The 55,625-nt window shown below is 69.5% G+C and carries 60 protein-coding genes and 1 tRNA gene (1 of these 61 running past the window's edge); 7 read left to right on the forward strand and 54 right to left on the reverse strand.

All coding sequences use genetic code 11. The features are described from left to right. The 27 genes from rpoB to FVE25_RS51075 form a co-directional block, all read right to left on the reverse strand. Positions 1-1,991 (reverse strand): DNA-directed RNA polymerase subunit beta (gene rpoB / locus FVE25_RS50945; protein WP_157254644.1); only part of this gene is annotated, 1,991 nt, incomplete at its 3' end. A gap of 435 nt (positions 1,992-2,426) precedes the next feature. After that, positions 2,427-2,924 (reverse strand): hypothetical protein, encoded by a 498-nt coding sequence (locus FVE25_RS50950; protein ID WP_246268746.1) that lies wholly within the window; start codon positions 2,922-2,924, stop codon positions 2,427-2,429. After that, positions 2,921-3,412: a hypothetical protein gene (locus FVE25_RS50955; protein ID WP_181019978.1), complete on the reverse strand. Its 492-nt coding sequence runs from the start codon at positions 3,410-3,412 to the stop codon at positions 2,921-2,923. Before FVE25_RS50955 ends, FVE25_RS50950 begins: the two co-directional genes overlap by 4 nt. After that, positions 3,388-4,581, reverse strand: coding sequence for an MlaD family protein (locus FVE25_RS50960; RefSeq protein WP_157254645.1), 1,194 nt, complete (start codon positions 4,579-4,581; stop codon positions 3,388-3,390). Before FVE25_RS50960 ends, FVE25_RS50955 begins: the two co-directional genes overlap by 25 nt. Continuing rightward, complete coding sequence (locus FVE25_RS50965) at positions 4,578-5,558, reverse strand: MCE family protein (protein WP_157254646.1); 981 nt, start codon at positions 5,556-5,558, stop codon at positions 4,578-4,580. The genes FVE25_RS50960 and FVE25_RS50965 overlap by 4 nt, the downstream gene beginning before the upstream one ends. Then, a complete protein-coding gene (locus tag FVE25_RS50970) occupies positions 5,555-6,544 on the reverse strand; it encodes an MCE family protein (RefSeq protein WP_157254647.1) in 990 nt (329 codons plus the stop codon). Before FVE25_RS50970 ends, FVE25_RS50965 begins: the two co-directional genes overlap by 4 nt. Continuing rightward, positions 6,535-7,527 (reverse strand): MCE family protein, encoded by a 993-nt coding sequence (locus tag FVE25_RS50975; protein WP_157254648.1) that lies wholly within the window; start codon positions 7,525-7,527, stop codon positions 6,535-6,537. Before FVE25_RS50975 ends, FVE25_RS50970 begins: the two co-directional genes overlap by 10 nt. A 22-nt stretch (positions 7,528-7,549) precedes the next feature. Next, positions 7,550-8,608, reverse strand: coding sequence for an MCE family protein (locus tag FVE25_RS50980; protein ID WP_157254649.1), 1,059 nt, complete (start codon positions 8,606-8,608; stop codon positions 7,550-7,552). Next, positions 8,605-9,393, reverse strand: coding sequence for an MlaE family ABC transporter permease (locus FVE25_RS50985; RefSeq protein ID WP_157254778.1), 789 nt, complete (start codon positions 9,391-9,393; stop codon positions 8,605-8,607). Before FVE25_RS50985 ends, FVE25_RS50980 begins: the two co-directional genes overlap by 4 nt. Continuing rightward, positions 9,393-10,121 (reverse strand): MlaE family ABC transporter permease, encoded by a 729-nt coding sequence (locus FVE25_RS50990; protein ID WP_246268754.1) that lies wholly within the window; start codon positions 10,119-10,121, stop codon positions 9,393-9,395. The genes FVE25_RS50985 and FVE25_RS50990 overlap by 1 nt, the downstream gene beginning before the upstream one ends. Before the next feature lie 74 nt (positions 10,122-10,195). Then, positions 10,196-11,197 (reverse strand): ABC transporter ATP-binding protein, encoded by a 1,002-nt coding sequence (locus FVE25_RS50995; protein ID WP_157254651.1) that lies wholly within the window; start codon positions 11,195-11,197, stop codon positions 10,196-10,198. A gap of 191 nt (positions 11,198-11,388) precedes the next feature. Then, complete coding sequence (rplL, locus tag FVE25_RS51000) at positions 11,389-11,781, reverse strand: 50S ribosomal protein L7/L12 (protein ID WP_157254652.1); 393 nt, start codon at positions 11,779-11,781, stop codon at positions 11,389-11,391. 70 nt (positions 11,782-11,851) lie between these two features. Then, positions 11,852-12,376: a 50S ribosomal protein L10 gene (rplJ, locus tag FVE25_RS51005; RefSeq protein WP_157254653.1), complete on the reverse strand. Its 525-nt coding sequence runs from the start codon at positions 12,374-12,376 to the stop codon at positions 11,852-11,854. 236 nt (positions 12,377-12,612) lie between these two features. Further along, complete coding sequence (locus tag FVE25_RS51010; protein WP_246268755.1) at positions 12,613-13,458, reverse strand: SCO4651 family lipoprotein; 846 nt, start codon at positions 13,456-13,458, stop codon at positions 12,613-12,615. A gap of 102 nt (positions 13,459-13,560) precedes the next feature. Next, entirely contained in the window at positions 13,561-14,343 is a 783-nt protein-coding gene (locus FVE25_RS51015; protein ID WP_157254654.1) for a maleylpyruvate isomerase family mycothiol-dependent enzyme, read from the reverse strand. Positions 14,344-14,348: 5 nt separating this feature from the next. Beyond that, entirely contained in the window at positions 14,349-14,843 is a 495-nt protein-coding gene (locus FVE25_RS51020; protein WP_157254655.1) for a hypothetical protein, read from the reverse strand. Positions 14,844-14,850: 7 nt separating this feature from the next. Beyond that, the gene (locus FVE25_RS51025) at positions 14,851-15,183 is read right to left on the reverse strand and encodes a hypothetical protein (RefSeq protein ID WP_181019979.1); all 333 of its coding nucleotides are present in this window, start codon (positions 15,181-15,183) and stop codon (positions 14,851-14,853) included. After that, complete coding sequence (locus tag FVE25_RS51030; protein WP_157254657.1) at positions 15,180-15,680, reverse strand: hypothetical protein; 501 nt, start codon at positions 15,678-15,680, stop codon at positions 15,180-15,182. The genes FVE25_RS51025 and FVE25_RS51030 overlap by 4 nt, the downstream gene beginning before the upstream one ends. 69 nt (positions 15,681-15,749) lie before the next feature. Then, positions 15,750-15,914 (reverse strand): hypothetical protein, encoded by a 165-nt coding sequence (locus FVE25_RS51035; RefSeq protein WP_157254658.1) that lies wholly within the window; start codon positions 15,912-15,914, stop codon positions 15,750-15,752. Then, positions 15,908-16,450 carry a hypothetical protein gene (locus FVE25_RS51040; protein ID WP_157254659.1) on the reverse strand — a complete coding sequence of 181 codons (543 nt, stop codon included), beginning with the start codon at positions 16,448-16,450 and terminating at the stop codon, positions 15,908-15,910. Before FVE25_RS51040 ends, FVE25_RS51035 begins: the two co-directional genes overlap by 7 nt. Continuing rightward, positions 16,440-16,949: a hypothetical protein gene (locus tag FVE25_RS51045; RefSeq protein WP_157254660.1), complete on the reverse strand. Its 510-nt coding sequence runs from the start codon at positions 16,947-16,949 to the stop codon at positions 16,440-16,442. The genes FVE25_RS51040 and FVE25_RS51045 overlap by 11 nt, the downstream gene beginning before the upstream one ends. After that, on the reverse strand, positions 16,937-17,680 hold the full coding sequence (locus FVE25_RS51050) for a hypothetical protein (protein ID WP_157254661.1): 744 nt from the start codon (positions 17,678-17,680) through the stop codon (positions 16,937-16,939). Before FVE25_RS51050 ends, FVE25_RS51045 begins: the two co-directional genes overlap by 13 nt. 280 nt (positions 17,681-17,960) lie before the next feature. Next, positions 17,961-18,680, reverse strand: coding sequence for a 50S ribosomal protein L1 (gene rplA, locus FVE25_RS51055; RefSeq protein WP_157254662.1), 720 nt, complete (start codon positions 18,678-18,680; stop codon positions 17,961-17,963). 65 nt (positions 18,681-18,745) lie between these two features. Further along, positions 18,746-19,177: a 50S ribosomal protein L11 gene (rplK, locus tag FVE25_RS51060; RefSeq protein ID WP_157254663.1), complete on the reverse strand. Its 432-nt coding sequence runs from the start codon at positions 19,175-19,177 to the stop codon at positions 18,746-18,748. Positions 19,178-19,286: 109 nt separating this feature from the next. Then, the gene (nusG, locus tag FVE25_RS51065; protein ID WP_157254664.1) at positions 19,287-20,063 is read right to left on the reverse strand and encodes a transcription termination/antitermination protein NusG; all 777 of its coding nucleotides are present in this window, start codon (positions 20,061-20,063) and stop codon (positions 19,287-19,289) included. Positions 20,064-20,105: 42 nt separating this feature from the next. After that, entirely contained in the window at positions 20,106-20,351 is a 246-nt protein-coding gene (gene secE, locus FVE25_RS51070; RefSeq protein WP_157254665.1) for a preprotein translocase subunit SecE, read from the reverse strand. Positions 20,352-20,425: 74 nt separating this feature from the next. Continuing rightward, positions 20,426-20,498 (reverse strand) — tRNA-Trp (locus tag FVE25_RS51075). 150 nt (positions 20,499-20,648) lie between these two features. On the opposite strand from FVE25_RS51075, the gene FVE25_RS51080 reads away from it, so the two are divergent. Beyond that, positions 20,649-21,860 (forward strand): pyridoxal phosphate-dependent aminotransferase, encoded by a 1,212-nt coding sequence (locus FVE25_RS51080; protein WP_157254666.1) that lies wholly within the window; start codon positions 20,649-20,651, stop codon positions 21,858-21,860. On the opposite strand, the gene FVE25_RS51085 is transcribed toward FVE25_RS51080, so the two are convergent. Genes FVE25_RS51085 through FVE25_RS51100 form a run of 4 tightly spaced genes read right to left on the reverse strand, consistent with a single transcriptional unit; the run spans position 21,857 to position 24,326 of the window. After that, entirely contained in the window at positions 21,857-22,339 is a 483-nt protein-coding gene (locus FVE25_RS51085) for a hypothetical protein (RefSeq protein ID WP_157254667.1), read from the reverse strand. The two genes, FVE25_RS51080 and FVE25_RS51085, sit on opposite strands and share 4 nt — an antisense overlap. Before the next feature lie 23 nt (positions 22,340-22,362). Then, positions 22,363-22,911, reverse strand: a complete 549-nt coding sequence (locus tag FVE25_RS51090; protein WP_157254668.1) for a hypothetical protein — start codon at positions 22,909-22,911, stop codon at positions 22,363-22,365. Between the two features lie 30 nt (positions 22,912-22,941). After that, entirely contained in the window at positions 22,942-23,835 is an 894-nt protein-coding gene (locus tag FVE25_RS51095) for a PASTA domain-containing protein (protein ID WP_157254669.1), read from the reverse strand. Beyond that, on the reverse strand, positions 23,832-24,326 hold the full coding sequence (locus tag FVE25_RS51100) for a SigE family RNA polymerase sigma factor (protein ID WP_157254670.1): 495 nt from the start codon (positions 24,324-24,326) through the stop codon (positions 23,832-23,834). Before FVE25_RS51100 ends, FVE25_RS51095 begins: the two co-directional genes overlap by 4 nt. Positions 24,327-24,394: 68 nt before the next feature. Between FVE25_RS51100 and FVE25_RS51105 the strand changes: the two genes are divergently transcribed. Then, entirely contained in the window at positions 24,395-25,429 is a 1,035-nt protein-coding gene (locus tag FVE25_RS51105; RefSeq protein WP_157254671.1) for an adenosine deaminase, read from the forward strand. Here FVE25_RS51105 and FVE25_RS51110 read toward each other — a convergent pair. Both FVE25_RS51110 and FVE25_RS51115 read right to left on the reverse strand, forming a co-directional pair. Further along, positions 25,418-26,203, reverse strand: a complete 786-nt coding sequence (locus FVE25_RS51110; protein ID WP_157254672.1) for a hypothetical protein — start codon at positions 26,201-26,203, stop codon at positions 25,418-25,420. The genes FVE25_RS51105 and FVE25_RS51110 overlap by 12 nt on opposite strands. Beyond that, positions 26,190-26,729 (reverse strand): RNA polymerase sigma factor, encoded by a 540-nt coding sequence (locus FVE25_RS51115; protein ID WP_157254673.1) that lies wholly within the window; start codon positions 26,727-26,729, stop codon positions 26,190-26,192. The genes FVE25_RS51110 and FVE25_RS51115 overlap by 14 nt, the downstream gene beginning before the upstream one ends. Before the next feature lie 111 nt (positions 26,730-26,840). Here FVE25_RS51115 and FVE25_RS51120 point away from each other — a divergent pair, with 111 nt between their 5' ends. Next, a complete protein-coding gene (locus FVE25_RS51120) occupies positions 26,841-27,578 on the forward strand; it encodes a class I SAM-dependent methyltransferase (protein WP_157254674.1) in 738 nt (245 codons plus the stop codon). Between the two features lie 47 nt (positions 27,579-27,625). On the opposite strand, the gene FVE25_RS51125 is transcribed toward FVE25_RS51120, so the two are convergent. The 4 genes from FVE25_RS51125 to FVE25_RS51140 form a co-directional block, all read right to left on the reverse strand. Further along, positions 27,626-28,474 carry a carbohydrate ABC transporter permease gene (locus tag FVE25_RS51125; protein WP_246268756.1) on the reverse strand — a complete coding sequence of 283 codons (849 nt, stop codon included), beginning with the start codon at positions 28,472-28,474 and terminating at the stop codon, positions 27,626-27,628. Then, entirely contained in the window at positions 28,475-29,395 is a 921-nt protein-coding gene (locus tag FVE25_RS51130) for a carbohydrate ABC transporter permease (protein WP_157254675.1), read from the reverse strand. 60 nt (positions 29,396-29,455) lie between these two features. Further along, complete coding sequence (locus tag FVE25_RS51135; RefSeq protein WP_246268758.1) at positions 29,456-30,733, reverse strand: extracellular solute-binding protein; 1,278 nt, start codon at positions 30,731-30,733, stop codon at positions 29,456-29,458. Positions 30,734-30,939: 206 nt separating this feature from the next. Beyond that, entirely contained in the window at positions 30,940-32,802 is a 1,863-nt protein-coding gene (locus tag FVE25_RS51140) for an acyl-CoA dehydrogenase family protein (protein ID WP_157254676.1), read from the reverse strand. A gap of 137 nt (positions 32,803-32,939) precedes the next feature. On the opposite strand from FVE25_RS51140, the gene FVE25_RS51145 reads away from it, so the two are divergent. Next, complete coding sequence (locus FVE25_RS51145) at positions 32,940-33,362, forward strand: VOC family protein (RefSeq protein WP_157254677.1); 423 nt, start codon at positions 32,940-32,942, stop codon at positions 33,360-33,362. A 123-nt stretch (positions 33,363-33,485) separates the two neighbouring features. Here FVE25_RS51145 and FVE25_RS51150 read toward each other — a convergent pair whose 3' ends face one another. The 10 genes from FVE25_RS51150 to FVE25_RS56035 form a co-directional block, all read right to left on the reverse strand. Beyond that, positions 33,486-34,676, reverse strand: coding sequence for a tyrosinase family protein (locus FVE25_RS51150; protein ID WP_219826018.1), 1,191 nt, complete (start codon positions 34,674-34,676; stop codon positions 33,486-33,488). Between the two features lie 123 nt (positions 34,677-34,799). Further along, positions 34,800-35,945, reverse strand: a complete 1,146-nt coding sequence (locus FVE25_RS51155) for an acetyl-CoA C-acetyltransferase (RefSeq protein ID WP_157254783.1) — start codon at positions 35,943-35,945, stop codon at positions 34,800-34,802. A 61-nt stretch (positions 35,946-36,006) separates the two neighbouring features. Then, positions 36,007-36,663 carry a hypothetical protein gene (locus FVE25_RS51160; protein ID WP_157254678.1) on the reverse strand — a complete coding sequence of 219 codons (657 nt, stop codon included), beginning with the start codon at positions 36,661-36,663 and terminating at the stop codon, positions 36,007-36,009. 10 nt (positions 36,664-36,673) lie between these two features. Continuing rightward, positions 36,674-37,405 carry a class F sortase gene (locus FVE25_RS51165; RefSeq protein WP_157254679.1) on the reverse strand — a complete coding sequence of 244 codons (732 nt, stop codon included), beginning with the start codon at positions 37,403-37,405 and terminating at the stop codon, positions 36,674-36,676. Between the two features lie 6 nt (positions 37,406-37,411). Continuing rightward, on the reverse strand, positions 37,412-38,755 hold the full coding sequence (locus FVE25_RS51170; protein WP_157254680.1) for a hypothetical protein: 1,344 nt from the start codon (positions 38,753-38,755) through the stop codon (positions 37,412-37,414). A gap of 131 nt (positions 38,756-38,886) precedes the next feature. Further along, positions 38,887-39,687 (reverse strand): class F sortase, encoded by an 801-nt coding sequence (locus FVE25_RS51175; RefSeq protein ID WP_157254681.1) that lies wholly within the window; start codon positions 39,685-39,687, stop codon positions 38,887-38,889. After that, a complete protein-coding gene (locus FVE25_RS51180; RefSeq protein ID WP_157254682.1) occupies positions 39,687-41,012 on the reverse strand; it encodes a hypothetical protein in 1,326 nt (441 codons plus the stop codon). The genes FVE25_RS51175 and FVE25_RS51180 overlap by 1 nt, the downstream gene beginning before the upstream one ends. A gap of 109 nt (positions 41,013-41,121) precedes the next feature. Then, positions 41,122-41,256 (reverse strand): hypothetical protein, encoded by a 135-nt coding sequence (locus FVE25_RS56740; protein ID WP_281367993.1) that lies wholly within the window; start codon positions 41,254-41,256, stop codon positions 41,122-41,124. A 48-nt stretch (positions 41,257-41,304) separates the two neighbouring features. Beyond that, complete coding sequence (locus tag FVE25_RS56905; protein ID WP_343046196.1) at positions 41,305-43,173, reverse strand: LuxR C-terminal-related transcriptional regulator; 1,869 nt, start codon at positions 43,171-43,173, stop codon at positions 41,305-41,307. Next, positions 43,128-43,943: an AAA family ATPase gene (locus FVE25_RS56035; RefSeq protein ID WP_246268760.1), complete on the reverse strand. Its 816-nt coding sequence runs from the start codon at positions 43,941-43,943 to the stop codon at positions 43,128-43,130. The genes FVE25_RS56905 and FVE25_RS56035 overlap by 46 nt, the downstream gene beginning before the upstream one ends. 100 nt (positions 43,944-44,043) lie before the next feature. Between FVE25_RS56035 and FVE25_RS51195 the strand changes: the two genes are divergently transcribed. Both FVE25_RS51195 and FVE25_RS54180 read left to right on the forward strand, forming a co-directional pair. After that, positions 44,044-45,189: an acyl-CoA dehydrogenase family protein gene (locus tag FVE25_RS51195; RefSeq protein ID WP_157254685.1), complete on the forward strand. Its 1,146-nt coding sequence runs from the start codon at positions 44,044-44,046 to the stop codon at positions 45,187-45,189. Positions 45,190-45,215: 26 nt separating this feature from the next. Continuing rightward, the gene (locus FVE25_RS54180; RefSeq protein ID WP_181019981.1) at positions 45,216-45,380 is read left to right on the forward strand and encodes a hypothetical protein; all 165 of its coding nucleotides are present in this window, start codon (positions 45,216-45,218) and stop codon (positions 45,378-45,380) included. Here the strand turns inward: FVE25_RS54180 and FVE25_RS51200 are convergent. The 7 genes from FVE25_RS51200 to pdxH form a co-directional block, all read right to left on the reverse strand. Further along, on the reverse strand, positions 45,352-46,713 hold the full coding sequence (locus FVE25_RS51200) for a type 1 periplasmic-binding domain-containing protein (protein WP_157254686.1): 1,362 nt from the start codon (positions 46,711-46,713) through the stop codon (positions 45,352-45,354). The genes FVE25_RS54180 and FVE25_RS51200 overlap by 29 nt on opposite strands. Positions 46,714-46,765: 52 nt before the next feature. After that, the gene (locus FVE25_RS51205) at positions 46,766-48,538 is read right to left on the reverse strand and encodes a hypothetical protein (RefSeq protein ID WP_157254687.1); all 1,773 of its coding nucleotides are present in this window, start codon (positions 48,536-48,538) and stop codon (positions 46,766-46,768) included. A 57-nt stretch (positions 48,539-48,595) separates the two neighbouring features. After that, positions 48,596-49,381 (reverse strand): alpha/beta fold hydrolase, encoded by a 786-nt coding sequence (locus tag FVE25_RS51210; protein WP_157254688.1) that lies wholly within the window; start codon positions 49,379-49,381, stop codon positions 48,596-48,598. A gap of 17 nt (positions 49,382-49,398) precedes the next feature. Beyond that, complete coding sequence (locus tag FVE25_RS51215; protein ID WP_157254689.1) at positions 49,399-51,621, reverse strand: SpoIIE family protein phosphatase; 2,223 nt, start codon at positions 51,619-51,621, stop codon at positions 49,399-49,401. Between the two features lie 123 nt (positions 51,622-51,744). Further along, a complete protein-coding gene (locus FVE25_RS51220; protein ID WP_157254690.1) occupies positions 51,745-52,449 on the reverse strand; it encodes an iron-dependent transcriptional repressor DtxR in 705 nt (234 codons plus the stop codon). Between the two features lie 191 nt (positions 52,450-52,640). After that, positions 52,641-53,828 (reverse strand): MFS transporter, encoded by a 1,188-nt coding sequence (locus FVE25_RS51225; RefSeq protein WP_246268761.1) that lies wholly within the window; start codon positions 53,826-53,828, stop codon positions 52,641-52,643. 11 nt (positions 53,829-53,839) lie between these two features. Beyond that, positions 53,840-54,481 carry a pyridoxamine 5'-phosphate oxidase gene (gene pdxH, locus FVE25_RS51230; protein ID WP_157254691.1) on the reverse strand — a complete coding sequence of 214 codons (642 nt, stop codon included), beginning with the start codon at positions 54,479-54,481 and terminating at the stop codon, positions 53,840-53,842. Between the two features lie 174 nt (positions 54,482-54,655). Here pdxH and FVE25_RS51235 point away from each other — a divergent pair, with 174 nt between their 5' ends. After that, on the forward strand, positions 54,656-55,625 hold the 5' portion of the coding sequence (locus FVE25_RS51235; protein WP_157254692.1) for a citrate synthase 2. 137 nt of this gene lie beyond the right edge of the window; the window shows 970 of its 1,107 coding nt (coding positions 1-970); its start codon is at positions 54,656-54,658; its stop codon lies beyond the right edge, outside the window.

The raw sequence follows: 55,625 nt of genomic DNA on the forward strand, positions 1-55,625 counted from the left end.
AAGCTCGTGCCCTGGTTGGAGCGCTTGAACTTCGCCACCCGGTAGGTGGTGCGGGTGCCGTCGTCGTTCATCACCGTGACGTAGTCGGCGGAGACCTCCTCCACCACACCGGCCTTCTCGGCGCTGATGACGTCGCCGGCGTCGGTGGCGGCACGGTACTCCATGCCGGTGCCGACCAGCGGCGCCTCACTCCGCAGCAGCGGCACCGACTGCCTCTGCATGTTGGAGCCCATGAGCGCGCGGTTGGCGTCGTCGTGCTCGAGGAAGGGGATCATCGCGGTCGCCACCGACACCATCTGGCGCGGCGAGACGTCGATGTAGTCGACTTCCTCGGCACGGGCCAGCTCCGTCTCGCCGCCCTTGGTGCGGACCAGGACCCGGGCCTCGGCGAAGGAGCCGTCGGAGTTGAGCGCGGTGTTGGCCTGCGCCTTGACGAAGCGGTCTTCCTCGTCGGCGGTGAGGTAGTCGATCTGGTCGGTCACCTTGCCGTCGACGACCTTGCGGTAGGGCGTCTCGACGAAGCCGAAGGCGTTGATGCGGCCGTAGGAGGCCAGCGAGCCGATGAGGCCGATGTTGGGGCCTTCCGGCGTCTCGATCGGGCACATCCGGCCGTAGTGGGACGGGTGCACGTCACGGACCTCGAAGCCGGCCCGCTCACGGGACAGACCACCGGGGCCGAGCGCGGACAGCCGCCGCTTGTGCGTCAGGCCGGCCAGCGGGTTGGTCTGGTCCATGAACTGCGACAGCTGCGAGGTGCCGAAGAACTCCCGGATCGAGGCGACGACCGGGCGGATGTTGATCAGGGTCTGCGGCGTGATCGCCTCGACGTCCTGCGTGGTCATGCGCTCGCGGACGACGCGCTCCATGCGGGCCAGGCCCAGGCGGACCTGGTTCTGGATGAGCTCGCCGACGCTGCGCAGGCGGCGGTTGCCGAAGTGGTCGATGTCATCGGTCTCGACGATGCGCTCGCCCTGCGGCGTGGGCATGCTCTCCTCGCCCGCGTGCAGGCGGACGATGTACTCAATGGTGGCGACGATATCCTCTTCGGTCAGCGTGCCCTGCGTGATCTCCGAATCAACACCAAGCTTCTTGTTGATCTTGTAGCGACCCACCTTGGCCAGGTCGTACCGCTTGGGGTTGAAATACAGGTTCTCCAGCAGCGTCTGCGCCGACTCCTTGGTCGGCGGCTCACCCGGCCGCAGCTTGCGGTAGATGTCCAGCAGCGCGTCGTCCTGACCGGCGGTGTGGTCCTTCTCCAGCGTGGCCCGCATCGACTCGTACTGGCCGAAGCGCTCCAGGATCTGCTCGCTGGTCCACCCCAGCGCCTTCAGCAGCACCGTGACGGCCTGCTTGCGCTTGCGGTCGATGCGGACGCCGACGCTGTCACGCTTGTCGATCTCGAACTCCAGCCAGGCGCCCCGCGAGGGGATCACCCGGCAGTCGAACAGATCCTTGTCGGAGGTCTTGTCGACACTGCGGCCGAAATAGACACCCGGCGAACGGACCAGCTGCGAGACCACGACACGCTCGGTGCCGTTGATGATGAAGGTGCCCTTCGGCGTCATGAGCGGGAAGTCGCCCATGAACACCGTCTGGCTCTTGATCTCGCCGGTGGTGTTATTGATGAACTCCGCCGTCACGAACATCGGGGCGGAGAAGGTCATGTCCTTGTCTTTGCACTCATCGACTGAGTACTTGGGCGGCTCGAACCGGTGATCGCGGAACGACAAGGACATGGTCCCCGAGAAGTCCTCAATGGGACTGATCTCTTCGAAGATCTCTTCGAGGCCCGACTGGGTCGGGACGTCCTTGCGCCCGGCCTGGCGAGCCGCCTCAACCCGGGCCTTCCACTTCTCGTTGCCCAGCAGCCAGTCGAACGACTCGGTTTGCAGGGCGAGAAGGTCAGGAACTTCGAGGGGCTCCTGGATACGCGTGAAAGAGACGCGACGGGGACCGGCGGGTACGGCGGAGGCGTTGCGCGAGGCTGCCAACAGATGTCCTTCCGAGGGCTCGCGGCGGACTGACTACACGCACGCCAGACAACCTCGCAACGTGAGCAAGCATCGCGGGTCGTCAAAGGGCAGCGCAAAGGGGCAGTGTAGCCGAACGGCACACGCCTGTCCACTTCGCTCTCGCTGCATGCTCCACGTTGGTCGCAGCATCGCCCGTTCAGCCGCAAACGTCAAGCCCACAAGCCCGACTTTCCGCCGGTTCAAGGCTTGGACGCTGGGATTTCTCCCCTGCGTGACCGAGCGCCTACCGTCAGGCCCAAGACGATACCCGCGAACGGGGTCGGCTAACGCTCCGTCACGGCGAGGGTCGAACCCATGCCGACAAGCGGTGTTGCTGTGACTGGAGTACCCGAGGACAAGGACTCGCTAAACCTGAATTTTGATAACAATTGAGGGACGCGCCACGCCCGGGCCTCAGGCGGTCCCGAGGAGGGTCGAGAGGTCCTCCACGAGCCAGCGCCCGTCTTCCCTGATCATGACGAACCTGGCGCGGTTCTGGGTGATCTGTTGCTGAGGCGCCGCCTCGCCCGGCAGTTCCTTGACCGTACCCGTGTTGACGAACAGGAGAACCTCTACCCGGTCGGGATCGGCCCGCTCGACCGCCGCCCCTGCGACCGCCGTCGTCTGGACCGTCTTCTGGGCCTTCGCGGTCGAGACCAGGGTGGCGGCCAGGTCCTTGTAGTGCTTGGTCAGCTGCCCGGTGGTGTGCTCGCCCGCTCTGGCCAGGTCCTGCTCGATCGTGCGGTAGTTGTACGACAGCAGGTCCGGCGCCACCGCCTTGGCCGCGGCCATCGCCTCGACCCCGGCGGCCCGGCCGTCGCGCAGGTGCCGCAGGTCGGCCCACATGAGCCAGAGCGCCACCGACAGCCCCAGCACGAGCGCCGCCAGCACCCCGATCACCACGGCCCTCACAGCACCTGCACCGCCTTCGAGACCAGCCAGACGCCGCCGACCTTGGTGACGTCCATCGCCCAGCGGTAGAAGCGCTCCTGGGGCGCGTTCTTCGAGCCCTCCCAGCGGATCTCGACGTCGGCCACGACCAGCACCTTCGCCGTCCCGCCCGCCATCGACTCCAGCCCGCGGGCGCGCAGCACGCCGTGCTGGACGACCTTGTTGGTGATCGTCGTCTCCTTGAGCTTGGCGGCGTTGGCGGAGTACTCGGCCCGCGCCGCCCCGGTGGAGGTGGCCAGGATGCGGCCGAGGTCGGCGTCGACGGTCTTGTAGTTGAGCGAGAGCAGGTTGACCGCGTGGGTCCCGGCGGCGTCCAGGGCGGCGAGGCGGTCGTCGTCCTCGCCCTGCGCGGCGCGGAGCTGGCCGCCCACCCACAGCGCCACCGCGCCGAGTACCAGCGTGGCCACCCCGAGCACGATCATCGTCAGCCGGGCGGGGGTGCCTGCCATGTCCGCTCCTTCCCGATCGCCGGATCATAACCCGATAGCCACTCTTCCAGATCGGGAATCGTCGGAGGGGCGCCGGGTTCGGGCACGTTGCGGGCCCCGCGCACGCCGGTCGGCGAGCCCTTCGGCGCGGCGCACACGGCCCGCGGGTCCACGGTCTTCACCCGGGTGTCCTGCGGGTAGCGGCGGGGCACGTCGGCGTAGCCGAGCGTGCACGGCGGCGGCACGTTGAGGTTGAGGTTGAGCCCGAAGTGCAGCCCGTCCTTACCGACCACGGTGAAGGCCCCGGCCACCCCCGCCGGGTACCCGATGAGCAGCTGGCGCAGCGCCGCGGCCCGGGCCGAGACGCTCCGCCCGCCGACGATCAGGTGGGTCAGCAGCGGCCGCAGGTGCGGGTCCAGGCCGTCGGCGAGCCGACCGGCCGCGCGGGCGGCGGGCGTGGCGTTGTCGATCGTGCGTTCGATGTCGCCCGCGCCCTCGCGCAGCGACCCGGTGAGCGAGGCCAGGTCACGGGCGAACGCCCGCAGATGACCGCCCTCCGCCCGCTGCGTGCGCAGCACCGTCTCGCCCTGGTCGATCAGCGCGACGGTCTCGGGCAGCACCTCGCGGGCGGTGTCGGTGAGCTGCCCGCCCGCCTCCAGCAGCCGCCGCAGGTGCGCGCCGTTGCCGGCGAAGGCGTCCCGCAGCTCGGTGACGGCGGTCTCGACGTCCTGCGGGTCGAGGGAGGTCAGAAGGCGTTCGGCGTCGCCGAGCACCTGGTCGGTGGTGATCGGCAGCGCGGTGCGCTCCCTGGCGATCGTGTCGCCCTCCTTCAGGTACGGCTGGGCCGTACCCGCAGGTTGGAGGTCGAGATACTGCTCGCCCACGCCAGAACGGTTGGCGACGACGGCCAGCAGCCCCGCGGCGGGGACCGGCGGCGCGGGCAGCAGGCGCAGCACGGCGCGCACGCCGTCGCGGGTGAGGGACAGCGACTCGACCCGGCCGATGCGGACGCCGCGGTAGGTGACCTCGGCGTGCTCGAACAGCCCGCCGGTCTCGCGCAGTTCGACGGTGACCCGGTAGGCGGGCTCGACGAGGTCGGCGCCGAGGCGCGCGTATCTGACCAGGGTGTAGCCGGTGGCGACCAGGCTGATGGCCAGGAACGCGGCCACCTTCAGGCGCGCCGCCCTCATCGCGGGCTCCTTCCGAGCAGGTTGTCCAGGGTGGTGGCGGGCGTGAGGTCCACGGTGACGTCGACGTTGCCGTAGTCGCCGCGCAGCAGGCCGGTGGCCGAGCCGGGGAACGGGAAGGTGAGGGCGGTGGCGAGGTTGCCGGCCAGGTCGTGGCGGGCGCGGTCGAGGTTGTCCAGCAGGCGGCGCAGGTGCGCCAGGTTGGCCAGGGTGTCGGCCTGGGAGCGGGTGACGACGCGGGTGGCGGTGCGGCCGAGGCGGTCGAGGGCGGCGAGCATGCGGGTGAGCCCGGCGCGCTGGCGGCGCAGTTGTGTGACGGCGGGCCCGATCCGGGTGGCGACCGAGCGCAGGGTCGCGCGCTGGGCGGCGAGGGTGGCGGTGAGCCGGTCGAGGTTGCCGATGAGGCGGACGATGTCGCCCTTGGAGCCGTCGAGGGCGCCGGTGAAGGTGTCCAGGCGGCGCAGCAGCCGCTTGACGGTGCCGGTGCGGCCGTCGAGCATCCGGCCGAGCTCGGTGTTGATGGTGGCCAGTTGTTCCAGCCCGCCGCCGTTGACCAGGAGCGAGGCGGCCGCGAGCACCTGCTCGACCTCGGCGCCCCTGCTGGTACGGCGCAGCGGGATGGGCCCCGTGAGGTTCCCTCGGCCGGCGGGCAGGAACGCGACGAACTTCTCCCCCAGCAGGCTCGTCTGGGAGATGACGGCCCCGGTCTCGGCGGGCAGCGCGACCTCGCCCCTGACCGTGCAGGTGACCAGGGCCCGCCAGGCGGCGTCCAGCTCGATGGCGGTGACCTTGCCGACGGTGACGTCGTTGAGCTTGCACAGCGACTGGGGCACCAGGTCGAGGGCGTCGGCGAACTCGATGCGCACCTGGCGCGGACGGTCGCCGAGGTCGGCGCCCCCGGGCAGCGGGATCGACTGCACGCCTTCGAAGCCGCAGCCCGCGGCCAGCAGGAGGGCGGCGACGGCGACGGACGTCTTCACGGGGCGAGCCCTCCCAGCGTGCGGTCGGGCGGCCGGACGGAGGCGGGCAGCGGGAGGAGGTTCTGCACGATCGCGTCGAACCACCGCCCGTTGCCGACGGCGTCGGTGAACTGGCGGGTGAAGGGCGCCAGCAGGCTCAGGGAACGGTCGAGGTTCTCCTCGTTGCGCCGGAGCACGGCGACGAAGGCGCGCAGCTGCTTGAGCGCGGGTGCGAGCGTGTGCCGGTTGTCGGCGATCAGGCCGTCGATCTCGGCGGTCAGCTCCAGGGTGTTGACCAGCAGGCTGTGGATGACCGCGCGCCGGGCGGCGATCTCGCGCAGCAGCAGGTCGCCGTCCTTGACGAGCGCGCGCAGTTCCTGGTCCCGGCCGGCCACCAGGCCGGTGACCGTCTCCGCGTGCCGTACGAGCTGTCGGAGTTTGTCGTCGCGTGCGGAGATGGTGCGCGCGAGGCGGCCGAGGCCGCTCACGGAGGCGCGGATCTCCGGCGAGGAGGCGTCCACGGTCTGGGCGAGGGTGTCGAGGGCCTGCTGGAGCGCGCCCGCGTCGATGCGGCCGGCGCTCCGCGCGAGGTCGCCGACGGCGGGCACGATCTCGTACGGCACGCTGGTGCGTTCGAGCGGGATCGGGCGGTCCAGGCGTCCGGGGCCGTGGGATTCGAGGACGACGTGGTGGGAGCCGAGCAGGGTCGCCAGCCGGATGTGCGCGCGGGTACGGGAGCCGAGCGGCACCTCCCTGTCCAGGCGCATGGCCACGATGACGTGGGCGCCGTCCAGGGTGACCGAGCCGACTTCGCCGATCTTGACGCCGGCCGCCAGCACGTCCTCGCCCGGCCGCAGCCCGGCCGACTCGGCGAACACGGCCGTGCGCACGGGTCCGGTGCTCAGTTCTGGTACGGCCAGCACCCCGGCGACCAGGGCGGCCGCGGCGGCGAGCCCGGCGAGGCCCAGCGGGACGGGGTCGCGCCGCCGGAAGGGGATCATCGGCATCGGCCGCTCGCGTTGGTGATCTTCGGCGTGGTGGCGGCGCCGGAGGTGACCTGAAGGGAGCACAGGTAGAAGTTGAACCACGAGCCGTAGGAGACGGCTCTGGTGAGCTGGTTGAGCCGGAGCGGCACGTCCTTGATCGTCTGGTCGATGACGTCGCGCTCGGCGTTGAGCGCGCTCAGGAGGCTGTCGGCGTGGCGCAGGCTCGCCTTGATGTCGGGCCTGGCCCGCTTGACGAGGTCCGCGGTGACTCCGGTCAGCCGGTCGAGGCCGCTCAGCGCGTCGCCGATCGCCTGGCGGTCCTCGGCCAGGCCGCTGACCAGGGCCTGCAGGTCGGTGATGAGCTCGGCGTAGGCGTCCTCGCGACCGGCGATCTCGGCCAGGACCGCGGTGAGGTTGTCGATCACGCGGCCGATGACGGCGTCGCGGTCGGCGAGCGCGCCGGTCAGGGAGGCGACGTGGCCGAGGAGGCTGTCGACGGTCCCGCCCTCGCCCTGAAGGACCTGGATGATCTGCCAGCTCAGCTTGTTGACGTCCTGCGGCTGGATGGCTTTCAGCAGCGGGCGGAAGCCGTTGAACAGCGCGGTGACGTCCAGCGCCGGGCGGGTGTCGGTGATCAGCTCGCCGGGAGGCAGCACGCCGGGGCCGCCGCGGCCGGTGGACAGCGCCAGGTAGCGGTCGCCCACGAGGTTGCGCCAGCGGATGGCGGCGATGACCCCGCGGGGCAGGTGCGTACGGTCCAGGACGGTGAAGGAGACCTCGGCCCGCGTCCCGGCCAGCACGATCTCCTCCACGCGCCCGACCCGCACGCCGGCCGCGCGCACGTCGTCGCCCGGCCGCAGCCCGGTCGCGTCGGTGAACGCCGCCCGGTAGAGGCGCGCCGCGGCGAACTGCACGCCGGAGATCGTGATCGCCAGCATGGCCACGCACACCGTGGTCGCCAGCGTGAACACACCCAGCTTGAGCGCCGCCTTCAGCGTCGTCATCGGCCCACCGGCCCCGTCGTCGTCATCGCAGCATCAGCCCCGCGAGTTCCTCAGTGCCGTCGGCGAAGCGCACGCCGGGGAACGGCACCGGCGGGTTCGGCAGCCCGTAGCAGCGCGGGCCCCGCGTGTCGCGATAAGCGGGCGCGTCGGCTCCCTTCTTGTACGGCGGCGCCGGCCTGACCAGCTCCAGCACGGCCTTGACGCGACCGGTGCCGAAGGCGTCGTCGAGCAGCGGCTGGAGGCGGTCCAGCCCCTGGAAGACACACGGGATGACGGGCGCGTGGCGGGCGGTCAGGCCGAGGGCCGGCCGGATGACGTGCTGCAGCCCGACCAGGCCGGTCTCGTTGGACTCCAGCAGGGCGGCGGTCTTGCCCGCGGCTCCGGTGACCGAGCGGGTGAGGGCGTCGATCTCGGCTGCCTTTCCGGTGAGGCTCGTGCTCAGCGCGGCGGCGTTGGCCGCGGTGCGCAGCAGGTCGGGGGCGGCCTCGCCGTACACCTGGGTGACGTCGGCCAGGAGGGCGAGGTCGCGACGGGCGGCGGGCAGGTGGGGGGTGAGCCGGGCGAGGTAGTCCTCGGCGTCGGCCAGGGTGTCTCCCACGCGGGCGCCCCGGCCTTCCAAGGCGGTGGCCAGGGAGGTGAGGGTGGCGGCCAGGCGGTCGGGGTGGACGCGGCGCAGCAGGGGCAGGAGGCGGTCGAGCACCTGGGAGACCTCGACGGCGGCGGCGGGGGCGCTGAGGCGTTCGCCGTCGCGCAGGGCCGCGGTCGGGGTGGCGGGCGGGACCAGGTCCACGTACTTCTCCCCGAAGATCGTCTTGGGCAGCAGCCTGGCGGTGGAGGCGCGGTCGACGGGGTGGTGGAGGTCCAGGGTGAGCTCGGCGCCTGCGGCGGTGGCTTTGAGGGCGGTCACCTCGCCGACGAGGACGCCGCGCACCTTGACGTCGGCGCGCGGGCCGAGCTGGAGCCCGGCGCGCGGGACCGACAGCGTGACGGTGGTGGCGGCGGTGAAGACCTTGAAGTAGGCGCCGACGGTGACCGCGACGAAGGCTACGAGAAGGGCCAGCAGGGCCAGGCCGTACCTCATCCGGCCAGCCGCACGGTCGTGGTGGTGCCCCAGATGGCCAGGCCGAGCAGGACGTTGGCCACGTTCACGGCGACCAGCACCGCGCGCACGGCCCGGCCGACCGCGACGCCGACGCCCGCGGGGCCGCCGGTGGCGTGGAAGCCGTAGTAGCAGTGGACGAGGATGACCACCACGGCGAAGATCAGCACCTTGCCCAGCGACCACAGCACGTCGTAGGGGACGAGGAAGAGGTCGAAGTAGTGGTCGTAGGTGCCGCTGGACTGGCCGTAGAGGACGGTGGTGATCGTCCGGGTGGCCACGTAGGAGGCGAGCAGGCCGAGGATGTACAGCGGGAGCACGGCGGCGAATCCGGCGATCAGCCGGGTGCCGACCAGGAAGGGCACCGAGGGCACCGCCATGACCTCCAGCGCGTCGATCTCGTCGCTGATGCGCATGGCGCCGAGCTGGGCGGTGAATCCGGCGCCGACCGTGGCCGACAGGCCGATCGCGGCCACGATGGGGGCGATCTCCCGCGTGTTCACGTAGCTGGAGAGGAATCCGGCGAAGGCGGAGGTGCCGATCTGGTCGAGGGCGGTGTAGCCCTGCAGGCCGACCTCGGTGCCGGCGAAGAAGGTCATGAACGCGACGACCGCCATCGTGCCGCCGATGACGGCCAGGCCGCCGGTGCCGAGGCTCACCTCCGACAGCAGGCGCAGCACCTCGGCGCGGTAGCGGGCGGCGCGGGGCAGGCGCAGCAGCGCCTTGGCGTAGAACTCGCCCTGCTTGCCGAGCTGGTCGAAGGCCATCACCACACCGCCATGGTGATGAGGAAATTCTCGGCGAACAGCACCATGGCCGCGAAGACGACCGTCTGGTTGACGGCCTCGCCCACGCCCTTGGGGCCGCCCGCGGCGGTCAGGCCCTTGAAGCAGGCGATCATCCCGGCGGTGGCGCCGAAGACGAGCGCCTTGAGCTCGGAGACCCACAGGTCGGACAGCTCGGCCAGGCTGTTGAACGACTGCAGGTAGGAGCCGGGCGAGCCGCCTTGGGCGATCACGTTGAAGAGGTAGCTGGCGATCAGGCCGACGGTGGTGACCAGGCCGTTGAGGAAGGGAGCGACGAATGCGCAGGCGGCGACCCTGGGCACGACGAGGCGGTGGAGGGGGTCGATGCCGAGCACCTCCAGCGCGTCGATCTCCTCGCGGATCTTGCGGGCGCCCAGGTCGGCGCAGATGGCGCTGCCCGCCGCGCCGGCGATCATGAGGGCGGTCACGACCGGGCTGGCCTCGCGCACGATGCCGAGCACGGCGGTGGCGCCGGTGAACGACTGCGCGCCGAACTGGCGGATCAGGTTGCCGGCCTGCAGCGCGAGCACCGCGCCGAAGGGGATGGAGACCAGCGCCGTGGGCAGGGCGCTGACGCTGACGATGAACCACGCCTGCTGAAGGAACTCCCGCCAGTGGAAGGGGCGTCTGGGCGCCGCGCGCAGCGTGTCCAGGGTTATCGCCACGAACTGCCCGCTGACCCTGATCACGTTGGGCACCTCCTCATGCGCGGAGAGTAGCGACCGTAGGCCGCAAAAAACGCCTTCCTACGAAATTTCATGATCTATCGGACGCCGTTTAGATGGGCGTTGACCAGCCGAGGGTACTCCTCCAGCCAGTTGCGGCCGCGGTCGTCGATGAAAGAACCCTGCGGCGGGATCACGCCGTTGGCCGCCAGCCACGTGCCGGGCGGCTGCTGGCTGCGGCGGATGCGGTTGCCGGTCGGCATGAGCTGCGGCGGGATCGGCGGCAGCGCGCCCGGGTCGTGGCCCAGCTGCGCCTCGGCCTCCAGCTCGGAGACGTCCTTCTCCTCCGACATGCCGATCGGCCCGTGCTTGCGCGCGTTGAGGAACTGGCGCACCACCGGCTCGTCGCTGGACAGCAACATCTCGCGCGGACCGAACATCACCAGCTCGCGCCGGAACAGCAGCCCGATGTCGTCGGGAACCGTCCGGGCGGTGTTGATGTCGTGGGTGACGATGAGGAAGGTGGCGTCGAAGTCGGTGTTGAGGTCGATGAAGAGCTGGTTGAGGTAGGCGGTACGGACCGGGTCGAGGCCGGAGTCCGGCTCGTCCACCAGGATGATCTCAGGATCGAGCACCAGCGCCCTGGCCAGCCCGGCGCGCTTGCGCATGCCGCCGGAGATCTCGCCCGGCAGCTTGGACTCCGCGCCCAGCAGGCCGACCAGCTCCATCTTCTCCATGACGATCTGCCGGATCTGGCTCTCGCTCTTCTTGGTGTGCTCGCGCAGCGGGAAGGCGATGTTGTCGAACAGGCTCAGCGAGCCGAACAGCGCGCCGTCCTGGAAGAGCACCCCGAACAGGCGGCGCAGCTCGTACAGCTTGTCTTCACCGCAGTTGGCCAGGTCGTAGCCGTCGATCCAGATGTGGCCGCGGTCGGGGCGCAGCAGGCCGACGAGCGTCTTGAGGAAGACCGACTTGCCGGTGCCGGACGGGCCGAGCAGCACCGAGATCTCGCCGGCGGGCAGCGTCAGCGTGACGTCTTCCCAGATGACCTGCCGACCGAACGATTTGGTCAGCCCCTCGACCACGACTTCGACGCCCACTGGTCACCTTCCGCAAGCAGGGGGTAACGTGACGCACACTTTACTGTCAAGCTTCCAACACGTTAGCCCGCTTCCGCGGAATTGGAACAGATTCCAATAACTTGTTACTGGCCGGTTACCCCTGGCACGCACGAAGGGGGCGGCACACCCGGCACCAGGGTGTGGCCGCCCCCTTCGGGGAAGCGTGAAACTTACTTCACGGTGACGGTGGCGCCGGCGCCCTCGAGGGCAGCCTTGGCCTTCTCCGCCTGCTCCTTGTTGACCTTGCCGTCGAAGACCGGCTTCGGAGCGCCGTCGACCAGGTCCTTGGCCTCCTTCAGGCCGAGGGAGGTCAGCGCGCGGATCTCCTTGATGACCTGGATCTTCTTGTCGCCGGCGGCCTCGAGGACGACGTCGAACTCGTCCTGCTCCGCGGCCTCCTCGGCCGGAGCCGCGCCGGGGGCGGCGGCAGCGGCGGCAACCGCGACCGGGGCGGCGGCCTTGACGTCGAAGGTCTCCTCGAACAGCTTCACGAACTCGGAGAGCTCGAGAAGGGTCATCTCCTTGAACGCGCCGAGCAGCTCGTCGGTGCTGAGCTTCGCCATGATGTTTCCTCCGTAAGGGACTTACTCAAAAAGTGGAACGGGACCGCGGTTGAGTGCGGCAACCCCCGAGTTACTCGCCCGCCTCCGCGCGCTTGGCGCGCAGGGCTTCGGCCAGCTGAGCCATGTTGGTGGGCAGTGCGGCGAACATGGCGGCGGCAGCGGACTGCTTCGCCTTCATCGCACCGGCCAGCTTCGCGAGGAGAACCTCGCGCGACTCCAGGTCGGCGAGCTTGGTGATCTCCGAGGCGTCCAGCGTCTTGCCGTCGAGGACACCGCCCTTGATCACCAGAAGGGGATTGGCCTTGGCGAAGTCACGCAGACCCTTGGCAGCCTCGACAACGTCGCCGCTGACGAAGGCGATCGCGGTCGGACCGGCGAGCAGGCCGTCGAGGCCCGTCAGCCCGGCCTCGTTGGCCGCGATCTTGGTGAGGGTGTTCTTCGCCACGGCGAACTTCGCATTCCCACCGAGAGCAACGCGCAGCTCCTTGAGCTGCGCGACGGTGAGACCGCGGTACTCGGTCAGAACGGCGGCGCTGCTGCCCTCGAACTCGCTCTTGAGCTCGGCGACTGCGCTCGCCTTATCCGGCCTCGCCATGGGCCTCCTTCCAGATGTGCCGCCGGAGAAGGCCCCGAACATGAGAACAGCCCCGGGCGCAGGGCGCACGGGGCTTCGCACACACACGTATCGTGTGGGGAAACTCGCATCACACCTGCGCGGGCCGTCCACAAGAAGTGGATCCTTCGGTCACCAGGACTTGCCTAGTGACGACCGGCGGTCTTCGGCAACGACCAGAGTACGTGCTGGTCGCCGAGTTTCCAAATCGATGTTCTCTAGGAGGGAGAAGGAGCGGACTCCGGAGCGCTCTTGGGCAGTTCACCGACCTGGTCGGCCGGCGGCGCCTGGATCGTGAGCGGCTCGTTGAAGCCCTTGAAGAACAGGGTGGCGTCGAGCTTTCCGCCCTTGTCCTCGCCGTTGAGCTGGAGCTTGGCCGGCAGGCCCTGGCCGTCGACCCAGATGTCGAACTTGACGTCCTTCAGCTCGGCCAGGTTCTCCTTGGCGCGCTGCTGCTCGTCGGCGGGCAGCAACTGGACCGCGGCGTCGACCGGGAACGTGCCGCTGTAGTGGGTCGTGTCGACCCCGTTCACGCTCTCGGTGCCGACCTGCTTGACGTCCTTCGAGGCGGTGACCATCTTCGTGACCGCGGCGAGGTCGAACTGCTGGACCTGCGCGAGATAGCGCTGCACCTCGCCCGGGCTGCCCGCCTCGGTGAGCGGCACCTTGATCCACGGCTTGGTGGCGCCGAGCACCTTGTTCAGGGCGTCGACCTTCACGTACAGAACGTCACCCTGGAGGACGGCCTTGGCTCCGCCGGGCAGCTGCTGCTCCCCGAAACCCGCCGCGTCCACGGTGAAGTCGACGGCCAGCGTCGGCTTGCTCTGGTAGAGCATCCGGCCCTGGACCTTGCCGCTCTGTCCGTTGGAGTCGGTCGCGTTGATCACGCCGTCGACGGTGTAGCTGGATACCTGCTCGGTCTTCTGCGCAGCCTGCGCGAGCACCTCCGAAGCAGCCAGGCTGACCTGGATGGGCTGCGCTGTCGATCCACAACCTGTAACCCCGGCCACCACCAGTGCGGCAGCGGCCGCGGCGGCAGCGAGAGAAAACCTACGCTTCACCATGCCTCCGACCCTACGTGGCTAATCTCGAATATGGCGGCTTCCCTCCACAAACCCAGGGAAACCTCCGGGGTTTCCCTGAGCTTTCTGCATGGTTTCTCCACATCAAATGGGCGGCGCCAGCTCGAAATAGCGGTCGAGCACCTGTGTGTCCCCGCTGACGGTCAGCCGATCGGCCGGGATCCGCTGCCAGAGAAAGAGCATGAGCTCCGAGGCCGTGCCGGAGACCGTGACGTCGGCGGGGAAGCCGCCCAGCCGTACCTGCTCGTCGGCGAAGCACACCACCCACTCCTCATCGCCGTCGGTGCGCACGAAGCGGTAGGTCTCCCCCGCGGTCGGCCGGGCCGGCTTCCAGGCACGGCGGGACGGGACCATGACCTCGAAGGTCTGCCGGACCGCGTCGGCGGCCAGTTCGGCGTCCATGTCCTGCGGCTCGCCCAGCGCGTACTCCGCGTCCCATCGATGCACGGCCGCCTCGATCACCTGCATGCGCGACCAGAATCCGGCCGTCCGCTCCGCCGACCACGTCCACACCTCGAGCGCGGGATCCATCGTGGCGAACACCCCTTCCAGTACGGCCGCGCCCTCGGCGAACCAGTCGACCAGCCCGGGCGGCAGCGGCCCCCGGGTCGGCGCGGTCTCGGGGTCCGGCCAGCCAGCGGTGTCGGAGGGCAGCTGGCCGACCAGTTCCGCGGGGTTCACGGGCTCGCTGCGCCGCTCCTCGATGAGCGCGGTGACCAGCCGGTGCACCCCGGACAGGTGCAGCACCAGATCGGACATCGTCCATCCCGCGCAGGACGGGACGTCGGGGGCCTCCTCGCCGGCCACCCGCCGGGCGGCGGCCTCGAACGCCTGGACCTCGCGATGGAAGTGCGTGACATAGTCCATGATTCTCACTGTCGCACGGCGGGCGCGGGGACCGGGCACGCGCCCGTTCTGGGGGCCTTCTTGGGCAGGCCCATGGCGCGCAGGATGCGCTTGACGTACCCGGGCGCGCGCAGCCAGCCGTTCTGCACCGCTCCGGCCTGGCTCGGGGTGTGGATCACGGCGCCCCGCCTGGCGTAGGGGTAGACGTACTGGGTGAGCGCGAGCGTGTCGCCCGGTGGTCCGTACCAGTCCAGCCGGTAGCAGGGTCCGAGCCCGCCCTTGGGCCGGGCGCCGAACGCGTTGGCGCGCAGGCCCGGGTAGATGGCCGCGTGGGCGGAGGTGCCGGTGCGCAGGCTGTTGAGACGGTCGTCCTTGATCCGGCTGCCGGACTTGATGTCGATCGGCGCCCGGAGGCCGGGACCGGTGAGCCTGCCGTGGGAGATCCCCTTGGCCAGGGCCGGGGCCGCGGTCAGCAGCGGCAGCAGGAGCACCGCCACGGCAAGGATGATGAGTCTTCTCATGCTGGCTCTACCTCCTGCGGGGACGAGAGGTTCCGAGCAGATGCGCCACGCGCAGCCGTACCACGCGCGAGGCCAGCCGCAGCGCGGCCGCGCGCCTGCCGGGTGAGACCAGCGTGCCCGCTCGCCAGAACAAGCGGAAGCCCGTCAGCACCCGGCCTTCGTGAAGGGCCAGCGGCCGGGCGCACGGCCGCCGCCCGGCCAGGGCGGGGAACTCCTGCGTCAGGTGGGGGTCGCGGCACGAGCGCACCACCACCGTGGCCGTGAGCACGTCCGCGAGGGCGGCCCCGATCGCCGAGCAGCCCCCGCAGGAGCTGTCGGCGACCACGACGAAGCGGCTCACCGGGGCCACAACCCCCAGGCCAGCGAACCCACCGTGGCGATCGCGGTCGCCGCGGCCAGCAGCCGGGCGTGGATCTGCCACAGGTCGCTCCAGCCGCCGTCCTCGCTGTGGCCGATGCTGGCCGCCGCCATGATCCAGCGGGCCGCGGCGAAGCCGGCCCCGGCCGCCAGCGCGCCGTCCCACGGCAGCATGAGCAGCACCGCGGCCAGCACGAGATGCGGCTGGGCCGACGGCGAGTACGTCCGCATCCCGGTGCCCATCTCGAAACCGAACTGGATGCCGCCCAGCGCCCGCCCGCGCTCCAGCACGTGTTCGGGCACCAGCCGGGCGTTCTCGGGCACGGGCAGCCGGATCAGCCCCAGTTCACGCAGGAGTACGGCTCCCGCCAGCAGGCCGAGCGACGCCAGCCGTACCGGCAGGGGGACGAGGCCCTGCACGATTCCGCCCAGGATCACGCCGACGGCGGCCACCGTCAGCGCGCCCAGCACCAATCCCACGCCGAAGAAGGCGAGGGCACCACGACCGCGCCAGACCGACGCGCTCAGCAGGAACGCCGAGTTGTGGCTTCAAGTGCTGCCCGAGTTGGCGTAGCCCGCGTTGAGGCCCGCCCAGAAGAAGACGAACAGCAGCGGGCCCCGCACCGCGATGGGCAGCGCCGCTCCCAGGACGATCGGGACGGCGACGACCAGCGGGTGCAGGGCCAGTCTGCGCAGGGTCTGCGGCATCAGCACATCGCGATGGTCAGGTCGCGGTGATGGGTGCCGTCACGCCAGGTGACGGTGGTGTAGGCGTCGGAGCAGAAGTACTGGCGGCCGCCGGACTTCCAGCGCCAGGCGTTCAGCCCGGAGCAGGTCGTGGTGCGGGCCACGTTGGTGTACTTCTCCTGGTCGGAGGCGCCGGGCTTGTGCGTGCGGCTGCCCTCGAAGTGCCGGCGGCCGCTGTTGCACGGGTAGGCGCCCATGCGCCAGCCGCCGAAGCAGACGGACTTGCCGTCGCCCCACCAGTTGTTGCGTCCCTGCTCGTAGCCGCCGGGGTAGGAGTTCTCGCAGCTGTTCTCGTTCCACAGCGAGCTGGGCCCGGCCAGGGCGCGCCGCTTGGACAGGGCCCAGTCGAAGGGGACCAGGGCGGCGGCCATCACCGAGACGGCCATGCCCTTCATCAGGGTCCTGCGGCTGGCCGGCAGGGCGCCGATCAGGGATTTCACCCGGCTGGCCGTGGCTTCTCCGGCGGGGGCGGCGTCCATCGCCGGGATCTCGTCAAAGCGCATGGCTGCTCCTCGCAGCTAGAAGGGTGGTCAACAGCTCGGGCAGGTCCGTGTCGCCGTAGACGAACCGGCGGGCGATGACCGCCCCTGCGGGGTCGATCGCGTACAGGCAGGGCGCGTACCCCTCGTACAGGTCGCGCCACTGGCCTGCGTCGGCGAGCACGTGGCCGCCGGAGAATGCCTCGGCCATCTGCGCTTCCGCGACGAGTCCGACGATGCGCAGGTCCGGCCAGGGCGACTCGTGCAGGGTCGTCCATGCCTGGTGGCAGACGGCGCACGTGCTGTCCATGAGCAGCACGACCGCGGCCGTCTGGCCGTCCTGCGGGCGGAGTGCGGGGATGACCGCCTTGCTCTCGTCCGCCAGCCGCGCGGTGCCGGGCGACAGGACGGTCTGCTCCAGCGTGCGCAGCCTGGAGTAGACCGCCCCGACGGCGACCAGCGTGAAGAGGGAGACGAGAAGCGAGAGCAGGGAGACGGCCAGGGGCAGGCTCACGTCGCCCACGCGACCTTGAACCCGGCCAGGACGTCGTCGACCATGCCGGTGTCGGCCGCCCGGAAGGAGGCCGCGTCAGGGTCGAAGGTGAACTGGACGGTGAAGACCGCGCTCTGGTTGGCGAAGGTGTACTTCCACTCGTACGGCGTGCCGGCGACCCGGGCCTTCTGCTCGGGGTCGAGGTCGAGGGCGACCTTCCACACCTCGGCGTCGCCGCGGTCGGCGCCCTGCCAGTCGGGCAGCGACTCACGGGAGGCGCGGGCGTCGGTGGCCATGACCAGGAGCCGGTCGTTGGCGCCGATGACGGTGGTGCCGAACTGCTGGATCGCGGCCCTTGCCCGCGGCCGCACGATGGCGCCGTCGGGGGTGTCGGTGAACTCGACCGCGGCGACGAGCGCGTTCAGCACGCTCCTGCGCGGGGCCGGTCCGTTGAACCAGGTCTTGGCTTCGTTGTACGGCCCGGCCCACACCAGGCAGCTGTCGGAGCGGTCGGCGGCTTCGTACAGAGTCAGGTCGTAGCCCCGTCGGCGGAAGGTCTCGACCCGGCCGCCGGGGAAGACGTGGGTGGGCAGTGCCTTGTTGCCGCCGCGCTGGGCGAGGGAGAAGGATCGGGCGAAGCCCGGTCCGGCGAGTTTGGTGAGGCCGTGCCATTCGAGCGGGCCGGCCGAATCGGGCAGCTCGATCGTTAATCTGGCGGAGTCCGCCGCGGCACGGGTGAACCGGGAAAGCATGATCGTCATAGATTGCCCCCATGGCTGTGCGGTCGCCCCCGACCGCATGATCACTGCTCAGCAGACTCTATGGGACGGAAACCAGGACAGCAATGGTTGTCCGGAAAACCGGAAATTCCCGTTTCATTGGCACTTCTCATAACGTCCGAGGAAATGTCGGCCGAAAGTGGTTGATGCGGGGATATTTCAAGTTTAAGTGCTATTCGGTCACCTGGTTGGGGGGCACGGGCCACCCGGGAACGCAAAAGGCCCCGCCGTACCGGCAGGGCCTTGAGCTGGGGTGGACGGCTTAGGCGTCCAGCTCCGCGGTGAGACCGCGGGTGGCGTTGGGGTCGACGGGGACGCCGGGGCCCATGGTGGTGGAGAAGGTGACCTTCTTCACGTACCGGCCCTTGGCGGCCGACGGCTTGAGACGAAGCACCTCGTCCAGCGCGGCCGCGTAGTTCTCGACGAGCTGACGCTCGGGGAACGACGTCTTGCCGATGATGAAGTGCAGGTTCGCCTGCCGGTCGGTGCGGAACTCGATCTTGCCGCCCTTGATGTCGGTCACGGCCTTGGCCACGTCCGGCGTCACGGTGCCGGTCTTCGGGTTCGGCATGAGACCACGGGGGCCGAGGACGCGGCCCAGGCGGCCGACCTTGCCCATGAGGTCGGGGGTGGCGACGACGGCGTCGAACTCGTTCAGGCGGTTGCCCTTGGAGATCTCGTCGATGAGCTCGTCGGCGCCGACGATGTCGGCGCCTGCCTCGCGGGCTGCCTCGGCACGGTCACCGGTCGCGAAGACCAGGACCCGGGCGGTCTTACCGGTGCCGTGCGGGAGGTTGACCGTGCCGCGCACGATCTGGTCGGCCTTGCGAGGGTCGACACCCAGCCGCAGCGCCACCTCAACGGTGGCGTCGAACTTGGTGGTGGTCGTCTCCTTGGCCAGCTTGGCGGCTTCGGCCGGGGAGTAGAGCTTGTCGCGGTCGACCTTGGCGGCCGCGTCCTTGTGCGCCTTGCTGCGCTGCATGGAAATCTCCTGTGGTGGAGTCTGTGGTGCGGGCCAGCGCGGCCCTTCCACGGAGGTCGGAGGTGTTACTCGGCGACGGTGATGCCCATCGACCGGGCGGTGCCGGCGATGATCTTCTCCGCTGCCTCGATGTCGTTGGCGTTGAGGTCCGGCATCTTGGTCTCGGCGATGCTGCGGAGCTGCTCGCGGCTGAGCTTGCCGACCTTGTCCTTGTGCGGGACCGCGCTGCCCTTGTCGATGCCCAGAGCCTTCTTGATCAGCTCGGGCGCCGGGGGCGTCTTCGTGATGAAGGTGAAGCTGCGGTCTTCGAAGATGGTGATCTCAACGGGGATGATGTTGCCCCGCTGAGCCTCCGTCGCAGCGTTGTACTGCTTGACGAAGTCCATGATGTTGACGCCGTGGGGACCGAGGGCGGTACCGACGGGCGGGGCCGGGGTGGCCTGGCCAGCGGGGAGCTGGACCTTGACCAAGGCCGCGATCTTCTTCTTCGGAGGCATTTATCCTTCTCCGGGTCCTGATAGGTGATCTGTCCGGCCGGGAAACGGGCCGGACATGTCGGAAGGCCGCCCTTCGCGAGAGGCGGCCAGCCGAACGACTCAGTGTATGTCAGATCTTGGAGACCTGGTTAAACGACAGCTCGACCGGGGTCTCGCGGCCGAAGATCGAGACCAGCACCTTGAGCTTCTGCGACTCGGGGCTGATCTCGCTCACCGAGGCGGGCAGGGTCGCGAACGGGCCGTCCATGACGGTGACCGACTCGCCGATCTCGAACTCGACGGTGGGGCCCGCCGCCGCCTTGGTCTTGGTCTGCTTGGCCTCCTCGGTCGGCTCGGGGGCCAGCAGCTTGGCGACCTCGTCGAGGCTGAGCGGGGAGGGCTTGTTGGACAGGCCGACGAAGCCGGTCACACCGGGAGTGTTGCGCACCGCGGCCCAGGACTCGTCGGTCAGCTCCATGCGCACCAGGACGTAGCCGGGCAGCACGCGCTCCTTGACCGGGACCTTCTTGCCGCTCTTGAACTCCTGGACGGTGTGCGTGGGCACCTCGACCTGGTAGATGTACTCCTCCATGTTGAGCGAGACGTTGCGGCTCTCGATGTTGGACTTCACCCGGTTCTCGTAGCCGGCGTAGGAGTGGATGACATACCACTCGCCGAGCTGGCCACGCAGCGACTGCTTGAACTCCTCGACCGGATCGACGGCGGGAAGATCCTCGTCGTCGTCCTCGTCCTCCTCCGTCTCCTCAGCAGCCTCGGCCTCGTCGACGACGACGACGACCTCATCGTCGTCGGCGGCGTCGGCCTCGACAGCCTCGTCAACGGCCTCTTCCGGCTGCTCGTCCCACTCTTCGCGGGACTCGTCGGCCGGGAATGAAGACTCGGACACGGTGACCTTTCCTCTTTCGTCGAATCGTGGGGGCGAAGGGTGTTATTCCCCGCCGAAGACCCTGATGACACCCCAGCCCAGGGCAGCGTCAAGGCCGTACACGATCGCAACCATGATCAGAACGAATACGAGAACGACCGTGGTGTAGGTGATGAGATCCTTACGCGTCGGCCAGATGACCTTGCGCAGCTCATTGACCACCTGCCGGTAGAAGAGGGCAGGAGATGTGCGGGTCTTCTTATCGCCGCTAGGCTTGTCTGCGGTCTCGCCGCGCGTGTCGATCGCCACAGTCCTCACCTGATCCGTCGTATCCAACGCAGTTTGCGGCGCGCTTACGCACCTGGTTGCGCGGACCGCACTCGCAGGGCACGAGGGACTCGAACCCCCAACCGCCGGTTTTGGAGACCGGTGCGCTACCAATTGCGCTAGTGCCCTATGTCGCTGACCACACTACCCCGGCCAGCTCACTGCCTGGACCGAACCGCGGCTCGACATGCGGCGGCAGGACCAGGCGAGAGTCTACGGGGGAATGCCCGGTACGTCGAACCCGAAACCGATCGCCCAGGTCAACAGCGTCGTGGGAGCATGGATCCCATGTCCACCCGACCCCGCATCTCCACACGAATTTCCGCGATCTCGGAGTCCGCCACCCTAGCCGTCGACGCCAAGGCCAAGGCGATGAAGGCCGCCGGCCGTCCGGTCATCGGCTTCGGCGCGGGCGAGCCCGACTTCCCGACGCCCGGCTACATCGTCGAAGCCGCCGTCGAGGGCGCCCGCGACCCCAAGAACCACAAGTACACCCCGGCCGGCGGCCTGCCCGAGCTGAAGCAGGCGATCGCCGACAAGACCCGCCGCGACTCCGGCTTCGCGGTCGAGGCGTCCCAGGTCCTGGTCACCAACGGCGGCAAGCAGGCCGTCTACGAGGCGTTCGCGACGCTGCTGGACCCGGGCGACGAGGTCCTGGCCGTCGCGCCGTACTGGACCACCTACCCCGAGGCGATCAAGCTGGCCGGCGGCGTCCAGGTCGACGTGGTCACCGACGAGTCCACCGGCTACCTCGCGAGCGTGGAGCAGCTGGAGGCGGCGCGCACCGAGCGCACGAAGGTCCTGCTGTTCGTCTCGCCGTCCAACCCGACCGGCGCGGTCTACAGCCGCGAGCAGGTCGAGGCCATCGGCCGCTGGGCCACCGAGCACGGCCTGTGGGTGGTCACCGACGAGATCTACGAGCACCTGGTGTACGGCGGCGCCGAGTTCACCAGCATCGCCCACTACGTCCCGGCCGACCACGTGGTCATCCTGAACGGCGTGGCCAAGACGTACGCGATGACCGGCTGGCGCGTGGGCTGGCTGATCGGCCCGAAGGACGTCGTCAAGGCGGCCACGAACCTGCAGTCCCACGCCACCTCGAACGTCTCCAACGTGGCCCAGGTGGCCGCGCTGGCCGCGGTGAAGGGCGACCTGACGGCCGTGGCGGAGATGCGTGAGGCGTTCGACCGCCGCCGCCAGACGATGGTGCGCATGCTCAACGAGATCCCGGGCGTGTTCTGCCCGGAGCCGAAGGGCGCCTTCTACGCCTACCCGTCGGTCAAGGGCGTGCTCGGCAAGGAGATCCGCGGCCGCCGCCCCCAGACCTCGGCGGAGCTGGCCGAGCTGATCCTGGAGGAGGCCGAGGTGGCGGTGGTGCCGGGCGAGGCGTTCGGCACGCCGGGCTACTTCCGCCTGTCCTACGCGCTGGGCGACCAGGACCTCGCCGAGGGCGTGGGCAGGATCGCCAAGCTGCTGTCGGAAGCGGTCTAACGGGCCACGACGGTCGCCGCCACGGATGACATCCGGTCGGCCAGGTCGGGCGTCGCCGCCACGTAGACGGCCAGGCCCGGCCGGTCGAGCCACATGTAGTGCCGGACGTTCCCGCTCGTGCGCCAGCGCAGGGCGGGCCGTCCGGCGTGGGTGGTGAGGTAGGCCCGGCTGATCACGGTGGCGAACTGCTGGGCGCCCCTGAGCCCGCAGACCACGCCGACCCACAGCGTGTCGTCCCCGCTGCCATAGCTCTGCCCCACGACCGCGTACCGCCCGGGCAGCCCGGGGACCTGGGTGAGCGCCGCCCCCTGTTTGAGCCCGTCGGGGACGCTGTAGGTCACCCGCCGCCCGTCGCACCCCGCCAGCTCCGGCGCCACGGCGGGCGTCGCGCTCGGGCTGGGGACGGCCCGGGCCTCTGGTACGGCGGCGCCGCACCCGCCCAGCGTGAGCACGAGCGCCACCGCTGCCCAACCCCGCATCGTCCCCCTTCCGGTCAAGGTCCCTAGTCTCTTACCGGAGCCTTCACCGAAGCCGCAATAGCGAGTAATTCGTTGGCCAGCGGTTCGCTGACGCGGATCCAGGCGCCGGTGCCGGCGCGCTCCAGCCAGACGATCATCCTGCCGCCGTCGGGATGGGCGCCGACCACGGCGGGCTTGCCGCGCACGGTGGTCTCGCGGGCGCGCCGGACGACGGCCCGTTTGCGGTAGGTCTCCCAGTCGGCTGCGACAGTACCGTGTTCGACCTGCGCCTCGACGGTTCGGTCACCGGTGCCGAAGCGGGCCCAGCCGCCTGCCGTACCGGAGGCGACGTCCCCGCCGCCGGTGCGGTCGAGGCCGGCGGGCAGGTAGGTGAGCCAGAAGTCGTCGGAGACGACCGCGATGGTGGTGGGGTCGATCAGCGCCGGGGAGGGCGGCGGCTGGGGCGGGATCCGGGGGGACGCCGGCCGTACGTCGGGCCCTAAATCCGCGGAGAACACCAGGGAGAGCACGACTACCGACGAGACCAGGGCCAGGACCGAGAATGCGGCACGCCACCATCGCCCCGTGTGCATAGGGGGATGATCCCCAGTTTCGGCCGGGCTTTACTCGGAGATCGGATGAATTCCTTCGGCGATTTTGACCAGCTCCTCCTTGATCTGGTCCTTGGCCAGCTTCTTGGCGCGGAACGGGCTCATCATGATCTCGACGGCCAGGTCGTCGCGGAGTTTCCAGCCGAGGGTGTGGGTGACGAGCTCCGGATCGGACTGTTCTCCTTCCTTGACCACACGAGTGTCTTCGGAGAGGGCGGCCAGGTAGCCCTTCTTGCCCTTGATCTCGACGGTCTCGGCGCCCTGGCCGGGGAGCTCCGTCAGCTTCTTGCCGACGACCTCGCTCGCCTCGCCCTCGTAGACCACGATCTGGATGGAGTAGGCGCCGTCGTTGTCGGGCTCCTCGAAGGAGGTCGTGTAGGAGTTCTTGCCGAAGCCGTTCTTGCCCGACCATCTGCCCCAGGACATGCCCTCGGGCAGGTAGGTGATCTCGATGCCGCCGAACTTGCGGCCGTCGCCGAGGTCGCCCAGGTCCTGCGGGGCGGAGTACAGCGTCACCTTGGTGCCGGGCTCGACCTCTTCTCCCGCGGCGGGGTGCTGCTGGGTGACGAACTGCGGAATCTCGGAGACGTCGTCCACCGCCAGCCCGGCGGCCTTCAGCGTCGCGACCGCCTTGTCCAGCTTGAGGCCGTTCACGTCGGGCACGGTCACCTTGGTGCTCACGCCGGCCGTGGCGACGCCCGTGTTCCTGGGGGCGGGCTCGTTCGAGCTGAGCACCATGGGCACGGTCGCCGCCACCGCCGCGGTGACCAGCGCGGCGCCCGCCGTACGAAAGACGACGGCGCGGCGGCGGCGGGCGCGGCGGACGGACCGGCCCATCGCCGGCGCGGCGTGCACGTCGGCCACGTGCCTGGCCATCGCCTCGCGCAGTTCTTCCTCGACGTTCATCGAAACGCTCCTTCCTTGACGTTCTCGCGGATCTTGGCCAGTCCCCTGGCCGCCTGGCTCTTCACGGTCCCGATCGAGCAGCCCAGCAACTGGGCGGTGGCGTGCTCCGACTGGTCCTCCCAGTAGCGCAGGACCAGGACCGCCCGCATTTTCGGCGGCAGCCTGCGCAGTTCCTCGATCAGGCTGTCGCGCAGGTCGAGGTCGGGAGCTCCGGCGGGGGTCTCGGGCGGGCGGGCGAAGGTGATCTCCTGCAGCACGCGCCGCCGCCTGGCCTTGTTGATGGCCGCGTTCACGACGACCCTGCGCGCGTAGGCGTCCGGGTTGTCGTGGCGAATGCGCGACCAGTGCCGGTAGACCTTCTCCAGGGCGCCCTGGACCAGGTCTTCGGCATCGTGCGCCGTGGCGCCGCAGACCAGCGTCGCGGTCCGCAGCAGCGAGGTGCTTCTGGCGGCGACGAACTCGTCGAACGCCGCCTCGTCTTCATCGGTCATCAGCGGGGTCCCCTTTCGCCTTGCACAACCCGCGAACCCGCCAGGAAGTTGAGTGGAAGAATAAGGAGATGCCCCGCCCGCTCCACACGCTTCCCAAGGCACACCTGCATCTGCATTTCACCGGATCGATGCGGCATTCGACGCTGCTCGAGCTGGCCAGGTCGCAGGGGCTGCACCTGCCCGACGCGCTGGAGGAGGACTGGCCGCCGCGGCTGCGGGCGACCGACGAGCGGGGCTGGTTCCGCTTCCAGCGGCTCTACGACATCGCCAGGTCGGTGCTGAGCACGCCCGAGCACGTCTACCGGCTGCTGCGCGAGGCCGCCGAGGACGAGGCGGCCGAGGGCTCGCGGTGGCTGGAGATCCAGGTGGACCCGTCGGGCTTCCAGCAGCGTTTCGGCGGGCTGACCGCGACGCTGGAGCTGATGCTCGACGCGGCCGCGCGGGCGGCCGGGCACGCGAGCATCGGCATCGCGGTGATCGTCGCGGCCAACCGCACCCGCCACCCGCTCGACGCCAACACGCTGGCCAGGCTGGCCGTGCAGTACGCCGACCACGGCGTGGTGGGCTTCGGGCTGTCCAACGACGAGCGCCGCGGGGAGGCCAGAGACTTCGAGCGCGCCTTCCGCATCGCCAAGCGCGGCGGCCTGCTGGCGCTGCCCCACGGCGGCGAGCTGCTCGGGCCGCGCAGCGTCGAGCAGTGCGTGTACGACCTGCACGCCGACCGGGTGGGCCACGGCGTGCGCGCGGCCGAGTCGGAGCGGCTGATGGAGCGCCTGGCCGACCGGCAGATCTGCTGCGAGGTCTGCCCGACCTCCAACGTGGGCCTCGGGGTGGCCGAGCGGGCCGCCGACGTGCCCGTGCGGCGGCTGTTCGAGGCGGGGGTGCCGATCGCGCTGGGCGCCGACGACCCGCTGCTGTTCGGGGCGCGGCTGCTGCGGCAGTACGAGCTGCTGCGCGGGGTGTACGGCTTCCGCGACGCGGAGATCGCCGAGATGGCGCGGCAGTCGATCAGGGCGTCGGCCGCGCCGGAGACGACGCGCAAGGAGATGCTCAAGGGCGTGGACGACTGGCTGACCGCGCCGCCCGACCCGTCAGCGGAGTGAGTTGGCGATCTCGGCGGCCCGGGCCCTGTCCTTGACGCCTTCGAGCCGGTAGCCGACGCCGTCGCGCTGCCAGATCAGGGTCTGCTCGACCATGCGCAGCGGCAGCAGGGTGTCGTCCCCGCGCTTGAGATGACTGAGCCGGTGGGTGCCGGTGATCCACCAGGCTTCGCCGTACCTGAGCGGGACGTTCTCGGGCCAGGGTTCGCCCATCTCCTTGAAGAAGACCGGGCTGTAGCCGCCCTGGAACTGGTCGAGGCGGACGCCGTCCCAGAACATCGAGACGATCCGGCCCTCGTCGCCGACCCTGACCTCCTTGGGCGGGCCGAGGACGGCGGGCGTGCCGACCCGGAACGCCACCTCCGAGGGCAGTTCGCCGGGTTCGACCGTGTGCTCGCCCGGCAGCGGGTTCTGCGTGGACAGCGCGGGCGGCGGCGTTTCGGTGATCCGCAGCTCGATCCCGGCCAGCCGCAGAATGTGCGCGACGGCCGCGCGGCCCTGCGGCGTGGCCGCCGTGATCGCGACGACCACCGCCAGCACGACCGCGGTGATCACCCAGCGCCGCCGCCTCCGCGCGGCGCCCGGCCTGCGGGTGACGTCGTCGCGCCGCCCCGGCGCGGGCGGGTGCGCGGCGAGCCCGTCCGCGCGCTCCAGCCGGGCGCGTACGGCTGCCGCCACGTCGGAGGGCGGCGGCGTGGGCACGTCGATGGCATCGCCGAGCGCCATGAGTTCGGCTTCCAGATCGTGTGCTCCGTCGAACGGCTCATGCGAGGTCACGCCCCACCTCCCCCCTCAGTCTGGCCAGCCCGCGGTGGGTGCTGGACTTGACGGTGCCGACGGGCCAGTCGAGCACCTGGGCGGTCTCCGCTTCCGACAGCTGTAAGAAGTACCGGCAGACCACGGCCTGACGTTCCCGATCAGGCAGCTTGCGCACTGCCTCCAGCAGGCGGGCCCTGCGGTCGGCGGCGACAGCCGTACCCTCCGGGTCGTCCGGCGCGGCCGCGTCGGCGCTCGTGCTCGCCCGCAACGCCAGCTCCGAGCGGCGCCCGCGGGAGCGGGTGAGGTTGTGCGTCTCGTTGGCGACGATGCGCAGCAGCCACGGCCGGAACGGGGCGTCCTTGCGGAAGGATCCCAGGTGCCGGTACGCCTTGACGAAAGCCTCTTGGACGACGTCCTCGGCCTCGTCACCGGCCCCGAGCATGGCCGCGGTGCGGTGGGCGAGCGCGCTGTAGCGGGCGACCAGCACCTCGTAGGCGGACAGGTCGCCGGACAGGGAGCGGGCTATCGCCTCGTCGTCGTCCATGGGTGAGACAGATTCCACCGCATGCGCCCCCGCAGCGGAAGAGGTGAACCGCACCGTTGGCCGGGCACTAGACTCGGGCAGATCCGTAGCCCCTTGAAGGAACAAGGACTCATGTCTTCTGGGTATGACCGTGTAGTACAACCGGCGGCCGGTGACGAGGCCCTGGAGAACCATCTGGGCGGCGACGAGGCCAAGAACTACCGGCAGTACGAGTTCGACATGGTCGCCCCGCACGTGGGCCGGTCGATGCTCGAGATCGGCTCGGGGCTCGGGCACTTCGCCGAGCAGTTCCTGCCGCGGCTGGAGCGGCTCGTGGTCAGCGACTTCGACCCCTACTGCTGCGACCAGCTCAACAAGCGCTTCGCCGACAACGCCGACATCGAGGTGCTGCACTTCGCGCTGCCCGACCCGGTGCCGATGGAGGGCCAGGTCGACACCGTCGTCCTCATGAACGTGCTGGAGCACATCGAGGAGGACGCCGAGGCGCTGCGGTCCCTGGCCAAGGTGACCAAGCCCGGCGGCCGGATCATCATCTGGGTTCCCGGCTACATGCAGCTCTACGGAGACTTCGACCGCAAGGTCGGCCACGTGCAGCGCTACACGCCCAAGACGCTGACCAGGACGGTCATGCGCGCCGGCCTGGACATCGACGTCTGCAAGCCGATCAACTTCCTCGGCGGCATCGCCTGGTGGGCGGCCGTGCGCAGGGGCGGCGTGGGCTACCCGGACCCGCGGCTGGTCAAGATCTACGACCGGACCGTGGTCCCGACCACCCGCTTTCTCGAGCGTTTCATCCGGCCCCCGTTCGGCCAGACCGTCTTCTGCGTCGCCCGCGTGCCGCAGTCCTGAGCACGCGCTTCGACCGCCGCGGATCGCGCGGCGGCCGAAGGGGGCGGCTACTTGATCGAGCCGGCGGTGAGGCCGCCGACCACCTTGCGCTCGATGAGCGCGAACAGGATGATCACCGGGATGGTGGCGATCACCGAGCCGGCGAACAAGCCCTGCCAGTCGACCGAGTACTGACCCATGTAGGAGTGCAGCGCCACGGGCAGCGGCTGGTTGCCCGGGCTGGTGGCCAGGGTCAGGGCGACGACGAACTCGTTCCACGCGGCGATGAACGTGAAGATCAGCGCGGTGATCACGCCCGGCATGGCCAGCGGGAGCGTGATACGGAACAACGCGCCCATCCGCCCGTTGCCGTCGATGAAGGCGGCCTCTTCCAGCTCACGCGGGATGCTGGAGAAGTAGGCGTTGAGGATCCAGACTGCGAAGGCCAGGTTGAAGCCGCCGTTGACCAGGATCAGCGCCCACACCGAGTCCACCAGGCCGAACTGGAAGAACTCCCGGTAGATGCCCACGACCATCGAGGTCGGCTGGAACATCTGCGTGATCAGCACCAGGATCAGGAAGAACGTGCGGCCCCTGAAGTTGTGCCGCGAGGTGTAGTACGCCGCCGGCAAGGCGACGATCAGCACCAGCAGCGTCGAGCCGACCGCCACCTGAAGCGAGATCAGCAGGTTGTCGGCCAGCCCGCCTTCCCAGAAGCCCAGGATGGCGGAGAAGTCCCAGGTGTCGGGGAACCATTGCGCGACCCGCAGCTCCTCCTGGGGCCGCAGCGCGATCAGCACCATGACCAGGTACGGGAACAGGAAGACGAACCCGATCAGGTAGGCGACGGCCGCGATGACCGTCGTCTTGACCCTGGGCATCGTGCGCGGGCGGCGCGCCCTGACGTGCGTGCTCACCTACGCCACCTCCCTGTTCCAGCGCGAGACCCGCAGGAAGATGATGGTCAGCACGATGACCATGCCGAAGTTCACCACCGACATCGCCGCCGACTGCCCGATGTTGGAGCCCTTGAGGATGTACATGAAGATCGTGGAGGTCGCCGTGTCGTAGCCCGGCTGGCCGCGGGTCATCGCCCAGATGATCGGGAAGCTGTTGAAGACGTTCATGACGTTGATCAGCGCCGCGACGGTCAGCGCGGGTCGCAGCAGCGGCAGCGTGATCGACCAGTACGTGCGCCACTTGGTGGCGCCGTCCATGCGCGCCGCCTCGTAGATGTCGGCCGGGATCGTGGCCAGCCCGGCCAGCAGCGCGTACGTGGTGAACGGCACCGAGACGAACACCGCCACGAAGATCAGCCACGGCATCGCGGTGGACGCCTGGCCGAGCTGGTCGGCGGCCTCGCCGCCCATGGCGGACAGCAGGCCGATCGAGCTGGGCTCGATGCCGAACGCGTTCTTCAGGAAGACACCCAGATCCCGCCGGATCAGGTTGATGACCCCGACCTCCGGATCCAGCATCCACTTGAACACGATCGCCGTCATCAGCACCGACGCCGCCCACGGCGCGATCAGCGCCCAGCGGGCCAGCTTGCGTCCGGGGAACTTCTGGTTGAACAGCTGGGCCAGCAGCAGTGAGATCAGCACGGTGAGCGCGACGACCGCGACCACCCAGATCACGCTGCGGACCATGATGTCGCCGAAGTCCTTGGCGTTGAAGACCTTCGTGTAGTTGTCGGGGAAGTTCGTCTCCCGGACCACGCCGAACCGGCTGATCTGCAGGAACGACGACCGGACCATCTCGATGACCGGCCAGATGACCACCGCGGCGATCAGGAGGACCGCGGGCCCGACCCAGGCGAGCGGTTCCAGCTTCTTCATGCGCACCCTTTCACGGAGGTACGGCAGGCGGGCCGCCTGCCGTACGCATCCCTGGACCGATCAGCCTGTCTCGGCGACCTTCTGGAGTTCACCGAGGGTCTTGGCCGGGTCCTTCACGGCGCCGCCCATGGTCTGCTTGATCTGGGTGTTCACGTCGGACCACTTGGGGTCCTGGAACGGGTAGAAGCTGGCGTTGGGCAGCCCGTCGAGGAACGGCTTGAGCTTCTCGTCGCCCGACAGCTTCTGGATGCCGCTGGTGGTGACCGGCAGCAGCTTGTACAGCTCCACGATCTTCTCGGCGGCGGGCCCGGTGTAGAAGAAGTCGAAGAACTTCTTGATCTCCTCCGGGTGCTTGTTCTGGTTGAACGCCATGATCCAGTCCATGACGCCCAGGGTCGTGTTGAGCGGGCCGGTCTTGCCCGGGATCGCCACGACGCCGTACTTGTCCTTCACCGCGCCCTTGTCGAAGATCGGAATCGACATCGGGCCGCCGTTGGCCATGCCGACCTTGCCCGCGGCGAAGTCCTCCCAGACCGTCTTGCGGTCCTTGGTGCCCGGGTTCGGGCTGGTGAGGCCGGCGTCGACCAGGCCCTTGAGGTAGGTGAAGGTCTCGATGTTGGCCGGGGAGTTGATCGTCCACTTGCCGGAGGCGTCCTTGTAGCCGCCGCCGTTGCCGAGCATCCACAGGAACGACTCGCCCTGCGCCTCCTCCTGGCCCAGCGGGAGGCCGAAGGGCTGGCTGACGCCGGACTTCTTGAGTTTCTCGGCCGCGGCCTTCAGCTCGTCCCAGGTCTTCGGCGGCTCGGCGATGCCGGCCTTCTCGAACAGCTCCTTGTTGTAGAACAGGGCGCGGGCCGAGGAGACGAACGGCAGGCCGTAGGCGGCGCCGTCCACCTTGCCGAAGTCGGCGAACTTGGTCAGCAGGTCCTGCTGGACGTTCGGGGAGACGATCTCCTCGACCTTGTGCAGCAGGCCGTCCTTGACGAAGCCGGAGTAGTCGCCGGTCTGCAGGATGTCGGGCGCCTGGCCGTTCTGGACCATGGTCGCGACCTGCTTGTCGATGTCATTCCAGTTGATGACGGTGACCTGGACCTTGATGTTCGGGTTGGCCTGCTCGAACCCGGTGACGACCTCCTTCCAGAAGTTGTCGCCGGAGTTGGCCGCGCCGGGCCCGTCGCCGTAGTCGGCCGCGACCATCTTCAGCGTGACCTGCCCGGCGGCGGATGCCTTGCCGCTCTCGGCGGGCGTGCCGGTGCCGCCGCCGGAGCCGCCGCAGCTGGACAGGACCAGCATGGAGGCCAGGCCGAGAGCGGCGCCGCCCACAAGCTTGATGTTCACCGTAGATACCGCCTTCTCGTCGGACGGGTCACGCTGGTCCGTACCAGCCCCGGACCCCGCCCAAAGGGTTTGGGGGTTGTGTGAGTCGCAGCTCACAACGTTGGCGTCAGAGTAAGCCTCTGTTCAGCAGCCGGTCTATACCGGTAGGTATCGGTTTGAAAACGGCCAGGCAACCAAATCAGCCAAACCGGTCTAGACCAGGACTGTCAGGGGATCTTTCTCCGCACGTTCTCCCCGCCCTCGGGCGAGCCGATCCACGGGCCCTCGATGGACGGGTCCAGGATGCCCTCCTCCAGGAAGCCGTAGCGGCCCTCCATGACGTACCGCGCCAGCCGTACCTCCTGGGTGTCGTTGTTGTCCCAGAGCATGGAGAAGATGGTCTGAATGCGGCGGCTGGCCTGCAGGCAGAACGTGTCGGCCAGTTCCAGCGGGCGGCGGCCGAGGTCGGCGGTGTCCTCGTGGGCCTTGACGCAGGTGGCGGTGATGGCGAACAACTCGGCGCCGATGTCCACGATCCGGCCCAGGAACGCCTGCTTGTGCTCCAGCCTGCCCTGCCAGCGCGACATGCCGTAGAAGATCGAGCGGGCCAGCTTCCTGCTGGTCCGCTCCACGTAGCGCAGGTGGCGGGCGAGCGGGCCGAAGTCGGGATAGGAGGCGGGCAGTGTGCCGGAGCCGGCGACCAGCGTCGGCAGCCACTTGGCGTAGAAGGCGGTCGCACGGCGCAGCGCCTGGGCGCGTTCGTGCCGGGAGGCGTCCGGGTTGATCAGCTCGCCCGCGGCGCTCAGGTGGGCGTCGACCGCCTCGCGGGTGATGAGCAGCTTCATGATCTCCGAGGAGCCTTCGAAGATGCGGTTGATCCGGGAGTCGCGCAGCATCTGCTCGGCGGGCACGCCCCGCTCACCCCTCGCCACCAGCGACTCGGCGCTCTCGTAGCCGCGGCCGCCCCTGATCTGGACCAGTTCGTCGAGGGCGGTGTAGGACAGCTCGGTGGCGTAGAGCTTGGCCAGCGCCGCCTCGATGCGGATGTCGGTGGCGGCCGAGTCGGCCATGCGGGCGGTCAGTTCGCTGACGGCCTCCAGGGCGTAGGCGGTGCCGGCGATGAAGGCGATCTTCGTGGCCACGGCCTCGTGCTCGCCCACGCTCCTGCCCCACTGGACGCGGGCCGTACCCCACTCGCGGGCGATCTTCACGGCCCACTTCGCGTTGCCGGCGCAGGTGGCCGGCAGCGAGAGGCGGCCGGTGTTGAGCGTGGTGAGCGCGATCTTCAGGCCCTCGCCCTCGCGGCCGATGAGGTTGGCGGCGGGCACCCGCACGTCCGTGAAGGCCGTGACGCCGTTCTCGATTCCGCGCAGGCCCATGAAGGAGTTGCGCCGCTGCACGGTGATGCCGGGCGCGTCGCCCTCGACGACGAACGCGCTGATCTTCTTTCCGGTGCGTGCCATGACGACGAGCAGGTCGGCGACCACGCCGTTAGTGGTCCACAGCTTCGTCCCGTTGAGGATGTAGTCGCCGCCGTCCTTGACCGCGGTGGTGGCGAGGCGAGCGGGATCCGACCCCACATCCGGCTCTGTCAGCAGAAACGCCGATATTTCGCCCTTTGCGCAGCGGGGGAGGAATTTCCGCTTCTGCTCTTCGGTGCCGAACAGCTTCAGCGGTTGCGGCACCCCGATCGACTGGTGCGCCGAAAGCAACGTGGCCAGCGCCGGGCAGTACGAGCCGACCAGCATGAGCGCCCGGCAGTAGTACAGGTACGGCAGGCCGAGCCCGCCGTACTCCTCGCCGATCGTGATCCCGAACGCCCCGAGATCCCTGAACCCGTTGATCACCTCGTCGGGCACGACCCCCGTCCGCTCGATGAGCGCCGGATCGACCCGCGTATCCAGGAAACGCCGGACGGACCGGACGAACTCCTCCCCGCGTTTGGCCGCGTCTTCGAGGACACCGGGGACCGGATAGACCAGATCCAGCCGGAAATCCCCGAGGAACAGCTGCTTGGCGAAGCTCGGCCGGGTCCATTCGCTCTCGCGGGCCTGCTCACCGAGCTCTCGTGCCTTGGCATAGTCGCTCATCTGCGCCCTCCCCACGACGTTACTCGCGAGTCGCGTTCGCCGGAAGGTGCTACCCGCCCCAGCCGTTTCGAGCGACTGCGCGAAAGCCTTTCCCTTGAGGAACCGCACGTTCCACAAGGCCCCGTAACTTGGTTCCCATGACACAGAACCTGCGCGGATTCGCCACCATCAACTACTGGGCCGACGACGTGGACGCCGCGGCGAAGTGGTACACGGAGTTCCTCGGCGTCGAGCCGTACTTCTTCCGCCAGGGCCCCGACGGCAAGAACGCCTACATCGAGTTCCGCATCGGCGACTACCAGGCCGAACTCGGCATCATCGACAAGCGCTGGCAGCCTGCGGGCGCCGCCGCGGAGCCCGGCGGCGCCGTGATGAACTGGCACGTCGACGACATCCAGGCCACCTTCGACAGGCTCCTGGAAATGGGCGCGAAGGAGTACATGCCGATCACGCACCGCAGCGAGAGCTTCGTCACCGCCGCCGTCATCGACCCCTTCGGCAACGTGCTGGGCATCATGTACAACCCGCACTACCTGGAGATCGTGGAGAGCGGCCGATAAATCCGTTGCGGCCACAACGACCGCTCCCCTACTGTCGAGGCACCAAGAGCCACTACCTGGATGGGTAGTTGAAGCGCCTCCACGCCATGGGCGCGAACACCGCCGGCGCCCCGGCCCTGCTTGTCACAGGGCCGGGGCGCCGCCGTAGGTGTACCACTTGCGGTGGTCCAGGAGCTCGCGCGGCGTGATCGTCCACCCCGACTCGCTCCTGAACGGCTCCAACGGCACGTCCAGCAGCTCCGCCGGCAGGAAATGCGCCGCCGACGGATGCCTGGCCTGCCAGTCGGCCCAGAGCTTGTCCACGAAGCAGTGGTTGAGGAAGAACGCCGGGTCGTTCGGCGACGAGGCGCCCAGCATGTTGCCGCCCACCCAGACATGCGCACGGTTATGCATCTGCGGGCCGCCCGGCCAGCCCTCGACCAGGTTGCGGAAGCCTTCGGCCGAGGAGTCGTACGGCGGGCGGTCGTAGACGTCCATCGCCAGCGCCCGGTCGACGACCGAAGGCCCGGAGGGCCGGTCCGCCTGCGCGCCGAACTCGCGGCGCAGGAAGTTCCTGTCGTCCTCGCTCACGGTGATCGGCCACTGGCCCGTGCGGTACGCGAACGGGCCGTCCATCACCTGCGTGTCCCCCGGGCGGCCGTTGCCGCCGAGGAAGTCAGGGGTGAACGGCGTCGCGTCCGGGCGCTGCTGGGTGCTCCAGTCCCAGTACGGCAGCGCCGTACCCAATTGGTTCTCGAAAAGCAGCAAGTAAGCGCGGTGCCAGGCGAGGAACCCGGCGTGCATGTGGGCGTTCCAGCCGTGGTTGTCGAAGGCCCGGCGGTGCACGTCCACGAAGAAGTCGTAGGCGCCGCTGCGCTTGAGCTCCAGAAAGGCGTTGACCAGCGTCGTGCGCTCCGCGGCGGTCAGGGCGGCGGCGTGCTTGCGCAGCCGGCCCGCGTTCCGCCCGCCGGCCCGGCCGGCGACGTCGGGGTGGGCGAGCTCCACCGGGGCGAGCGGCCGCGGGTTGACCAGGCGCGCCCCGCGCAGCAGGTGCACCGCCTCGGTCACCATCGACAGGAGCGTGGGGTGGATGACGTGCTGGTTGAGCGCGCTGCTGAACCCGCCCGGCATGACCATCGCGCGCAGCGGGACGCCGTCGATGAACACCGTCTCGTCCAGCACCAGCGCGTGCTCGTCGGTCGGCGGCGGACAGATCTTGACGCTCCTGCCCTTGATGGTCAGCTCGCGGCATTTCCCGCCGCGTGGCACCGGATCGGCCAGGAACGGCATCGCCAGCGCCATGGCGAGCACTTGCCGCCTACTCGTACCGAACATGAAAGAACCCCCTTGTCGCGATCTTGCTACCCGGAGATCCCTCTAGAGCTGGTAGGGAGATCGCAAGATCATTTCAGGGGTTCCGTTCACCGGGGGAGCCCGCCAGAACTCCCCCGGCGCGCTCTACAGGCGCTCGATGATGGTGACGTTGGCCTGGCCGCCGCCCTCGCACATCGTCTGCAGGCCGTACCTGCCGCCGGTGCGCTCCAGCTCGTTCAGCAGCTTCGTCATCAGGATCGCGCCGGTGCCGCCCAGCGGGTGGCCCAGGGCGATGGCGCCGCCGTTCGGGTTGACCCTGGCCGGGTCCGCGCCCAGCTCCTTCGTCCACGCCAGAGGGACCGGCGCGAACGCCTCGTTGATCTCGACCACGTCGATCTGGTCGATCGACATGCCCGCCTTCTTCAGCGCCTTCCGCGTGGCCGGGATCGGCGCGGTCAGCATGAAGACGGGGTCGTCGCCGGTCAGCGCGAGCTGGTGGATGCGGGCGCGCGGGGTCAGGCCATGGTCCTTGACCGCCTGCTCCGAGGCGATGAGCACCGCGCCGGAGCCGTCGGAGATCTGCGAGGAGGTGGCCGCGGTGATCACGCCGCCCTCCTTGAGCGTCTTCAGCGCCGCCATCTTCTCCAGCGTCGTGTCCGGCCGGGGGCCCTCGTCGTCATGCACGCCGTTGACCGGGACGATCTGGTCCTTGAAGTGCCCGTTGGCGATGGCCTTGGCCGCGCGCTGGTGCGACTCGTAGGCGAACTGCTCGAGCTCCTCGCGGGTCAGGCCCCACTTCTCGCACATCAGCTCCGCGCCGCGGAACTGGGAAATTTCCTGCTTTCCATACCGCTCGACCCACATGTCGCCGAAGGGGAACGGCATTCCCTTCTCCAGCGCCGCCGTGATCGACGAACCCATGGGCACCACGCTCATCGACTCCACGCCGGCCGCCACGACGAGGTCCTGGGTGCCGGACAGGACGCCTTGCGCGGCGAAGTGGATCGACTGCTGCGAGGAGCCGCACTGCCGGTCGATCGTGACCCCGGCCGTGGTCTCCGGCAGGCCCGCGCTCAGCCAGGCGTTGCGGGCGATGTCCATGCTCTGCGGGCCGAACTGCATGACGCAGCCCATGATCACGTCCTCGACCGCCGCGGGGTCCACGCCGGTCCGGTCGATGAGCGCCTTCAGCGTCTGCGCGGCCAGGTCAGTGGGGTGGACGGTGGAAAGGCCGCCCTTCTTCTTGCCGACCGGGGAACGGACCGCCCCGACGATGTACGCCTCTGCCACAGTGCCCTCCATGAAACCGAGCATGATTCGGTTACTGAGGAGACTACAACAGAATGATGCTCTACAGGAGATCCCCCGGCTCGTCGATCCGGAAGCACCACCGGTCCACCGCGATCCCCTGAAGGGCCTCGGCCAGCCGCAGCGCCAGCTCGCCGACCATCTCCAGGTCCTCGCCCCGCAGCTCCACCGCCGTCAGCTCCGTCGCGAAGGGCAGCAGATCCCGTACGGCAGGCGGCCGCGTCTTCAAAGGCACCACGACGGCCTTGAACCCGTCACCCTCGAACGTGCCGTGGTCCTGCGGATCGGTGTCCAGGATCTCCTTGAGCTCCTCGTCGGCCGGCCGTACCGGAACGATCACCGCGGCGCCCCGCGGCACGTCCTCGCCCCGCGGATCGCTCACCTCACCCCGGCACACCGCCAGGCCGTTGAACCTGAACGCGATCCCCTCGGCCAGATACCGGTCGAAGTAGTCGAACGGCAACGGCCCCTCGGCCGCCACCCGAACCGCCCAGACCTCCTCCAGCTCCCCGCCCACCAGATCGGTCTCCGCCTCGACCGCCGCATGCAGCCGTACGTCCGCGGCCAGAATGTCCCCGCCGTCACTCCGGGCGTCGGGATCGGCGAGCTGCACCACACGCAGCACCTCCGCCGGATCCGGCTTGGCGGGGAAAGCCGCCGTAGGGCCAGTACGCAGTCGCCGCTTCGCCATCCAGCCCATGCGCGTGTCCTCAGCTTCTGTAAGAGCTCGTCATTGTCGCGTAGACGATGATGTTGTCCGTGTAGTGCCCGATGGAGCGGTTGTAGAAGCCGCCACAGGTGATCAGGTGGAGCTGGGGGTTGCCGCCCTGGTCACCGTAGACGCGCTGGGTCGGGAAGGTCGTCTTGGCGGCCTGCTCCACCCCGCCCACGGTGAACACGGCCGTCACGCCGTCCTGGCGCTTGACCTCGATGGTGTCCCCATTGCGGATCTCGTACAAGCGGTTGAACACCGCCGTTCCCCGCCGGGTGTCCTTGTGCCCCAGCATCACCGACGGCCCCGCCTCACCCGCCGTCGGCCCGTGCCGGTACCACCCGACCAGATTCGGGTTGTCCACCGACGGAACCTGGATCGCGCCCCGCTTGTCCGTCCCCACGGAGGAAATCGGCGCGTTGATCCCCAGCCGCTTGATGACGATCCGCTTGGGCGTCGACGGCAGCATCGCCGGCGCCGGATTGATCGGCGGCAGCGGGGGCGGGACCGTGGGCTCGGCCTTGAACAACGCCTGCTGCGGGGGTCCCGTCTGCTTACCCTCCGGCTGCACCCCCAGCGGAAGGCTGTCGCGCGCCAAGCCGTACTCCTCCGGCGACCCCGACACGATCAGCAGCCCCGCCACGACCGTCACCACACCCGCGATGGCCGCGAGAACAAGCGCGATCCGCAGGCCGCCTCCCCCGTTGCTCTGGGGGTACTCCCCGCTCACGCCGCCTCAGCCCCGACTGAGCCCACGCCGCCGCATCACCAGCCCGCCGACACCGGCGGCCAGGATGAGCAACGAACCGGTCAGGATGAACATCCGCCCATCGGGACCCACCCCACCGCCACCACCGGTATCGGCACCGGCCTTGGGGGTCTTGGTGACCTTGCCACCGTTGTCCTTGGGGGTTTCGGTTACGAACTTGGTGGTGGTTTTCGTGGGTTTGGGGGTGGCGCTGGTGGTGGTCGCGCTCGGACTGGGGCTCTGACTGCCGGTTCCTGCGCTCACGGTCACCTTGTAGCTCTTGGGCGTGCTGGACGGCACACACTTGAGCGCCGGGTCGCTGGCCGAGGTGCCGAAGGCCAGCGTGTCGGCGATGATCGTCATTTCGCCGGTCGTGGTTGGCTTGATCTTGACGGTGATGACCGGGATCACGATGTCTGAGCCGGCGGTGGTGGAGCCGGTGTAGGAGATCTCACCCGTGGCGGTGTTCGGCGCGCCCGCGCCGGTCGCCTTGATGGTGCCGAACACCTTGCTGCCCGACGCCGGGAAGCCCCCGACCGGGACCTTCAGCGGGTCGCCGGTGTCCTGGACGGTGCTGGTCCAGCTGATGGAGGCGTCAGTGTTGGCCGTGACGGTGGTGGGCGGGGCGAGAACGACTTTGATGTCGGCCGCGCCTAGGTAGGTCGGCTCGCCCTTGGCGGTGCAGTCGTACTGGATGATCTCGTCACCTGTGCCGGTGCCCGTTTGCACCGGGATCGAGATCGTGGCTGGTGTCGCGGTGGTAAGCGTGCAGTCGGTAGTTACGGCGGCGGTTCCGCCTGGCGGTGTGACGACCAGTTGCAGGGTCTTAGCCGTCTGCACAGTGCCAGGGGATAGCGTCACCGTCCCCGCGGCGCTAGGTGCCGTCACATTGGCGGTGACCGTCGTCGGATTGGGTGTGTAGGTAGCACCCGCTGCCACAGCCAGGGCCAGGGTGTGCGCCGACGCTCCGACCAGCGACGCCGGACTGCCACCACCGCCCACCGTCAGCGTGCTCTTGATCTCCACCTTCGTGTTGACCGCCAATGCCTGAGCGGCCTTCAGCGTCGTAGGCAACGTCCACGTGACTTGAGCTTGCTTGCTCGGCTCAACGGAGGTGGGCGTGGCGACTTTCAACGTCACAGCTGTGTTGGCCTCGAAGGCCCCTGCCGCACAGTTATAGGTGAGCGTTTGCTCAGCAAGCGCCCCGGCGGATGCCTGAGCCGCGGCCGGGGAAGACAGGAGGGCGGAACCTGTGACGAAGGCGAGCACGCTCGCTATCCCCAGGGCGGATGTCTTCTGGGCGAGGCGGCGCCGCGCCTTGGACGTCAGCACTGTCTGTCTCCGTTCCAGCACAGGTTCAACAGGCGTACCAGGATTCCAGCCCTTGGTCACGGTTAGGTAGAGATCTTACGAACTGTGCCTGTAAATCTCCTGTAAACCACAAAACCATCACCATGGGCTAGTCAGCCCTTCTTCTTGGACAAGGTCGCATACACGATGACGTTGTCCGCATAGCTGTGGGCCGCCTTGTTGTACACGCCGCCGCAGGTCACCAGGCGGAGCTGGGCGTCGGCCGTGTTGCCGTACACGCGGGCCGTCGGGAAGGCGTTCTTGCTCACCTGCTCGATGCCGCTCACCGTGAAGCGGGTGACCTTGCCGTCTGTGCGGTAGACGTAGATGCTGTCGCCCTTGGCCAGTTCCGCCAGGCGGCTGAACACCGCGGGGCCCTTGCGGGTGTTCACGTGGCCGTTGATGACGGCGGGGCCGAGTTCGCCGGGGACGGGGCTGTGGCGGTACCAGCCGGTCAGGTTCGGCTTCGACAGTGTCGGGACGCCCAGGTTGCCGTTCGCGTCCAGGGTGACGGCGCCGATCGGGGCGCTCACCTTGATCTTGGGGATGCGGATGCGCTCCGGCTTGGCCTTCTTCGACGGGGTTTTGGCCGTCGGGATGGGAGCTATCGGCGGCAGGGCGGCCAGCGGGGGCGGGGCGTCCAGTTTCGCGGGGGTCAACGGGACGTTCTTGCCGCCCGGGCCGACGGTCGGCGGCAGCTCGAAGGCGCCGGCGTGCTGGATCTCGATCGGAGTCGGCTGCTCCGGCCGGCGGGGGTCGGTGGCGGCGGCCAGGTTGCCTCCGGCGGTGGAGGGTGCGGCCAGCGTGGGCGCCAGTTGCAGGACGCCCAGAGTCACCGCGGCCACTCCGGCCAGCGAGCCGGCGACCAGCAGACCCGGCAGCGCCCGGTTCATGGGGTTCTTCCGCTCGCTCATCACTTCGCTCCTCCGGCGTGGCCCGCGCGGCGCCGCCGTACCATCAGCCCGCCCGTCGCGCTGAGCATCAGCAGGACCGCGCCCCCTCCGATCAGCGCGTACGGCCGGCCGCTCCCCTCCGGGGCCTCGCCGGTCTCCACGCCGCCCTTCGGGGTCTTGAGGACTTGGGCGGCGGCCTTCACGTACCGGGTGGTGGTGGGTGTGGCGGAGGCGCGGGGGGTGGAGGTGTTCACGCTCACCCGGCCGGGGCCCACGGGGACGAGCGGGTTCTCGTTGTTGTTGCCGTTGCCGTTTCCGCCGCCGTTGCCGGGTGGGGGGTTGCCGGGCGGAGGAGTGGTGGGCGGGGTGGTCGTCGGCGTGGGGGTGGTGGGCGTGTCCGTGGGGGCGCCGGGGACGACGATTTCGATGAAGTCCTTGCCGCTGGTGCGGGTGCAGGTGGCCTTGTCACGCTGAGGGGGTTCGGCCATCTTGCCGGTGATCACCTTGATGGCGTCGAGGTATGCCTGCTTGTCCTCGAGGTTGGTGATCTCCAGGGTGTGTTCGCGATAGTCCAGCGGGGAGGACGTCCACGACCAGAGCTTGTACTTGCTCTCACGGGGGCCGGGGGTGCTGGGGTCCACATCCTGCGGGGAGGTGGGCTGGCCGTCCAGACGCACCTGGACTTTGCCCAGGCCGGTTTCGCGGCGCCCGATGTACTCCACGCCGGTGCCGACGAACTTGAACGTCGCGTTGGCGTTCTTGGTGGTGGTCTGATGGAGGTTGTCGTGGTGATCGCCTTCACCGGGAGTGGGCTTGTAGGTCCAGTCCGCTGTGTAGGTGATGCGAGGGTCGTCGTTGTTGACCGTGACGTCGCTCTCGACCGGGGTGAAGCGGACCTCCATCGGGCCCGGCTTGATGCGGATCTTCCCTGGCTCGTCGAGCGTGGCCGACTTCGACAGACCCTCCGGCAGTTCCAGCGTGTCGCCGGGGCTCAGGCGGGCCTGCTTCTTGCGGCCTTCGGGGCGGAGTTCGCCGTTCCAGGCGCCGGTGAGGTCTACCTCGCCATGCAGGCTCAGGTCAGATCCCGCGGCGAAGAATCCGGGCGAACCGAATCGGGGGTTGCCCCGGTACTCGATGCGCCACATGATCTGCAGCAGGCCACCGACGATCTTGGGCTCGATGGATGCCTCGAGCTCGACTCCGCTGCCGGCGACACCGTCTTTGCAGAGGTATGTCGCGACCAGGGAGTCCGCTTGGCTGGGAGGGGACGACACCACGAACACCGCGGATGCCGCCAGCCCGACCGATGAGGCCACCACTGCCTTGCGCCACCGACTCACGGTCACTCCGATCACCCAGGTAAACCAAAGGTAGATCTTAGGGTCGGATACGGCGGCGAACGGTGTGATATCCCGCACCGGTTGGGACTTGTGATAAAGCCGTGTCCCGTTTGGCTCAGAAGGACAGGAGCCTCGCCAGCAGCGAGGGCCGCTTCGGGCGGACGGCGCGGGCGCGGCGCTCGGCTTCGGCGGCCTTGCGGAGGTCCTCGGCGCGGTTCTTCATGACCAGGTATTCAAACTCTGCGTTCATGGTTCAAGGTTCGCGCTAAGGCCCATGCGGGCGCATGAGGCGGATGCCTTAGATCAGCGCGGCCAGCTGCGACCTAGACGCGATGCCCAGCTTAGGGAACGCCTTATACAGGTGGTAGCCGACGGTCCGGGGGCTGAGGAAGAGCTGGGCGGCGATGTCCCGGTTGGAGGCGCCGGTGGCGGCCAGCCGTACCACCTGGCGTTCCTGGGCGGTCAGCACGCTGAGCGGGTCGTCGTCGCGGCGCGGGGCGGCGGGGACGTCGCCGGTGAGGCGGAGTTCGGCGCGGGCCCGCTCGGCCCACAGGGTCATGCCGAGCCGGTCGAACGTCTCCAGCGCGGCCCGCAGTTGCGTGCGGGACTCGGCCCGGCGGCGGGCGCGGCGCAGCCACTCGCCGTACAGCAGCCGGGTGCGCGCCTCCTCCTGCGGCTGCTCGCCGTCGGCATGCAGGTGTACGGCGTGGCCGTAGTGTTCCTCCGAGTCGGTCACCAGTGCCTGGCAGCGCGCCGCCACGGCCAGGGCGGACGGCAGGCCGACGGCCTCGGCCCACTCGGCGAACCGGTCAGAGGCGGTCCGGGCCTGGGCGTCGGAGCGCAGCCGGACGGCCGCCTCCACGACATCGGGCGCCATGAAGATCGACAAGGGTGTGTGGGCGGGGCCGGAGAAGGGCTCCATGGCTTTCAGCGCGGCCTCCGGACGGCCGGCGGAAAGCTCCAGCCGCCCCACCGCCCACGCGACATCAGCCCCCACCCCGGCCAAGGCACCGGCCCCGGCGAAGGTCCCCGTCGCGGCGCGCGGGTCCTCCCCCATCTCGGCGCGGGCCAAAGCGAGCGGCCCGTCGAGCAGGCCGGGGTCGCCGACCAGCGGCATGCCGTCCTCACGGGCCTCGAGCATCTCCTGGTAACGCCCCAGGCAGGCCAGCGCCCGCATGCGGGTGCCGAGCCCGATGACCAGCCACCCGTTCATCCCCCGGTCGAGGCAGTCGGCGACGGCATGGGCGGCGACCTTCTCGCTCAAGGTGTACCGCCCCGCGGCCAGCGCCACCTGGGCGAGGAAGAGCCGCCCCGGGATGCCGAGTCCCGAAATATCGGGGTCGGTGGTCAAACGCTCCATGTGGGGCAGTGCGGCCCGCACGTTCCCGCCGAGCAGGGCCGCCAGCCCCAGAGCACCCCGCACCAGCGGCACATCCACCGCGGGCATCCGCGCGGCCGCCCGCACGGCCAGCTCCGGCTCCGCCGCGTACCAGGCGCACCGGATCGCCTCCAGATACAGGTACCCGCCCAGCTCCGGCTCCAGCGGCGCCACGTGCTCCGCCCCGCCCGCGATCACCTCCGACGCCCGCGCGTAGGCGCCCTTCTCCACCAGCACGTGCGCCCGCACCTGAATGAGGTGGGCGAGGGCCATCGGGTCGGACACGTCGGCGCTGGCCCGGTCCGCGAGCCGGTCGGCGTGGTCGAGCCTGCCGCCGTCGCTGGCGGCCACGGCCGCGGCGGCCAGCCGTACCGAACGCCTGCCCGGGTCGGGGGTGAGGTCGGCGGCGCGCTCGTAGGCGGCGGCCATCGCGGCGTAGCCGGAGCGGGTCTGCGCGCGTTCGGCGGCCCGCACCAGTTCGGCGGCGACGTCCTCGTCGGGCGCGACCGTGGCGGCGGCGAGGTGCCAGGCGCGCCGGTCGGCGTGCTCGTGGCCGTCGAGCACCTCGGCCAGCGCCCGGTGGACGGCCAGCGCGGTCGTGAGGGGCACGTTCTGGTAGGCCGCGGGCCGGATGAGCGGGTGCCGGAAGGTCACCGCCTGCCCGGCGACCTGGAGGAGCCTGGCCTGCTCGGCGGCCTCCAGGTCACCGGCTCCGGCGCCGAAGCGCTCGCCCGCGCGCAGGATCACGGCGAGTGAGCCGGTGTCGTCGGCGGCGAGCACGGCCAGCATGAGCTGTGCGCGTTCGGGCAGCGCGGTGATCTGCCGCACGAACGCCTGCCGGACCCGGCTGGTGACGGGGATCTTGGTGTAGGGGGCGAGGTGGCCGGCCCGCTGTTCCGGGGTGAGGTCGGCGGGCAGTTCGAGCAGGGCGAGCGGGTTGCCGTCCGCCTCGTCGAGGATGCGGTCGCGGACGGCGGGGGCGAGGTCGGCGGGCAGGAGGGCGAGGGCGCTGTCCCGGTCCATGCCGCGCAGGGTGAGCTCGGGCAGGCCGGCGGGGTCGTCGGCGTGGCGGGTGGCGAAGACGAGGGCGATGCCTTCGGCGTCGAGGCGGCGGGCGACGAACGTGAGCGCGTCGAGGGAGGCCCGGTCGAGCCACTGGGTGTCGTCGAATTGAGGCAGAGCAGCGAGCCTTCGCCGGCGATCTCGGCGAGCAGGCTGAGGACGGCCAGGCCGACGAGGAAGCGGTTCTCGGGCGCCGCCGAGCCGAGGCCGAGCGCGCCCTGAAGGGCCCCGGCCTGGGCTTCCGGCAGGGCGGGGATGCGGGCGAGTTCGCTGCGCAGCAGCATGTGCAGGGCGGCGAAGGGCAACTCGGCCTCGGACTCGATGCCGGCGCCACGCAGGACCCGCATCTCCCCGGCCTGCTCGACGGCGTGCGCCAGGAGGGCGGACTTGCCGGCGCCGGGTTCGCCGCGCAGCATGAGGGCCCCGCTGGCACCGTCCCTGGCGGCGGACAGCAGCCGCTCGATGGCCGCCTGCTCGTGGTCACGCCCATGCAACATGGTGATGAATCTACCGGCGGCCATTTCCCCGGAAACCGGGTATACCTCCGGGTAACAGAATCGTATTCTGGCGCAAGACATCCACACTTGGAGGCTTCTGATGCAGCGTGACCTCTTCGACGAAGAGCACCTGCTCTTCCAGGAGACCGTGCGCGAGTTCATGACCCGCGAGGTCCTCCCCCACCACGAGCAGTGGGAAAAGGACGGCATCGTCCCGCGAGAGGTCTGGAAGAAGGCCGGCGAGATCGGCATGTTCGGCTTCGCCGTACCCGAGGAGTACGGCGGCGCCGGCATCACCGACTTCCGCTACAACGCCATCATCACCGAGGAGATCATCCGGACCGGCGCGTCCGGGCTCGGCTGGGGCCTGCACAACGACGTGGTGGCGCCGTACCTGGTGGAGCTGACCGACGAGGAGCAGAAGCAGCGCTGGCTGCCCGGCTTCGTCAGCGGCGAGCTGATCACCGCGATCGCCATGACCGAGCCCGGCGCCGGCAGCGACCTCCAGGGCATCAGGACCACCGCGATCCGCGACGGCGACCACTACGTCGTCAACGGCCAGAAGACCTTCATCACCAACGGCATCAACTCCGACCTGGTCGTGGTCGTGGCCAAGACCGACCCGAGCGAGGGCGCCCGCGGCACCACGCTGCTCGTGGTCGAGCGCGGTATGGACGGCTTCACGCGGGGCCGCAACCTGGAGAAGGTCGGGCTCAAGGCGCAGGACACCGCCGAGCTGTTCTTCGAGAACGTCCGCGTGCCGGTCGCCAACCGGCTCGGCGCCGCCGAGGGCGAGGGCTTCTTCCAGCTCATGAACAACCTGCCGCAGGAGCGCCTGTCGATCGCCGTGGTGGCCGTCGGCGCGGCGGAAGCCGTACTGGAGATGACCATCGAGTACTGCAAGAACCGGCAGGCGTTCGGGCGCACCATCGGCAAGTTCCAGAACACCCGCTTCGTCCTGGCCGAGCTGGCCACCGAGGTCGAGATCGCCCGGCACTACGTGGACAAGTGCATCGTCGCCCTCAACAAGAAGGAACTGTCGGTTGTCGACGCGGCCAAGGCCAAGTGGTGGACCACCGAGCTGCAGAACAAGGTCATCGACCGCTGCCTGCAACTGCACGGCGGCTACGGCTACATGATGGAGTACCCGGTGGCCAAGGCGTGGCTGGACAGCCGCGTGCAGACGATCTACGGCGGGACCACGGAGATCATGAAGGAGATCATCGGCCGTTCCTTCGGCTTTTAGCCGGAAAAATTGGCCATACTGGCCATATGGACAGCGGCCTGATCCTCCTGGTTTTCCTGGCGTTGCTGTTCGCCTGGGGCCTCAACCGAGTACGGCGGGCGCTCCGGCTGGGCCCCGTCGGCTACGTCGGCGTCGTGCTCGTCTTCGTCATCGTCATGCTCCTCATCTGGGGGCAGACGACCCTGCGGTGAGCGACTTGCCCCAGCGCGAGAACGTCGTGGTGCCGGCCGGACCGAGCTGCAGCACCGGGATCTCCTTGTCCACCGGGTCGCCGCCGTCGCTGATCCTGATCGGCCCGCTGGCGCCGGCCACCGTCAGCGTGCCGCTGGTCAGCACACTGGCCACGTCCCCCCGGCCGGGGAGTTCCTGGGTGAACTTGTCGATGGCCTCGATCGCCGCGTACATGGCGTCGTGGTGCACGATGGCCATCCCGTCATCCCTGTCCTCGTTGGGGAACAGCGCCTCGAAGGAGTTCGGGCCGCCGGACTTATTGAACCGCTGCTTCATCGCCTCGATGACCGGCCCGCCCGGCTGCTCGACACCCTGGGAGTGCGCCAGCGCGGTGTAGAAGAGGGTGATCGACTGATCGCCCCACATCGGCTGCGGTGGTGGCCCGTTCAGCTCGGCCACGTCGTCCCCGCTGATCACCTTGATGCCGCGCTCGATGCACGGCACCCGCCCGCTCAGCCCCGTCATCAGCGCCGGAAGGTGATCGGCCCGCCCCGCGTACAACACGGTGTTGGCCTCCGAGTTGCAGATCCGCTCCGCGTTCAGCCCCAGGACCGTCCCCGGCGACCTCGCCCCCGCGTCGAAGGCCAGCGTCTCCACCACCTCCTCGGGCTTCATCGCCTGAGCGAAATAGTCGGCAAGCGTCCTGACGTAACTGTCGTCCCGGTTGCGATCCCTGACCACGACCGCCTTGAGCTTCGGATTGAAGTACCTGGCAAGCCGCAACACCGTCTTGGCCTGGTCGCTGTTGAGCGGCGCGACCCTGGCCAGCCCTCTGAAGTTCCGGAACTCGTCGGAGGTGATCACCGCCGCCGTCATCGCGAACTGCCGCTCGCTCAGCGCCGCGATCGACCTGCGCGTGGTCTCCGTGCTCGCCCCCAGCCCGGTCACGGCCAAGATCCGCTCGGCGTCCGCCCTCCTGTCGAGGTCGGCGAGCGTCGCCGCCCAATCCCGCGGCCCGTTGCTGCCCACCAGCACCTTCACGTACGGCCGCGCCTCCGGTTGCCGGTTGCGCCAGAGCTGCGCCAGGTAGATGCCCTGCAAGCCGTGCCTGATCGTCTGGCGGGACATGGTGATCTCCGACACCTCCCCCGACATAGGGAACAACGCCACGATCGTGACATGGGCGCCGGGATGCTCCTTCTCGACCCGCGTGTTCTCCTGCCGGATCCGCCCTATCACCCCGGCGAGATCGTCGCCGAACGCCGCCGGATCGTCGGTCAGCGGGCGGGCCCGCATGCTCAGGTAGATCGTGATGGTCACTGCCAGCAGGGCCGCCACCAGCGCCGCGATCACGATGTTTCGCCACCACCGTGCGCGGCGGAAGGCACCGGTGACCCATGGGCCGTCAACGCTGCTCATACCGGTCGGCCTCTCGGCGCAGTTCCGCCGGGCTGGTCGAGTGGTAGGACAGGTCGCGCAGGCACTGGGCGATCTGGAAGCGGCGGGTCTCCGAGGGATCGAGGAGCGGATCACTCCAGAACCATCGGTTCACGACCAGAGTCCTGAGGATCCCCGTCCTGTCCCCGCGCGCCGCGGAGGCGCCCACGACCAGCGCATCGTGCAGCTCCTCCAGCCCTGCTTCCAGGGGCAGCCGATTGGGCGCCGTGGTCAGCAGATTGAACAGGTCGATCCACTCGCGCGTCCTGCTGCGCCCGCCGGCGTTCGCGTCGAGCAGGTCGAACTTCCGGTCCAGCCAGGCGACCACCGACGTCAGCCGCTCTCCGTCGTCGCCGGGCCGTACACAGGCCAGGTGATGCCGGAACCGCGCGGCCGCGTCGTCGTCGTAGAAGGCCGCAAGCCGTTCGTGCACCTTGTCCCATTCCTTCTCGCAGAGCCGCCGCATCAGCAACTGCCGCAACCAGGGATGGATCACCGTGCCCAGCTCGTCGTCGTGCTGTAACCAGAGCGTTTCGGCCAGTTTGTCGCGCAGATTCCACACCGAGGGCAGGGCGTTCATCGCGTCTTCCAGATTCCTGGCCGACGCCCAGCCGGACAGCTCGTCCAGGTGCGTCAGAAGCAGGCCCTCGGACCAGCTCAACGCCGCCTTCTGCGCCAGGATCGAGCGGAAGGCGTCGTCGTCCGGGGCGGGACCGGCCCATTCGAGCAGGTCGAGCGTGGCCTGCCGGTAGCCGCCGGTGAGCCGGTGGATCGCCGGCGCATACCGTCGGGCGCTCACCTTGCGGGGCAACGACGGCATCAGCACCGGGTACCAGAAGGTGGCGTCCTCCTCCCGCTGCTCGAGCCAGTCGGCGTGCCTGGCCTCCGGCAGCGTGGGCGGATGCGGCCGCCGGGTGGTGTTCAGCCCGGGACGCGCCCAGATCTCGCCGGTGTCCACCCAGGTGGGCGAGGTCGCCACCACCACCAGCGGGTCCTCGCCCTTGACCGCGATGAGCGCCTTGAGGAAGTCCTGGCCGCCGATGGTCTCGGCGCCCTCGATCAGCAGCAGGCTGTTGCGCGGATGCCGGCTCCGGCGGGCGTAGGACTCCCGCAGGTCGGTGACGAGCGCCTTGCAGAGCACTTCCGCGGGCAGGTCGGAGTTCCCGGCCTCATGGGTCCTGGCCAGCTTCACCAGGTTGCCGTCCGGCAGTTCGGTCGTCAGCCAGCTCCGGCCTTTACGGTTCAGCAACCTGATCACATACCCCGAGTGATCAGGGAGCAGCCCGAGCAGAGTCACGGCGGCCTTCACCGCGGGAAGCGGCGGCGCCATGCCGAGCAGGGCTTTCAACCCGTCCAGGAGCGGGAGCGCGGCCGGCTTGGCGCCCTTGAGCAGAGCGTCGAGCTGCTCCAGCACCTCCGCGTCCGTGAGCCCGGCCGTCTTCAGCGCCAGCACGTGCAGCGTGAACACGGTCCTCGGCAGCCTGATGCGGGAGCTCTTCATGAGCCCGTGCGCGACCTGGGCGACGATCTCCGAGACGGGCAGCAACGCGCCGGCCGCGTAGAGGTTGACCCGGGCGCGGGGCGAGCGGTGCTTCTGCGCCTTCAGCTTCTCGTCGATCCGCGCGACCATCGCGCTCTTGCCCGTGCCAGGCGGCCCCAGCAGCAGAATGATCGGCAGTTCCCGCCCGTCCTCGCGCAGCAGGCAGTCCCGCACGACCAGGTGATACCAGGAATCCTCCACGAAGTGCGCCATCATGCCCCCCACAGGCTGATCAGGCGACGACCCCCGAGATCACTCCTAGTCTACGAACCCGGCGCTGCCCTCGATGAGAATCTTGGCAACCAGTTCGGCATCGTCGCTCATCGGCACGTGCCCGCACCCGTGGAGCAGCTTGACCCGCTGCCCCGACCACTTGGCCGCGCGCACCGCCTGCCGGCGCAGCAGCAGCCGGTCGTGCTCGCCCCACGCGATCGTGATCGGCGCCTTGGGCGGCCCCGGCGGCATCAGCCCGGCGAACGACTCCAGCGTCTCGTCGAACCCGGCCGACCCCGCCAGCGCCTGCGTGGCCGCGACGAGGGCCGTCGGCGACAACCTGGCCGGGCGGGCCACCAGCAGCCCGGCCGACAGCGCCCGGCCCAGCGGGTTCTCCGCCGCCCTGATCGCCTGCTCGGGCGGCAGCGCCCGGGCCGTCGCCCGCAGCCCGCGCAGCACCTGCCGGCACCACACCAGCTCCGGCCCCGACCAGAACCCGGCGGGCGACAGGGCGGTAGCCGTACGGACGACGCCACGCGCGGCCAGTTCGAGCGCGATGTACCCGCCGAGGGAGTTGCCCGCGACGTGCGCCCCGCGCACCCCCATCAGCTCACAGAACGACTCGACCGCGTCCGCGAGCGTCTCCGCGGTGTACGGCGTGCCGCCGGGGAGCCCGGGTGAGACGCCGAAGCCGGGCAGGTCGATCGCGATCACGTCGCGGCAGGCGGCCAGCCGGTCGAGCACCGGCAGCCACGCCTGCCAATGATGGCCGACGCCATGGATGAGGATCAGCGGCGCACCCGTGCCACGACGCTCGTAGGCCAGCTCCATACCGACGAGTCAACCACTCAGCGGCTGCGCGTGGGAATCTCGAACCAGACCGCCTTGCCTTCCCGGGTGGGCCGCGAGCCCCAGCGGCGCGCGAGCTGGTCGACGAGGTAGAGGCCGCGCCCGCCCTCGTCGTTCTCCCCCGCGCTGCGGATGCGCGGCAGGCGCAGGTCCTGGTCGAAAACCTCGACCCAGACCGACTCGTCGCCCCTGCGCAGCCGGAGCGTGAACTCCTTGTCGCCCATGACCTCGTCCTCGAACGGCATGTCCCAGGACTCCTCGAACGGCAGCGGCGGCCCCTCGACGACGAGCTCCCGGCGCGGCACGCTGGCGCTGGCCGCGTGCAGCACGACGTTGGTGACGACCTCGGACACCAGCAGGCAGGCCAGCTCGGCACGTTCCTCGGGTACGTTCCAGCCGGTGAACGCCTCGGCGGCCATGCGGCGCGCCTCACCGACCATGATCGGCTGCGCCGGGAAGGCGCGTTCCTCCACGTCGAGGTCGACGTCGCTGGAGCGCAGCACGAGGATCGCCATGTCGTCGTCGATCTCACCGGGGACCGCGACCGTGGCGGCGTCGGCGATCTGCTCGACGTCGTCGTCGGTGACCTTGGCGAGCTTCTCGCAGAGGATGGCCAGCGTCTCCTCGTCGGTGGGAGCGCGGCCGTCGCGGGTGGGACGGCGGTCGACGAGGCCGTCGGTGTAGAGGACCAGCGCGGCGCCGGGCGGCAGCGTGCGCGTCTCTTCCTTGTAGACCAGGTCGGCGTGCAGGCCCTTGGCGCGCACCCCGAGCGGCTGGCCGACCTCCTCGATGTCCATTTCCACGCATTGGCCGTCCACGAGCAGCAGCGGCGGCGCGTGCCCGGCGTTGGCGAAGGACAGCTGGCGCGACCACGCGTCGTAGACGAGGTACTGGCAGGTGACGATCGGCGGGATGCTGACCACGTTGCCGTTGTCGTCCTGCTCCGGGTCGGCGATGATGCGCGTCCACTCGTCGAGCCTGGCCAGGATGTCGGCGGGCGACTTGTCGTCCTGGGCGAAGGCGCGCAGCGCGGCGCGCAGCTGGCCCATGATGGCGGCGGCCTTGGCGCCGCGGCCCTCGACGTCGCCGATGACGATGCCGACCCGGCCCGCCGACAGCGGGATCACGTCGTACCAGTCGCCGCCCACCTGGGTCTGGATGCCCTGGCCGTGGGAGGCCAGGGGCGCCGCCGGGTAGTAGCGCACCGCGATCTGCAGGCCGTCGAGCTGCGGCAGCGCGCGGGGCAGCAGGTGCTTCTGGAAGGACTCGGCGGTGTGCCGCTCCTCCTCGAACAGCAGCGCGTTGTCGATCGCGAGCGCGACCCGGGTGGCGATGGCGCCGACGAAGTCGCGGTCGAAGGCGTCGTAGTGGGGGCTGTGCCGGTCGGTGAGGTTGGACAGCCCGAGGTACATCAGGCCGAGCGTCTCCCCGCGCACGCACAGCGGGGCGACGATGGCCGAGGTCATGCCGACCTCGCCGCACAGCTTGGCGCTGCCCTCCGTGGGCGCCGGGAAGCTGCTGGTGGTGAAGTCCTCGACCAGGATCGTCTCCTGGCGGCGCAGCGCGGTGTCGGCGTAGTGGCCCGACGGGTAGCGGATCTCGGCGCCGACCGGCTTCCAGGTGCCGGGCGGCGGGGTCCAGCCCTGCACGTGCTGGGAGACGCGGCGCACCAGGCGCTCGCCCTCCATCAGCTCGATGAAGCAGTGGTCGGCGAACTGCGGGACCAGCATCTCGGCCACGCGCTTGAGCGTCTCCTCGACGTACAGCGAGCCGGCCAGCCGTTCGCCGATGCGCTCCAGCAGGCCGAAGCGGTCCTTCTCCCGCTCGTTGCTGCGCAGGGCCTCGCGGGCGGTGATGACGATGCCGGTCACCGACCCCGAGGTGTGGCGCAGCGGCACCGCCTGGGCGCGGACGTAGACGATGGTGCCGTCGCCGCGCCGTACGTCGAAGGTGCCCTCCCACACGCCGCCCTTGAGCACGTGTTTGGCCAGCTCGATGGCGAGCGGATGGTCCTTCTCCATGATCCCGAGGGACAGGACGGACATCTCCTTGCCCGAGACCTTCTCGCTCGGGCGGCCGAACAGCCTCTCCGCGAAGGGGTTCCAGTAGAGCAGATTGCTAAATCTGTCCGTCACGACGACGGCCATCTCCGCGTGATCCAGCACGGACCCGGCGGCCAGGTGATCGGCCGTGTCCTGTGGCAGATCCCCCCATCGCTTCATCCGGAGACCACTCCTCGGGGAGGCTTATGCGAAAAGCGAACCACGGGCGCTCCTGCAACAGTCATGGCCAAGGGGAGTGGAGGGTTCTCCCTTGTGGGATTCAACCAAGCAGAAGCGCGTGCGTCAGCGCCTGGAGACGAAAACGTGCGCGGCAACGTCACGCGGAAGTTCCGCGGGAGTTCCGTTCGCGTCTCCGTCACCTGTCACCCGCACACCGTCGTCGCTCGCCGCGAGCGTGACCTCGCGTCCGGGTTGTATCCCAACTTGCTTGAGTTTAAGCATCACAGCGGGATCGCTTTGCACTTGTTCGCTAATTCGCCGCACGACAACGGGTATATCGCTGGGTCCGGCAAGATCCACCATGGCTTCCAGGGGCTTATCGCCACCTTCATCCGCTTCGTGCGCGCCCAGCTCGCCAAGCCCCGGGATGGGGTTGCCGTGCGGGCAGACGGTCGGGTTGTCCAGCAGGGTGACCAGCCGGCTCTCCACCGCCTCCGACATCACGTGCTCCCAGCGGCACGCCTCGATGTGCACCTCCTCCCACGGCAACCCGATCACCTGGGTCAGCAGGCATTCGGCCAGGCGGTGCTTGCGCATGACCCGGGTGGCCAGCGTGCGGCCCAGGTCGGTCATGGCCAGGTGACGATCGCCCTCCACCTTGACCAAGCCGTCACGTTCCATCCGGGCGACGGTCTGGCTCACCGTCGGGCCGCTCTGCTGGAGCCGCTCGGCTATGCGGGCACGAAGAGGGACGATCCCCTCTTCCTCGAGTTCGTAGATCGTACGGAGATACATCTCCGTGGTGTCGATCAGGCCGTGTGCGGTCAAGGCTCCTCCCAACTTCGATGCTACGCCGGTCCTCGTGGGGACTGAGCCCGTCCGCAGCGGGCACAGGGGTCAACTGAAACCCTATGGGGAGAAAGGCCGGCGGTGGCAAAGGACGCCAACAATCGAACGCACGAGTTACTTCCCGCCCCCGCTGCGGTAGTTCCTGAAGCTCGGTACGGCCAGCCCCACGATCAGCACCGCCACGGCGCAGGCGAGCCTCCCCCGACCCAGGCCCCGGTGAGCCCGAAGACGGTCGCGGTGGCCCCGGCGCGCAGGTCGCCGAGGCGGGGGCCGCCGGCCACGACGACCATGAAGACGCCCTGCATGCGCCCGCGCATCTCATCCGGCGCGTGGAGCTGCAGGATCGACTGCCGCCACACCGAGGAGATGACGTCGGCCGCGCCCCCGACGGCCAGGAACGCGACCACCAGCCACAGTGAGTGGACCAGCCCCGCGGCGACCACGGACATCCCCCAGACGGCGATGACCAGGGTGAGCGCGAGCCCCTGCCGGGTGACCCGGGTGACCCGGCCGGAGAACAGCGCGCCGGTGACCGAGCCGATGGCCATGGCGGAGTTGAGCCAGCCGAGGACGACCTCGTCGCCGCCGAAGCGGGTGGCGGCCAGCTCGGGGAAGAGCGCCCTGGGCAGGGCGAAGACCATGGCGATGATGTCCACGACGAACGACATCAGCAGCACGGGCGTGACGAGGATGTAGCGCAGCCCCTCGAGGACCACCTTGGCCCCGGGCTTGGCGACGCCGCCGGTGGGCGGCAGCGCGGGCAGCCGCAGCGCGGCGTAGAGACCGGCGCTGAACAGCACGGCGTCGATGGCGTAGGCGGCGGCGAAGCCCGCGGAGGCCAGCATGACGCCGCCGAGCATGGGCCCGGCCACCGCGCCGACGCTGTAGACCAGCGACTGCAGCGCGTTGGCCGCCGGGACCCGCTCGGCGGGCAGGATCCTCGGGATGATCGCGCCCCTGGTCGGCGAGGTGATGGCGAAACCGGTGGCGTTGACGGCCATCAGGCCGAGCAGCAGATGGACGCTGCGCAGATCGAGCAGGGCCTGCAGGAGGATCAGCAGCGTGCTGGTCCAGGCGATGAGCGAGCCGATGATGAGCAGCTTGCGGCGGTCCATGACGTCGGCCACCGCGCCGCCCCACAGGCCGAAGACGACCAGCGGGACGAGGTTGGCCAGGCTGAGGAAGCCCACCCACAACGAGGACTGGGTGAGCACCCAGACCTGCTGGCTGGCGGCCACGACGGTGACGGCCATGCCGACGTGCGAGACCGCCTGGCCGAACCAGAGGCGCCGGTACGCGGGTGTCTCCAGTGGCCGGGTGTCTACCAGATAACGCTTGACCCAATCCCCGATTGCCACAAAGAGGCACACTAAGGGGCAAGTCTCTCCAACACCCAGCCGGGGTGCCCACGCCGGTAACGCAGCCGGTCATGCATGCGGTCCACCTGGCCCTGCCAGAACTCGATCTCCGTCGGCACCACGAGGTACCCACCCCAGAAGTCCGGCACCGGCGGCCGCTCCGGCCACCGCTCGGCCAGTTCCTCATACCGGCTGTCGAGATCCTCCCGGGAGCGCACCACCGCCGACTGCCGCGACGCCCAGGCGCCGATGCGCGAGCCGTAGGGCCGGGAGTTGAAGTACTCGGCGGTGCGCTCGTGCGGCAGCCGTACCACGGTGCCCTCGACGCGCACCTGGCGGCGGATCGGATGCCAGGGGAACAGCAGCGAGGCCCGCGGGTTCTCGGCGAGGTCACGGCCCTTGCGGGACTCGTAGTTGCTGTAGAAGACGAAGCCGTGCTCGTCATAGCCCTTGAGCAGGACCGTCCTGGCGCTCGGCCGCCCGCCCGCCGAGGCGGTGGCGACGACCATGGCGTTGGGCTCGGGCAGGCCGGCGTCGAGCGCCTCCTGGAACCACACGGCGAACTGGGCGATCGGGTCGGCGGCGACGTTGGCTTCGAGCAGCGGCTCGCCCTCGTAGGAGCGGCGCAGCCCTGAGAGAGAGGTGGCGTCCACGAGACGGTATTCTTGCGCGCTTGGTGGCGATCCCACACAACCGCCCCCACCAGCGGTGATTGCGTTTCGGCGTGCCCGAAGACGAAGCACTCGATGGTAGGGGGTTAAATTGACCCGCCGGTATCTCGACATCAAGGCATTGCCCAACACGGCAAGAAAGGGAGGCGGCCGAGAATGTCCGACTTCAAACCCGGCCTCGAAGGCGTCGTAGCTTTCGAGACCGAGATCGCGGAACCGGACAAAGAGGGAGGCGCCCTTCGATACCGGGGCGTCGACATCGAGGAGCTGGTCGGCCGTGTCCCCTTCGGGCACGTCTGGGGCCTGCTGGTCGACAACAAGTTCCAGCCGGGTCTCCCCCCGGCGGAGCCGTACCCGATCCCCGTTCACTCCGGTGACATCCGCGTAGACGTGCAGAGCGCGCTGGCCATGCTGGCCCCCGCCTACGGCTTCAAGCCTCTGCTCGACATCGATGACGACCAGGCGCGCGACGACCTCGCCCGCGCCTCGGTCATGGCACTCTCCTTCGTGGCGCAGTCGGCGCGCGGCCTCGGCCTGCCGATGGTGCCGCAGAGCCGGGTCGACGAGGCCAAGACCATCGTCGAGCGGTTCATGGTCCGCTGGCGCGGTGAGCCCGATCCCAAGCACGTCAAGGCCATCGACGCGTACTGGACCTCCGCCGCCGAGCACGGCATGAACGCCTCCACGTTCACCGCCCGCGTCATCGCCTCCACCGGCGCCGACGTGGCCGCCTCGCTCTCCGGCGCCGTGGGCGCCATGTCCGGCCCGCTGCACGGCGGCGCCCCGGCGCGCGTGCTGCACATGATCGAGGGCGTCGAGCAGCTCGGCGACGCCAAGAAGTACGTCCAGAGCGAACTGGACAAGGGCAACCGCCTCATGGGCTTCGGCCACCGGGTCTACCGGGCCGAGGACCCGCGGGCACGGGTGCTCCGCCGTACCGCCAAGGAGCTCGACGCGCCGCGTTACGAGGTCGCGCAGGCGCTGGAGACGGCGGCCCTGGAGGAACTGCACGCCCGCAAGCCCGACCGGGTGCTGGCCACCAACGTGGAGTACTGGGCCGCGGTCGTGCTCGACTTCGCCGAGGTTCCCGCCCACATGTTCACCTCGATGTTCACCTGCGCCCGCA

The sequence above is a fragment of the Nonomuraea typhae genome (genome assembly GCF_009760925.1).
In the GTDB taxonomy this organism is placed as follows: Bacteria; Actinomycetota; Actinomycetes; order Streptosporangiales; family Streptosporangiaceae; genus Nonomuraea; species Nonomuraea typhae.

Excerpts from the sequence above, each read along its gene's own strand:
- FVE25_RS51095 (WP_157254669.1), bottom strand. The coding sequence starts at position 23,835 with ATGAACGTCGAGGAAGAACTGCGCGAGGCGATGGCCAGGCACGTGGCC.
- FVE25_RS51145 (WP_157254677.1), top strand. The coding sequence starts at position 32,940 with ATGACACAGAACCTGCGCGGATTCGCCACCATCAACTACTGGGCCGAC.
- FVE25_RS51195 (WP_157254685.1), top strand. The coding sequence starts at position 44,044 with ATGCAGCGTGACCTCTTCGACGAAGAGCACCTGCTCTTCCAGGAGACC.
- FVE25_RS51210 (WP_157254688.1), bottom strand. The coding sequence starts at position 49,381 with ATGGAGCTGGCCTACGAGCGTCGTGGCACGGGTGCGCCGCTGATCCTC.
- FVE25_RS56905 (WP_343046196.1), bottom strand. The coding sequence starts at position 43,173 with ATGCTGGCCGTGCTCGCCGCCGACGACACCGGCTCACTCGCCGTGATC.
- FVE25_RS51100 (WP_157254670.1), bottom strand. The coding sequence starts at position 24,326 with ATGACCGATGAAGACGAGGCGGCGTTCGACGAGTTCGTCGCCGCCAGA.
- FVE25_RS51130 (WP_157254675.1), bottom strand. The coding sequence starts at position 29,395 with ATGAAGAAGCTGGAACCGCTCGCCTGGGTCGGGCCCGCGGTCCTCCTG.
- FVE25_RS51150 (WP_219826018.1), bottom strand. The coding sequence starts at position 34,676 with ATGTTCGGTACGAGTAGGCGGCAAGTGCTCGCCATGGCGCTGGCGATG.
- FVE25_RS54180 (WP_181019981.1), top strand. The coding sequence starts at position 45,216 with ATGGACAGCGGCCTGATCCTCCTGGTTTTCCTGGCGTTGCTGTTCGCC.
- FVE25_RS51175 (WP_157254681.1), bottom strand. The coding sequence starts at position 39,687 with ATGAGCGAGCGGAAGAACCCCATGAACCGGGCGCTGCCGGGTCTGCTG.
- FVE25_RS51140 (WP_157254676.1), bottom strand. The coding sequence starts at position 32,802 with ATGAGCGACTATGCCAAGGCACGAGAGCTCGGTGAGCAGGCCCGCGAG.
- FVE25_RS50975 (WP_157254648.1), bottom strand. The coding sequence starts at position 7,527 with ATGACGACGCTGAAGGCGGCGCTCAAGCTGGGTGTGTTCACGCTGGCG.
- FVE25_RS51215 (WP_157254689.1), bottom strand. The coding sequence starts at position 51,621 with ATGAAGCGATGGGGGGATCTGCCACAGGACACGGCCGATCACCTGGCC.
- FVE25_RS51020 (WP_157254655.1), bottom strand. The coding sequence starts at position 14,843 with ATGAGAAGACTCATCATCCTTGCCGTGGCGGTGCTCCTGCTGCCGCTG.
- FVE25_RS51105 (WP_157254671.1), top strand. The coding sequence starts at position 24,395 with ATGCCCCGCCCGCTCCACACGCTTCCCAAGGCACACCTGCATCTGCAT.
- FVE25_RS56035 (WP_246268760.1), bottom strand. The coding sequence starts at position 43,943 with ATGTTGCATGGGCGTGACCACGAGCAGGCGGCCATCGAGCGGCTGCTG.
- FVE25_RS56740 (WP_281367993.1), bottom strand. The coding sequence starts at position 41,256 with ATGAACGCAGAGTTTGAATACCTGGTCATGAAGAACCGCGCCGAGGAC.
- FVE25_RS50985 (WP_157254778.1), bottom strand. The coding sequence starts at position 9,393 with ATGGCCTTCGACCAGCTCGGCAAGCAGGGCGAGTTCTACGCCAAGGCG.
- FVE25_RS50980 (WP_157254649.1), bottom strand. The coding sequence starts at position 8,608 with ATGAGGTACGGCCTGGCCCTGCTGGCCCTTCTCGTAGCCTTCGTCGCG.
- FVE25_RS51080 (WP_157254666.1), top strand. The coding sequence starts at position 20,649 with ATGGATCCCATGTCCACCCGACCCCGCATCTCCACACGAATTTCCGCG.
- FVE25_RS50960 (WP_157254645.1), bottom strand. The coding sequence starts at position 4,581 with ATGAGGGCGGCGCGCCTGAAGGTGGCCGCGTTCCTGGCCATCAGCCTG.
- FVE25_RS51115 (WP_157254673.1), bottom strand. The coding sequence starts at position 26,729 with ATGGACGACGACGAGGCGATAGCCCGCTCCCTGTCCGGCGACCTGTCC.
- FVE25_RS51050 (WP_157254661.1), bottom strand. The coding sequence starts at position 17,680 with ATGACGATCATGCTTTCCCGGTTCACCCGTGCCGCGGCGGACTCCGCC.
- FVE25_RS51160 (WP_157254678.1), bottom strand. The coding sequence starts at position 36,663 with ATGGGCTGGATGGCGAAGCGGCGACTGCGTACTGGCCCTACGGCGGCT.
- rplL (WP_157254652.1), bottom strand. The coding sequence starts at position 11,781 with ATGGCGAAGCTCAGCACCGACGAGCTGCTCGGCGCGTTCAAGGAGATG.
- FVE25_RS51015 (WP_157254654.1), bottom strand. The coding sequence starts at position 14,343 with ATGGACTATGTCACGCACTTCCATCGCGAGGTCCAGGCGTTCGAGGCC.
- rplJ (WP_157254653.1), bottom strand. The coding sequence starts at position 12,376 with ATGGCGAGGCCGGATAAGGCGAGCGCAGTCGCCGAGCTCAAGAGCGAG.
- FVE25_RS50970 (WP_157254647.1), bottom strand. The coding sequence starts at position 6,544 with ATGCCGATGATCCCCTTCCGGCGGCGCGACCCCGTCCCGCTGGGCCTC.
- FVE25_RS51085 (WP_157254667.1), bottom strand. The coding sequence starts at position 22,339 with ATGCGGGGTTGGGCAGCGGTGGCGCTCGTGCTCACGCTGGGCGGGTGC.
- FVE25_RS51120 (WP_157254674.1), top strand. The coding sequence starts at position 26,841 with ATGTCTTCTGGGTATGACCGTGTAGTACAACCGGCGGCCGGTGACGAG.
- FVE25_RS51090 (WP_157254668.1), bottom strand. The coding sequence starts at position 22,911 with ATGCACACGGGGCGATGGTGGCGTGCCGCATTCTCGGTCCTGGCCCTG.
- rplA (WP_157254662.1), bottom strand. The coding sequence starts at position 18,680 with ATGCAGCGCAGCAAGGCGCACAAGGACGCGGCCGCCAAGGTCGACCGC.
- FVE25_RS51040 (WP_157254659.1), bottom strand. The coding sequence starts at position 16,450 with ATGCGCTTTGACGAGATCCCGGCGATGGACGCCGCCCCCGCCGGAGAA.
- rplK (WP_157254663.1), bottom strand. The coding sequence starts at position 19,177 with ATGCCTCCGAAGAAGAAGATCGCGGCCTTGGTCAAGGTCCAGCTCCCC.
- FVE25_RS50955 (WP_181019978.1), bottom strand. The coding sequence starts at position 3,412 with ATGGCAGGCACCCCCGCCCGGCTGACGATGATCGTGCTCGGGGTGGCC.
- FVE25_RS51010 (WP_246268755.1), bottom strand. The coding sequence starts at position 13,458 with ATGGTGAAGCGTAGGTTTTCTCTCGCTGCCGCCGCGGCCGCTGCCGCA.